The organism is Pseudomonas anguilliseptica, from assembly GCF_021375795.1.
GTDB classification, from domain to species: Bacteria; Pseudomonadota; Gammaproteobacteria; order Pseudomonadales; family Pseudomonadaceae; genus Aquipseudomonas; species Aquipseudomonas anguilliseptica_A.
Genome location: NZ_JAEIOI010000003.1, coordinates 504,327 through 559,187, shown reverse-complemented (window position 1 = coordinate 559,187; position 54,861 = coordinate 504,327). Strand labels below are relative to the sequence as shown.

Annotated in this window: 55 protein-coding genes and 1 tRNA gene (2 of these 56 running past the window's edge); 32 read left to right on the top strand and 24 right to left on the bottom strand. The window is 61.9% G+C overall.

The annotated features are described in order from the left end of the window. Together IOD17_RS14150 and arsS are read right to left on the bottom strand one after the other, a co-directional pair. Positions 1-1,065 carry the 5' portion of a sodium:solute symporter gene (locus IOD17_RS14150; RefSeq protein WP_233685703.1) on the bottom strand. The gene continues 327 nt to the left of window position 1, outside the view, so 1,065 of the gene's 1,392 nt are visible here — the first part of the coding sequence; it begins with the start codon at positions 1,063-1,065; its stop codon lies off the left edge, out of view. A gap of 10 nt (positions 1,066-1,075) precedes the next feature. Continuing rightward, entirely contained in the window at positions 1,076-2,035 is a 960-nt protein-coding gene (gene arsS / locus IOD17_RS14145; RefSeq protein ID WP_233685805.1) for an arsenosugar biosynthesis radical SAM (seleno)protein ArsS, read from the bottom strand. A gap of 202 nt (positions 2,036-2,237) precedes the next feature. On the opposite strand from arsS, the gene IOD17_RS14140 reads away from it, so the two are divergent. After that, positions 2,238-2,672, top strand: a complete 435-nt coding sequence (locus tag IOD17_RS14140) for a BLUF domain-containing protein (protein WP_233685702.1) — start codon at positions 2,238-2,240, stop codon at positions 2,670-2,672. Positions 2,673-2,756: 84 nt separating this feature from the next. Beyond that, complete coding sequence (locus tag IOD17_RS14135) at positions 2,757-5,648, top strand: EAL domain-containing protein (RefSeq protein WP_233685701.1); 2,892 nt, start codon at positions 2,757-2,759, stop codon at positions 5,646-5,648. A 37-nt stretch (positions 5,649-5,685) separates the two neighbouring features. Here IOD17_RS14135 and IOD17_RS14130 read toward each other — a convergent pair whose 3' ends face one another. From IOD17_RS14130 to IOD17_RS14120, 3 genes are all read right to left on the bottom strand, one after another. Then, positions 5,686-6,123 (bottom strand): hypothetical protein, encoded by a 438-nt coding sequence (locus tag IOD17_RS14130; protein WP_233685700.1) that lies wholly within the window; start codon positions 6,121-6,123, stop codon positions 5,686-5,688. Positions 6,124-6,388: 265 nt separating this feature from the next. Continuing rightward, positions 6,389-6,763 carry a hypothetical protein gene (locus IOD17_RS14125; protein WP_233685699.1) on the bottom strand — a complete coding sequence of 125 codons (375 nt, stop codon included), beginning with the start codon at positions 6,761-6,763 and terminating at the stop codon, positions 6,389-6,391. Between the two features lie 94 nt (positions 6,764-6,857). Further along, the gene (locus IOD17_RS14120; protein ID WP_233685698.1) at positions 6,858-7,571 is read right to left on the bottom strand and encodes a class I SAM-dependent methyltransferase; all 714 of its coding nucleotides are present in this window, start codon (positions 7,569-7,571) and stop codon (positions 6,858-6,860) included. Between the two features lie 100 nt (positions 7,572-7,671). Between IOD17_RS14120 and IOD17_RS14115 the strand changes: the two genes are divergently transcribed. After that, positions 7,672-8,556 carry a LysR family transcriptional regulator gene (locus IOD17_RS14115; protein ID WP_233685697.1) on the top strand — a complete coding sequence of 295 codons (885 nt, stop codon included), beginning with the start codon at positions 7,672-7,674 and terminating at the stop codon, positions 8,554-8,556. A gap of 15 nt (positions 8,557-8,571) precedes the next feature. Here the strand turns inward: IOD17_RS14115 and IOD17_RS14110 are convergent, their stop codons facing one another. The 3 genes from IOD17_RS14110 to gabD all read right to left on the bottom strand — a co-directional run bounded on the left by IOD17_RS14110 (position 8,572) and on the right by gabD (position 12,934). Further along, entirely contained in the window at positions 8,572-9,783 is a 1,212-nt protein-coding gene (locus IOD17_RS14110) for an HDOD domain-containing protein (RefSeq protein WP_233685696.1), read from the bottom strand. Positions 9,784-10,036: 253 nt separating this feature from the next. After that, the gene (gabT, locus tag IOD17_RS14105) at positions 10,037-11,317 is read right to left on the bottom strand and encodes a 4-aminobutyrate--2-oxoglutarate transaminase (RefSeq protein ID WP_160086448.1); all 1,281 of its coding nucleotides are present in this window, start codon (positions 11,315-11,317) and stop codon (positions 10,037-10,039) included. Positions 11,318-11,485: 168 nt separating this feature from the next. Next, positions 11,486-12,934, bottom strand: a complete 1,449-nt coding sequence (gabD, locus tag IOD17_RS14100) for an NADP-dependent succinate-semialdehyde dehydrogenase (RefSeq protein WP_233685695.1) — start codon at positions 12,932-12,934, stop codon at positions 11,486-11,488. Between the two features lie 337 nt (positions 12,935-13,271). On the opposite strand from gabD, the gene IOD17_RS14095 reads away from it, so the two are divergent. After that, positions 13,272-13,348 (top strand) — tRNA-Arg (locus tag IOD17_RS14095). 279 nt (positions 13,349-13,627) lie between these two features. Next, positions 13,628-15,646 carry an RNA-binding domain-containing protein gene (locus IOD17_RS14090; protein WP_233685694.1) on the top strand — a complete coding sequence of 673 codons (2,019 nt, stop codon included), beginning with the start codon at positions 13,628-13,630 and terminating at the stop codon, positions 15,644-15,646. A gap of 78 nt (positions 15,647-15,724) precedes the next feature. Here IOD17_RS14090 and norR read toward each other — a convergent pair whose 3' ends face one another. After that, the gene (gene norR, locus IOD17_RS14085; protein ID WP_233685693.1) at positions 15,725-17,338 is read right to left on the bottom strand and encodes a nitric oxide reductase transcriptional regulator NorR; all 1,614 of its coding nucleotides are present in this window, start codon (positions 17,336-17,338) and stop codon (positions 15,725-15,727) included. 176 nt (positions 17,339-17,514) lie between these two features. Between norR and hmpA the strand changes: the two genes are divergently transcribed. The 3 genes from hmpA to IOD17_RS14070 are packed head-to-tail and all read left to right on the top strand — an operon-like array spanning position 17,515 to position 20,157. After that, positions 17,515-18,696 (top strand): NO-inducible flavohemoprotein, encoded by a 1,182-nt coding sequence (gene hmpA / locus IOD17_RS14080; RefSeq protein WP_233685692.1) that lies wholly within the window; start codon positions 17,515-17,517, stop codon positions 18,694-18,696. 29 nt (positions 18,697-18,725) lie between these two features. After that, positions 18,726-18,980, top strand: coding sequence for a transmembrane sensor/regulator PpyR (locus IOD17_RS14075; protein WP_233685691.1), 255 nt, complete (start codon positions 18,726-18,728; stop codon positions 18,978-18,980). Beyond that, positions 18,967-20,157, top strand: a complete 1,191-nt coding sequence (locus tag IOD17_RS14070) for an NnrS family protein (protein ID WP_233685690.1) — start codon at positions 18,967-18,969, stop codon at positions 20,155-20,157. Before IOD17_RS14075 ends, IOD17_RS14070 begins: the two co-directional genes overlap by 14 nt. A 6-nt stretch (positions 20,158-20,163) precedes the next feature. Here the strand turns inward: IOD17_RS14070 and IOD17_RS14065 are convergent, their stop codons facing one another. After that, complete coding sequence (locus IOD17_RS14065) at positions 20,164-21,387, bottom strand: CaiB/BaiF CoA transferase family protein (protein ID WP_233685689.1); 1,224 nt, start codon at positions 21,385-21,387, stop codon at positions 20,164-20,166. A gap of 133 nt (positions 21,388-21,520) precedes the next feature. After that, the gene (locus IOD17_RS14060) at positions 21,521-22,699 is read right to left on the bottom strand and encodes an acyl-CoA dehydrogenase (protein WP_233685688.1); all 1,179 of its coding nucleotides are present in this window, start codon (positions 22,697-22,699) and stop codon (positions 21,521-21,523) included. Between the two features lie 183 nt (positions 22,700-22,882). Between IOD17_RS14060 and IOD17_RS14055 the strand changes: the two genes are divergently transcribed. The 9 genes from IOD17_RS14055 to IOD17_RS14015 all read left to right on the top strand — a co-directional run bounded on the left by IOD17_RS14055 (position 22,883) and on the right by IOD17_RS14015 (position 31,136). Then, positions 22,883-23,791, top strand: a complete 909-nt coding sequence (locus IOD17_RS14055; RefSeq protein ID WP_233685687.1) for a LysR family transcriptional regulator — start codon at positions 22,883-22,885, stop codon at positions 23,789-23,791. Between the two features lie 556 nt (positions 23,792-24,347). Beyond that, positions 24,348-25,469 (top strand): Re/Si-specific NAD(P)(+) transhydrogenase subunit alpha, encoded by a 1,122-nt coding sequence (locus tag IOD17_RS14050; protein WP_233685686.1) that lies wholly within the window; start codon positions 24,348-24,350, stop codon positions 25,467-25,469. A gap of 14 nt (positions 25,470-25,483) precedes the next feature. Further along, entirely contained in the window at positions 25,484-25,801 is a 318-nt protein-coding gene (locus tag IOD17_RS14045) for an NAD(P) transhydrogenase subunit alpha (protein ID WP_233685685.1), read from the top strand. Then, positions 25,798-27,234, top strand: coding sequence for an NAD(P)(+) transhydrogenase (Re/Si-specific) subunit beta (locus IOD17_RS14040; protein WP_233685684.1), 1,437 nt, complete (start codon positions 25,798-25,800; stop codon positions 27,232-27,234). The genes IOD17_RS14045 and IOD17_RS14040 overlap by 4 nt, the downstream gene beginning before the upstream one ends. A gap of 449 nt (positions 27,235-27,683) precedes the next feature. Continuing rightward, entirely contained in the window at positions 27,684-27,899 is a 216-nt protein-coding gene (locus tag IOD17_RS14035; RefSeq protein WP_233685683.1) for a DUF1127 domain-containing protein, read from the top strand. 266 nt (positions 27,900-28,165) lie between these two features. Next, the gene (locus tag IOD17_RS14030; RefSeq protein ID WP_233685682.1) at positions 28,166-28,372 is read left to right on the top strand and encodes a DUF1127 domain-containing protein; all 207 of its coding nucleotides are present in this window, start codon (positions 28,166-28,168) and stop codon (positions 28,370-28,372) included. 77 nt (positions 28,373-28,449) lie between these two features. Continuing rightward, positions 28,450-28,767 (top strand): DUF2388 domain-containing protein, encoded by a 318-nt coding sequence (locus IOD17_RS14025; protein WP_233685681.1) that lies wholly within the window; start codon positions 28,450-28,452, stop codon positions 28,765-28,767. 99 nt (positions 28,768-28,866) lie between these two features. Beyond that, on the top strand, positions 28,867-29,187 hold the full coding sequence (locus tag IOD17_RS14020; protein ID WP_233685680.1) for a DUF2388 domain-containing protein: 321 nt from the start codon (positions 28,867-28,869) through the stop codon (positions 29,185-29,187). A gap of 23 nt (positions 29,188-29,210) precedes the next feature. After that, positions 29,211-31,136 carry a DUF4105 domain-containing protein gene (locus tag IOD17_RS14015; RefSeq protein ID WP_233685679.1) on the top strand — a complete coding sequence of 642 codons (1,926 nt, stop codon included), beginning with the start codon at positions 29,211-29,213 and terminating at the stop codon, positions 31,134-31,136. Positions 31,137-31,180: 44 nt separating this feature from the next. Here IOD17_RS14015 and IOD17_RS14010 read toward each other — a convergent pair whose 3' ends face one another. After that, positions 31,181-31,585: a GFA family protein gene (locus IOD17_RS14010; protein WP_233685678.1), complete on the bottom strand. Its 405-nt coding sequence runs from the start codon at positions 31,583-31,585 to the stop codon at positions 31,181-31,183. An 88-nt stretch (positions 31,586-31,673) separates the two neighbouring features. On the opposite strand from IOD17_RS14010, the gene IOD17_RS14005 reads away from it, so the two are divergent. The 3 genes from IOD17_RS14005 to IOD17_RS13995 all read left to right on the top strand — a co-directional run bounded on the left by IOD17_RS14005 (position 31,674) and on the right by IOD17_RS13995 (position 34,603). Further along, a complete protein-coding gene (locus IOD17_RS14005; protein ID WP_233685677.1) occupies positions 31,674-32,603 on the top strand; it encodes an AEC family transporter in 930 nt (309 codons plus the stop codon). A 93-nt stretch (positions 32,604-32,696) separates the two neighbouring features. Beyond that, the gene (locus IOD17_RS14000) at positions 32,697-33,755 is read left to right on the top strand and encodes a PA0069 family radical SAM protein (protein ID WP_233685676.1); all 1,059 of its coding nucleotides are present in this window, start codon (positions 32,697-32,699) and stop codon (positions 33,753-33,755) included. A 119-nt stretch (positions 33,756-33,874) separates the two neighbouring features. Further along, positions 33,875-34,603, top strand: a complete 729-nt coding sequence (locus tag IOD17_RS13995) for a carbonic anhydrase (RefSeq protein ID WP_233685675.1) — start codon at positions 33,875-33,877, stop codon at positions 34,601-34,603. A 29-nt stretch (positions 34,604-34,632) separates the two neighbouring features. Here IOD17_RS13995 and IOD17_RS13990 read toward each other — a convergent pair whose 3' ends face one another. Further along, positions 34,633-35,289 carry a hypothetical protein gene (locus IOD17_RS13990; protein ID WP_233685674.1) on the bottom strand — a complete coding sequence of 219 codons (657 nt, stop codon included), beginning with the start codon at positions 35,287-35,289 and terminating at the stop codon, positions 34,633-34,635. 362 nt (positions 35,290-35,651) lie between these two features. Between IOD17_RS13990 and coxB the strand changes: the two genes are divergently transcribed. The 4 genes from coxB to IOD17_RS13970 are packed head-to-tail and all read left to right on the top strand — an operon-like array spanning position 35,652 to position 39,872. Continuing rightward, on the top strand, positions 35,652-36,776 hold the full coding sequence (gene coxB, locus IOD17_RS13985; protein WP_233685673.1) for a cytochrome c oxidase subunit II: 1,125 nt from the start codon (positions 35,652-35,654) through the stop codon (positions 36,774-36,776). Positions 36,777-36,780: 4 nt separating this feature from the next. Continuing rightward, on the top strand, positions 36,781-38,385 hold the full coding sequence (gene ctaD / locus IOD17_RS13980; protein ID WP_233685672.1) for a cytochrome c oxidase subunit I: 1,605 nt from the start codon (positions 36,781-36,783) through the stop codon (positions 38,383-38,385). An 11-nt stretch (positions 38,386-38,396) separates the two neighbouring features. Then, positions 38,397-38,963, top strand: a complete 567-nt coding sequence (locus IOD17_RS13975; protein WP_233685671.1) for a cytochrome c oxidase assembly protein — start codon at positions 38,397-38,399, stop codon at positions 38,961-38,963. Positions 38,964-38,975: 12 nt separating this feature from the next. Continuing rightward, complete coding sequence (locus IOD17_RS13970) at positions 38,976-39,872, top strand: cytochrome c oxidase subunit 3 (protein ID WP_233685670.1); 897 nt, start codon at positions 38,976-38,978, stop codon at positions 39,870-39,872. 5 nt (positions 39,873-39,877) lie between these two features. Here the strand turns inward: IOD17_RS13970 and IOD17_RS13965 are convergent, their stop codons facing one another. Continuing rightward, positions 39,878-40,081, bottom strand: coding sequence for a twin transmembrane helix small protein (locus tag IOD17_RS13965; protein ID WP_233685669.1), 204 nt, complete (start codon positions 40,079-40,081; stop codon positions 39,878-39,880). Between the two features lie 88 nt (positions 40,082-40,169). Here IOD17_RS13965 and IOD17_RS13960 point away from each other — a divergent pair, with 88 nt between their 5' ends. Genes IOD17_RS13960 through IOD17_RS13940 form a run of 5 tightly spaced genes read left to right on the top strand, consistent with a single transcriptional unit; the run spans position 40,170 to position 44,093 of the window. Further along, entirely contained in the window at positions 40,170-40,901 is a 732-nt protein-coding gene (locus tag IOD17_RS13960) for an SURF1 family protein (protein WP_233685668.1), read from the top strand. Next, entirely contained in the window at positions 40,876-41,460 is a 585-nt protein-coding gene (locus IOD17_RS13955; protein WP_233685667.1) for a hypothetical protein, read from the top strand. Before IOD17_RS13960 ends, IOD17_RS13955 begins: the two co-directional genes overlap by 26 nt. A gap of 24 nt (positions 41,461-41,484) precedes the next feature. After that, a complete protein-coding gene (locus IOD17_RS13950) occupies positions 41,485-42,525 on the top strand; it encodes a COX15/CtaA family protein (RefSeq protein WP_233685666.1) in 1,041 nt (346 codons plus the stop codon). 24 nt (positions 42,526-42,549) lie between these two features. After that, complete coding sequence (cyoE, locus tag IOD17_RS13945) at positions 42,550-43,449, top strand: heme o synthase (protein ID WP_233685665.1); 900 nt, start codon at positions 42,550-42,552, stop codon at positions 43,447-43,449. Positions 43,450-43,460: 11 nt separating this feature from the next. Then, a complete protein-coding gene (locus tag IOD17_RS13940) occupies positions 43,461-44,093 on the top strand; it encodes an SCO family protein (RefSeq protein WP_233685664.1) in 633 nt (210 codons plus the stop codon). Between the two features lie 4 nt (positions 44,094-44,097). Here the strand turns inward: IOD17_RS13940 and IOD17_RS13935 are convergent, their stop codons facing one another. Beyond that, positions 44,098-44,523, bottom strand: coding sequence for a VOC family protein (locus tag IOD17_RS13935; RefSeq protein WP_233685663.1), 426 nt, complete (start codon positions 44,521-44,523; stop codon positions 44,098-44,100). A 110-nt stretch (positions 44,524-44,633) separates the two neighbouring features. Here IOD17_RS13935 and IOD17_RS13930 point away from each other — a divergent pair, with 110 nt between their 5' ends. After that, a complete protein-coding gene (locus IOD17_RS13930; protein WP_233685662.1) occupies positions 44,634-45,503 on the top strand; it encodes a LysR substrate-binding domain-containing protein in 870 nt (289 codons plus the stop codon). A 56-nt stretch (positions 45,504-45,559) separates the two neighbouring features. On the opposite strand, the gene IOD17_RS13925 is transcribed toward IOD17_RS13930, so the two are convergent. The 7 genes from IOD17_RS13925 to IOD17_RS13895 all read right to left on the bottom strand — a co-directional run bounded on the left by IOD17_RS13925 (position 45,560) and on the right by IOD17_RS13895 (position 51,261). After that, on the bottom strand, positions 45,560-46,330 hold the full coding sequence (locus IOD17_RS13925) for a MetQ/NlpA family ABC transporter substrate-binding protein (protein WP_233685661.1): 771 nt from the start codon (positions 46,328-46,330) through the stop codon (positions 45,560-45,562). Positions 46,331-46,379: 49 nt separating this feature from the next. After that, a complete protein-coding gene (locus tag IOD17_RS13920; protein ID WP_090254404.1) occupies positions 46,380-47,057 on the bottom strand; it encodes a methionine ABC transporter permease in 678 nt (225 codons plus the stop codon). Beyond that, positions 47,057-48,064: a methionine ABC transporter ATP-binding protein gene (locus tag IOD17_RS13915; RefSeq protein WP_233685660.1), complete on the bottom strand. Its 1,008-nt coding sequence runs from the start codon at positions 48,062-48,064 to the stop codon at positions 47,057-47,059. Before IOD17_RS13915 ends, IOD17_RS13920 begins: the two co-directional genes overlap by 1 nt. A gap of 201 nt (positions 48,065-48,265) precedes the next feature. Further along, positions 48,266-49,123: a PA5502 family lipoprotein gene (locus IOD17_RS13910; protein WP_233685659.1), complete on the bottom strand. Its 858-nt coding sequence runs from the start codon at positions 49,121-49,123 to the stop codon at positions 48,266-48,268. 68 nt (positions 49,124-49,191) lie between these two features. After that, on the bottom strand, positions 49,192-49,980 hold the full coding sequence (znuB, locus tag IOD17_RS13905; protein WP_233685658.1) for a zinc ABC transporter permease subunit ZnuB: 789 nt from the start codon (positions 49,978-49,980) through the stop codon (positions 49,192-49,194). Continuing rightward, positions 49,973-50,779: a zinc ABC transporter ATP-binding protein ZnuC gene (gene znuC / locus IOD17_RS13900; RefSeq protein ID WP_233685657.1), complete on the bottom strand. Its 807-nt coding sequence runs from the start codon at positions 50,777-50,779 to the stop codon at positions 49,973-49,975. The genes znuB and znuC overlap by 8 nt, the downstream gene beginning before the upstream one ends. Continuing rightward, a complete protein-coding gene (locus IOD17_RS13895) occupies positions 50,776-51,261 on the bottom strand; it encodes a Fur family transcriptional regulator (protein WP_233685656.1) in 486 nt (161 codons plus the stop codon). Before IOD17_RS13895 ends, znuC begins: the two co-directional genes overlap by 4 nt. A 66-nt stretch (positions 51,262-51,327) precedes the next feature. On the opposite strand from IOD17_RS13895, the gene znuA reads away from it, so the two are divergent. Then, entirely contained in the window at positions 51,328-52,314 is a 987-nt protein-coding gene (znuA, locus tag IOD17_RS13890; protein WP_233685655.1) for a zinc ABC transporter substrate-binding protein ZnuA, read from the top strand. Between the two features lie 13 nt (positions 52,315-52,327). Here the strand turns inward: znuA and IOD17_RS13885 are convergent, their stop codons facing one another. Both IOD17_RS13885 and IOD17_RS13880 read right to left on the bottom strand, forming a co-directional pair. Beyond that, on the bottom strand, positions 52,328-53,278 hold the full coding sequence (locus tag IOD17_RS13885; RefSeq protein ID WP_233685654.1) for a homoserine kinase: 951 nt from the start codon (positions 53,276-53,278) through the stop codon (positions 52,328-52,330). 14 nt (positions 53,279-53,292) lie between these two features. Further along, complete coding sequence (locus tag IOD17_RS13880) at positions 53,293-53,577, bottom strand: DUF2782 domain-containing protein (protein WP_233685653.1); 285 nt, start codon at positions 53,575-53,577, stop codon at positions 53,293-53,295. Positions 53,578-53,651: 74 nt separating this feature from the next. Here IOD17_RS13880 and polA point away from each other — a divergent pair, with 74 nt between their 5' ends. Next, on the top strand, positions 53,652-54,861 hold the beginning of the coding sequence (polA, locus tag IOD17_RS13875) for a DNA polymerase I (protein WP_233685652.1). It continues 1,637 nt past the right edge of the window; the window shows 1,210 of its 2,847 coding nt (coding positions 1-1,210); the start codon lies at positions 53,652-53,654; its stop codon lies beyond the right edge, outside the window.

The following is a 54,861-nucleotide window of genomic DNA, read 5'->3' as shown; positions in this document are numbered from 1 at the left end:
CAGCACCATCACCGCCATGCCGACGCCAATGGCTTTCTGCCCGAGGTCGCGGCCAGCCAGTTTCGGCAGCTCGCGCCCGGCCAGTTTGGCCAGGCTGGAAAAGGTCGAATCCAGGGTCGAGCCGGCAGCGGAAACCATCACCACGGTCATCACCAGCAGCGCGCCGATGCCCAGGCTCTTGGCCAGGGCGGCCGGCACATTGTCCGAGGCGGCAACGCCCACCAGCTGCGCATGCACGCCGATCAGGCTAAAGGCGAGGATGGCGATAAAGCCGAGCACCCCGGCAATCACGAAGGAGCGGCGCATGGCCTTTTCTTCGCTGATAAAGCCTCGATCGGTCAGCACCGGGTCATGGAAGCCATAGCTGAAGGCCTGCAGGCCGGCGACCAGCAGCAGGTCGACGCCGGCATTCAGCGCCCAGTGGCTGGTGCTGGCCAACTCAGTCGGCGAATGCTGTGGCAGCACCAGACCCAGCACCCAGACCAGGGCAATCACGAAGATCGCCGCTTGCGCCGCATCGGTGATGATCGAGCTGCGCAAGCCGCCACGCAGGCTGTAGGCCAGGGTCACGGCGGTAAACAGCAAGGCCGAGGCAATAAACTCGATGCTGCCGGAGTCGCCGTAATAACCGCCGACCACGGCGGTGTTGCTCCACACCTCGTTGAACAGGCGAATCAGAATCGCCGCCGAGAACGCCAGCGCCGCGCCTCGGCCGTAGTGGCTGCTGAGAAAGCTCACCAGGCCGGTCGCGGCAAAGCGCCGACGCAGGCGGTAGATGACAAAGCCGGTAAGCGGAATCGACAGCCAGTACATGGCATAGGCCAGGCCGCCGACCAGGCCGTAAGTCGCCCCCAGATTGGCGGCGTTGGTCACCGATTTGGCGAAGATCCAGCTGATAAAGATGCTTGAGGTGATCAACCACGGGCTGGCGCTGCGGCCCTGGTTGTCCTCGCCATTGAAGAAACCGCCAAGGGTTACAGCGCGTGGCGACAAGGCCAGCATCAGCGCGCCGTAGACCACGAGAAAACCCCAGAAGAACAAGCCGGTCAGACTGGTGGGTTGCATGGATTGATCCTTAGGAGGTTAAAGAGCCGCCGCAGCTGGAACCCTGGCCAGCGGTGCAGGCGTAGCAATGATCGCGGGTCACGATGGAGTTGCCGGCCAGCGTTGCACCGAGCAGGTCGCGCAGGTGCGGACGGTCACGGCCGATCAGCTCAGGCAGCGGCAGATCGAGCATCTGGTTGAAATCGCAGTCGTACAGGTAGCCCTGCCAGTCGACGCTGACCAGGCTGCGGCACATCAAGGCTTCGAGGTTTTCCGGGCGGTAGCTGTCGCGCAGCAGCTGCATATAGCCGTTGAACTGGCCTTTGCTGACCAGGGTGCTGCCAAAGCGCGCAATCGGCTGGTTGGTGATGCACAGCAGGTGGTTGAAGACGATGCCGAAGTCCTCGACCAGGTGGCGTTTGTAATCGGCCTCCAGCGCCGCTTGCGGTGGCGGCAGGCTCGGGCCTTGCGGGTTGTACACCAGGTTGAGAATCAGACCGCTGCCCGGCTGGCCGTAGCCAAGGGCGTTGAGTTGTTGCAGGCCCTTGATGCTGGCGTCGAACACACCATCGCCGCGCTGCTTGTCGACGTTGTCGCGGGAGTAACAAGGCAGGGATGCACTGATTTCCACACCCTGGTCGGCGAGAAACTGCGCCAGGTCCTCATAGCCGGGTTCGCTCAAGATGGTCAGGTTGCAGCGGTCGATCACCCGCAGGCCTTCACGCCGGGCGTGGCTGACGATTTCGCGAAAACGCGGGTGCATTTCCGGCGCGCCGCCGGTGAGGTCGAGTGTGTGGACGGGGTGGGCATCAATCACCTGATGCAGCAGGGCCAGGCTTTCATCGGTCATGGCCTCGGTGCGGGTCGGCCCGGCATTCACATGGCAATGCAGGCAGCGCTGGTTGCAGCGGTAGGTCAGGTTGATCTGCAGCGCTTCCAGCTGGCCCCGGCGGATGGCCGGAAACGCCAGTTGGTCGAGCAGGGGCAGCATGGCGTGCACAGTGAACTCCTTATGCGGGCGCGTCTGGGGCGCGGCGTGCTGAGGTGCGTCAGCCCCGGTGTAGCCACTATAGAGAGTGGTCAGCGGTTTTTGTTACGCAAGCGGGTGGAAGAATCTGCTGCAATTAGTTATACAAATCTTATACAGATAATGCAGAATCGACCAATTACTAATCCGATCACAGGAGCTGACCATGCTTGTGCGCCTTACCTATGCCAGCCGTGCCAGCCACAGCGTGTCTGCCGAGCTGATCCGCGAGATTCTCGACAGCTCGCAGCGCAACAACCCCGCCAAGGGCCTCACCGGCATCCTCTGCTGCAATGCGGATATTTTTTTGCAGGCGCTGGAGGGGCCGCGTGCCGAGGTGAATGCCTTGTACAACCGCCTGGCGGATGACAGCCGGCACAAGGATCTGACCATTCTTGACTACGCCGAGATCAGCATGCGTCGCTACAGCAACTGGAGCATGGGCTGGGCCGGGGCCAAACAAGCCAATCGCGAGTTGTTCCTGAAATATTCGGCCAGCGACCGTTTTGATCCATTCAGCATGAGCGCCGAGCAGATTACCGGTCTGCTGCTGGAGCTGAGTGAGACCGTCAGCGCAATCAAATCGCCAGTTCTCAGCTAGAATTCCCGAGCGTCAACTCGCCAGGCCGGCGAGCTGTGTTCACCCTGAGCCTTGGCGCACCTCGCAGTTTATTGAGGCGCCAGGATGCTTCGTCGGTTCAACCTTCCCTTCTTGCTCGTGCTGCTCAGCCTGGTGCTGGGCAGCGGCGTTGTGCATGCGGCGCTGCCGATGATGACGCTGCAGGCCGAACAGCTGGTTCAGCCGGTCGACGTGCCGGCCAGCCTGGTACTGGAAGACCCCAGCGGCAACCTGACGGCCGGCGAAGTACAGCAGCTGATCGAGCAGCAGGGCCAACTGGTGCGTGGGGTGCCGCGCATAGGCTATTCGGCCAGTGCCTGGTGGGTGGCCTTCCGCCTCGATGCGCCGGTAGCCGAACGCCTGGATCTGATTATCGACCGGCCTTTTCTCGACGACATCGAGGTCTGGCTGTATGACCGGGAAAACCTCATCGCGCCCTTCTACAGCGGCGATCACCGACCCTTCCTGCAACGCGGCGAACCGACGCCGCATTTCATGCTCAGCCTGCCGCGCCTGGGTCAGGGCCCGCACACGTTATTACTGCGGGTGCAGAGTGGCTCGGCGATCAGCGTGCCGATGCAGCTGGTGGGCGCCGAGCAGAGCCCGCTGCTACTGGCCGAACACTGGATGCGCAGCGGCCTGCTGTTGGGTGCGTTGCTCAGCCTGACGCTGTTCTTCCTGGTCAAATTCAGCACCCTGCGTGAGTCGCAGCTGGTGTGGTTCTGCCTGACCGTAGCCAGCGTGGCGCTGTACAACGCCAGCCTGCACGGCATCACCAGCCTGCTGGGCCTGCAGTGGAACTGGCTGTCGGCCCAACTGGCCAACCTGGCCAACCCCGGCATGCTGATCTTCAGCAGCCTGTTTCTGGCCAGCGCCCTGAAGCTTGAGCTGGGCCGCGTGCGTCACCTGCGCAATGCATTGTTTGCCGCCACCTTGCTGGTGTGCGGCTGGACCATCGTCAGCTACGGCCACTACCGCTCCTACCAGACGCTGAACGTGCTGATCCTGCTCACCGGAGCGTTCCAGCTGTTGCTGCTGATCCTCGGCGTGCGCCAGCGCCGGCCGTATGCCATCGGTTACCTGCTGTGCTGGAGCTCGGCGCTGCTGCTGATGCTGCTGGTGCCGCTGGGGCGTAGCGGGGTGATTCCACTGCCGCCGGGCTTCAATTACATGCACGCCTACCTGCCGGTGCTGAGCATGCTGCTGTTTGGCGGCATCCTCGACAAACAGCTGGAGCAGATCCGCCGTGCCCTGCTGCAGAGCAAGGCCCAGGCGCTGGGTAATCTGGAGCAGTACCAGGCGCTGTTCAGCAGCAGCGGTGAGGGGATTTTCCGCTGCACCCGCAGCGGCACGCTGATCGAAGCCAACCCGAGCTTTGCCGCCCTGCTCGGCCTCGGCCAGGCCGCTCCGGCGTTGTCCATGCAGCAGTTGCTCGGGGCCGAGCAATGGGCGGCGCAGGTGGCGCAACTGCACAACGAACAACCGGCGATCAGCCAGGAATGCCAGATGCAGGGCCTCGACGGGCAGAGCCACTGGGTATACCTGTCACTGCACCTGCGTCCGACCCAGGACTGCATCGAAGGCATTGTGGTCGACCTCAGCGAGCGCCGTGCCCTGGAAGAACGCCTGCAATACCTGGCCGCGCATGACTCGCTGACCGGTCTGCTCAATCGCCGCGAGCTGGAGCGCCTGCTGCGTGAAAGCCTCAAGGGCGAAGGTACACGGCGTTTCAGTCACTTGCTGAGCCTGGACCTGGATCAGTTCAAGCAGGTCAACGACCTCTGCGGTCACTCGGCGGGCGACCAGCTGCTGCGTCAGCTGTCCAGCCACCTGCGTCACCACCTGCCCCGGCATGCCGAGCTGGCACGTATCGGTGGTGATGAATTTGCAGTGCTGCTGCGTGAGATCAACACCGACGTGGCGATGGAGCACGCGGAAACCCTGCGCCATTGCGTCGAGCAATTCGTCTTCAGCTGGCAGGGTCGACCGTTTCGTGTGCAGGTCAGTATCGGCCTGCTGGAACTCGGCAGCGGCGTCAGCGACTGGGAAACCGCGCTGAACTGGGCCGACAGCGCCAGTCAGCTGGCCAAGCACCTGGGGCGCAACCGCGTGCAGCAGTTCAATCCGGACGACGGTGTGCTGCTGGAGCATCAGCGTCAGCTGCAATGGATCACCCGCCTGCGCGAGGCCATCGACCTTGGTCATTTCGAGCTGTTCTATCAGCCGGTCATGGCCTTGCAGGGTAACGATGATGGCCTGCGTTATGAGGTGTTGCTGCGTTACCACGACCCGCACAGTGGCGAGTGGATCAGCCCCGGGCAGTTCCTCGGGGCGGCGGAGCGCTATGGTTTTCTCGGCGCCATCGACCGCTGGGTGGTGATGCGCCTGCTGCAATGGCTGGCGGACAACCCACGGCATGTGCAGCAACTGGCTCAGGTCAACTTCAACCTCACCGCCAGTTCGCTGCTCAATGCGCATTTCCATGAAATGCTCCACGGCGAACTGCTGCGGCACAACCTGCCAGCGCACAAGCTGTGCATCGAAGTGACCGAGATGGTCGCACTGGGCGAGCTGGGCGTGTCTGCGCAGTGGATCAAGCAGTTGCGCAGCCTGGGCCTGAAAGTGGCGCTAGATGACTTCGGCAGCGGCTTTGCCTCCTACGCCTACCTGCGCCATCTGCCGCTGGATATCGTCAAGATCGACGGCAGTTTTATTCGCGGTATCGAGAGTGACCCGATCAACCAGGCCATGGTCGGCTCGATGCAGCAGATCGCCAGCCAGCTGGGCCTGAGCACCGTGGCCGAGTTTGTCGAAAGCCCGCAGACGCTTGAGTGCGTACGCAAGCTGGGCCTCGACTATGCCCAGGGCTACTGCATCGGCCATCCACAACCGCTGACCCAGCTCAGCGACAGCGCTCAGGGCGACGTGCAGATGCAGTTGGTGCTCGAGCGTCGCTGACAGCATTCACCTTGCAGCGATGCCGGCCACACCAATGCTACTGGCGAGCAGGTTGCTGACCGTCGCACCTGAAAATGATCATCTCCGAGCGCGTGCAGCTGGTGCCCACGGCGGTGCTTACGGCATCGAGCATCGGTACCGCGCGGACAATGGTGTATTGGCCTGCACCACAAATCCCGGCAACGGTTTGCAGGGCGTCGCTTCTGGCGGAGCCACTCAGGGCGCCGGCGTTGCAATAGGAGACATGGCCTGTGGGTTTGGCCGTTTTACCCGCCTGGCTAAAGTATTCCGGCAACTCGGATGGCGTCAGCATCGTGGCAATAGCGCCGTCTGCGGTCATCCCCGCCTGTTCAGCCGGTGTGTACAGGTGGACATTCTGGCTGCTGGCGCAGCCGGCAAGGGCGAAGGTTGCCAGTGCAACAGCAAGGCTTTGTCGTGTCATGTTTCTGTCCTGTTCATTGATGGCTGGAGCCATGCTGGAAAGTGGCTTTCAAGTGAGCCGCGCGGGATTACCTGCACGGATAAACCGTCTTCCTGTTGCTGAGTTGGATTGCGCATTGCTGCCGTTGTTGAGTAGCTGCTGTGGTATCGGCCCACCAAGGGCCTTAAGCGGTTTACCGGCGCTGGATGAACTGACGCGCTGCTGGTCCCGTATGTCTTCCAGCGCTGCAGTCAGGCCAGGCACCGGCAAGCGTGATCGCGCCATTCCCGGCCATGCCTGACCGGGAAGTCCTGTGCACTCAGCAGCGGCCGGCCGCCTGCAGCAAGGCATTGCAAGAGCTGCCGGAACTGTTGCCGCGTTGCCCGCTAGCGGCTGGCGTACCGGCCATGGCCGTGCAGATAGCGTCTGAGTGCGGCGTCATGCCAAAGCTCATGGCCTTCTGGAAGCCGGTGGCCGAGTACATGTAGCAGCGGTAGGTGCCGCCGTCTCGGGTGTTGACGTTGTAGTTGATGCGTCCGCCGGTTTCCTCGGTGCGCTCGGTGATGCTGAATTGCCCGACGGGGTGGCCGATGGCCTGGGAGGTGCGTTGTTCCAGACCACTCTGGTTGATGGTGGCGGCGCAGCCGGATAGCAGCAGTGCAGCAGTCAGGGCGGTGATTGAGCGAAGGTACATGGCAAGCTCCAGTTTTTTATGGGTGCAACAGAGGGACGGACCAGCAGGTCCGGGCGGTGAAAGTCGTCAGTTAGGGCGAGCTAGGCGGCGTTGATCAGGCCGCTAACGGTGGGGCATCGGGCTTGCGCGCCACGATAAACACCCGCCAGTCTTTGCGCTTGCTGCCATGGCGCTCGACGGCCAGGATTTGCAGGCCTTGCGCGGTCATGGCCGCCTGCAACTGGTGGGCGTCAAAACACAGCACCGGCGGCGCTTTGCCGATGGCGCGCAGCAGCGGCAGGGCCAGCTTGGGGATCAGCGGATTCATCTCATTCAGGCAGGGTGTTTTCGAGATCAGCAAGCCGCCTGGCTTCAAGGCACTGATGGCTGCACTCAGCGTCTGTGGCAGGTCTGTCACCAGGTGCAGCAGGTTGAACGCCAGCACGGCATCGTAGGTGCCCTGCTCGGCCACGGGGGCTTCGGCGTCGGCCAGCTGGAATTCCAGCTGAGCTATGGGCTGGCGGGCGAGCTTCTCGCCGGCGATGGCAATCATCTGTTCGGCGACATCGGTGGCTACCAGCCGCCGCGTGGCAGGCGCCAGACGCAGGGCGGTAGTGCCCGTGCCACAGCCGATTTCCAGCACCTCATGCTCGGTAGACAGCAAGGCTTGCACGCGCTGCAGCGTCCGCTCGTAACCGGCCAGATCGGCAATCGGATCCTTGGCGTATTGACCGGCAATACGGTTCCAGAAGCGCGCCTTGTCGGCGATGGCTGCCGGTGTTGCAGTGTCAGCGCGGTGGTTGCTGGCAGCGGTGATCGGTGAGTGCATGGGGCGCGTCCTGTGCATGGAGGTAAGGCGAAAGCCAACACAGTGCGGATGCTATCCTTGCGCATCATCACGGGGTATTGCGATAAATTGCAGACAACATATGCATTTACGTATGGATAAGGTCGACTGGAACCAGTTGCGCGCCTTTCTCGAGACGGCAGAAACCGGCTCGCTGTCAGCGGCCGCGCGTAAGCTCGGGCAGTCGCAACCCACCCTCAGTCGTCAGGTCGCCGCCCTGGAGTTGGCGCTGGGCGTGACGCTGTTTGAGCGGGTTGGCAAAACCATGGCGCTGACCAGCACCGGGCAGGAGCTGTTGGGCCATGCTCGGGTGATGGGCGCGGCGGCGCATGAACTGGGCCTGGCCGCGACCGGGCGCTCGGAAGCGGTGACGGGGGTGGTGTCGGTGGCCACCAGCGATGCCGTGGCGGCGTACCTGATGCCGAAGATCCTTCTGCAGATCCGCCAGGCGGCCCCCGGTATTCAGGTCGAGGTGGTGGCTTCGGACGGTGTCAGCGACTTGCTGCGCCGCGAGGCCGACATCGCCATCCGCCATTTGCGCCCCGAGCAACCGGAGCTGATCGGCCGTTTGGTGCGGCACAGCTCCGCCTGCTTCTACGCGTCCGCAAGCTGGGTGCGCGAGCATGGCCTGCCGCGTACCGCAGAAGAGGCGGTAAAACACGATTTTATCGGCCTCGATCGCGCCGGTCATTACCTGCAGCACATGCGTTCCAAAGGCCTGCAGCTGAGCAGCGAGAACTTTCGCAGCTATGCCGACAACTCCGTGACCTACTGGGAAATGGTCCGCCAGGGCCTGGGCATTGGCGCCATCATGGAAGAAATCGCGCGGGAAACCCCAGGCATGGTGCGCGTGCTGGAGGACGTTGAGCCCTTTCAACTGCCGATCTGGCTGGTCACCCACCGCGAGCTACGCACGGCTCGGCGCATTCGTATCGTCTTTGATCTGCTGGCCGAGATCCTGGCCTGAGCCGGGCGGCAGGTGTCAGGCAGCTGCGGCCAGCGGGATGCGCTCCAGCAGGTTGAGGTCCAGGCGCAGCATGCGCACACAGCGCTCATCACGCAGCTCTTTCGGCGACTGGTTACTGCGCAGGCGCAGGATCATGCACACCAGATTGAGCACCAGTGCTTCGCGGCTAAACACGCCGCTGCCCAGGTTGTAGAACGCCGCGATCAGCTCGCGCAGGCCAAATGGCAGGCGCCAGCGAATGCGCAGTGCCGAACCAAAGCTGGCGGCGCGTTGCTGGAAACTCTGCTGAATATCCTCGTCGCGCAGGGTGCCGCCAGCGTCCTGCCAATCCTGCAGGCTGCGCAGCAAGGCCAGTTCACCAATGTTGTGCAGCAGGCCGGCGGTGAAGCACAGCTCAGCGTCCAGTTGCAGCTCACTGGCCAGCCAGTGCGCCAGCTCGGCGCTGCGCTGGGCGTTGTCCCAGGCACTGCTGGCCAGCTCGGCCAGGCGTGGGTCGCTAAGTCGTGCATTGCGCTGCACGGCCATGCCCAATACCAGATTGAGCGTGCGCGCCAGGCCCAGGCGCGGCAGGGCCTGGTTGAGCGTCTGGCAGGGCATGCCCTGGTGCTGTGCGGCGCTGTTGGCTGCAGCAATCAGGCGGGCGGTAATCTGTGGGTCACGGGCAAATACGTCTTCCAGCTCGCGCAGGTCGGTGTCGTCACCGTTCAGGCACTGGCTGACGGAATCCCTGACTGACTCCAGCAGCGGTGCGCCCTGACCCTCTTCGCGCACGGCATTGAGGTAATCATCCAGGCTGTTGACCAGTAGCGGTGTACTGGCTTCCGGGGTCGAATTCGACGGATTGCCGAGGATGCCGAGCAGACGCTGACGCAGCTGTTCGGCATTGAAGGGTTTGGCCAGGTAGGCGGTGGGTGCCAGCGGCCGCGCGGCGCGCACGCTGTTGGCGTCCAGGCGACCGCTGATCAGGATAAACGGCAGGGCCGGCGTACGCGGGTGGCGGCGCAGCTGACGCAGCAGTTCCAGGCCATCAATGCCGGGCAGGTCGCCATCGGCGATCACCAGGCTAGGCAGGCGGCGTTTGCACTTGGCCAATGCGGCTTCGCCATCGGTAACCTGCAGGATGCGCGCATCCGGCCGCACATCGCGTACCAGTTGCACGAGCAGGTCAGCAGTCCAGGGTTCTGCTTCGGCGATCAGAATCTCCGGAGCCTTGGCCGGGACAGTCATGGAAACCTCAGGAAAAAACGTAGTAGCAAAATAATGGCGTCATCGTGATGACGGCGCGCAGTCTACCCAGCAACCCGTGAATAACCAGCGCAGCCCGACGAACTGTTGAGCATTTCGTCAGGTTTTGCATCATAGCTGAATGTGCCGTGCTAGAGCGGCTTGTTTGTCCTACAAAGGGCCTTTGCAAGGGGTTTTGGCAAGATAGCGTGCAATAAAAAACCCGCCGAAGCGGGTTTTTTATTGCAGCGGTCTATCAGGCCAGTTCGTCGAAGCATTCGGCGACGATGGCGAGGCCTTTTTCCAGTTGCGCGTCAGGGATGGTGACGGGCATCAGGAAGCGGATCACGTTGTAGTAGGTGCCGCACGACAGCAGGATCAGGCCTTTCTCGCGGGCGCGGGCGACGATCTTGCCGACCAGGGCAGCTGCCGGCGTGCGCTTCTCGTCGGTCTCGAACAGTTCGATGGCAATCATCGAGCCCAGGCCGCGTACGTCGCCAATCACCTTGTGCTTGGCCTGGATCGCGCGCAGACCAGCCTTGACCTTCTCGCCCAGGGCTTGCGAGCGCTCCAGCAGTTTCTCTTCGTCGAATACCTTGAGTACGGCCAGGGCTGCCGCGCAGGCAATCGGGCTACCGGCATAGGTGCCGCCCAGGCCGCCAGGGGCGATCACGTCCATGATTTCGGCTTTGCCGCACACGCCGGAGATCGGGAAGCCGCCGCCAACGGATTTGGCGAAAGTGGTCAGGTCCGGCACCACGCCCAGTTGCTCGGTGGCGAAGAAGGTGCCGGTACGGCCTGCGCCGGTTTGCACTTCGTCAGCGATCAGCAGGATGCCGTGCTCGTCGCACAGGGCACGCAGGCGCTGCATAAAGGCCGGGGAGTTAGTGTAGAAACCGCCTTCACCCTGCACCGGCTCGATGATGATCGCGGCGATGTCCTGCGGCTGCGCATCGTTCTTGAAAATGCGCTCGATGCTGGCGATGGACTCGTCCTCGCTCACGCCATGCAGTTCGCACGGCGACTGGGCGCGGTACACGCCGGCCGGCATCAGGCCCATGCCGGCGGAGTACGGTACAACCTTGCCGGTCAGGCTCAGGGTCATCATGGTGCGGCCGTGATAGGCCCCGGTGAAGGCGATCACGCCGGCACGGCCAGTGGCGGCGCGGGCAATCTTCACGGCGTTTTCGACGGCTTCGGAGCCGGAGGTAACCAGCAGGGTCTTCTTGGCAAAGTTGCCCGGTACGCGCTTGGCGATTTCTTCGCACAGCTCGACGTAGGGCTCATAGGCCAGCACCTGGAAGCAGGTGTGCGACAGCTTGGTCAGCTGCTCTTGCACCGCCGCAACCACTTTCGGGTGCAGGTGGCCGGTGTTCAGCACGGCGATGCCGCCGGCGAAGTCGATGTACTCGCGGCCTTCGACGTCCCACACGCTGGCGTTTTCCGCGCGCTCGGCAAAAATCGGGTGGATCTGGCCCACGCCGCGCGGAACGGCAGCGGTGCGGCGTTGCATCAGGGATTCGTTGGTCTTGCTCATGATGTCCTCATTCGCCGGTCAATCTCGGCGTGGTTCAAGGATGTGTCACCGGTGCGACTTGGCAGTATTCGATGATCGACTGCCGCAGTACGCCCGGGCACAGCTATGTCCATATAAACGCAGAAGGCGCAGCGCTCTCGTGCGCCTCTGCGGGGTTACTTCGCCGGGTTAGATGCCCAGGCAGAGGTATTTGATTTCCAGGTAATCCTCAATGCCGTACTTCGAGCCTTCACGGCCGAGGCCCGAGGCTTTCACGCCGCCGAACGGCGCGACTTCATTGGAGATCAACCCGGTGTTGACGCCGACCATACCGTATTCCAGGGCTTCCGCCACACGGAACACGCGACCCAGGTCACGGGCATAGAAATACGAGGCCAGGCCGAACTCGGTGTCGTTGGACATGGCGATCACTTCGGCCTCGTCCTTGAAGCGGAACAGCGGCGCCAGCGGGCCGAAAGTTTCTTCCTTGGCCACCGCGGCGGTTTTCGGTACGTCGACCAGAATGGTCGGCTCGAAGAAGCTGCCACCCAGGGCGTGCGGCTTGCCGCCGGCGAGCAGGCGCGCGCCTTTGCTCACGGCGTCCTCGATGTGTTCCTGAACCTTGGCCATGGCCTTTTCGTCGATCAGCGGACCAGTGGTGGTGCCTTCATCCAGGCCATTACCGATCTGCAGTTTGGCCACGGCGGCGGCCAGCTTCTCGGCGAAGGCGTCGTATACGCCGTCCTGAATGTACAGGCGGTTGGCGCACACGCAGGTCTGGCCGTTGTTGCGGTATTTGGAGATCAGCGCGCCTTCGACGGCCTTATCCAGGTCGGCATCGTCGAACACGATAAACGGCGCGTTGCCACCCAGTTCCAGCGAGACTTTCTTGATGTCCTTGGCGCACTCGGCCATCAGCTGGCGACCAATTTCGGTCGAGCCGGTGAAGCTCAGCTTGCGCACGATCGGGTTACTGGTCAGCTCGCCGCCGACTTCGCCGGCACTGCCGGTGACCACGCTCAATACGCCTTTCGGGATGCCGGCGCGGTGCGCCAGTTCAACCAGGGCCAGGGCGGAGAACGGCGTCTGCGAAGCCGGCTTGATCACCATGGTGCAACCGGCGGCCAGGGCTGGGCCGGCTTTACGGGTGATCATCGCCGCCGGGAAGTTCCACGGGGTAATGGCGGCAGTGACGCCGATTGGCTGTTTAATGACGATCAGGCGCTTGTCCGGCTGGTGCCCTGGGATCACATCGCCATACACGCGCTTGGCTTCTTCGGCGAACCACTCGATAAAGGACGCTGCATAGGCGATCTCGCCCTTGGCTTCGGCCAGCGGCTTGCCCTGTTCCAGGGTCATCAGGCGGCCGAGGTCGTCCTGGTTCTCCATCAACAGCTCGAACCAGCGGCGCAGCTTGCCCGCACGCTCCTTGGCAGTCAGCGCGCGCCAGGCCGGCAAGGCACGGTCGGCAGCTTCGATGGCACGACGGGTCTCCGCAGCGCCCATCTTCGGCACGCTACCAATGATCTCGCCGGTGGCCGGGTTGTTGACCTTGATGGTCTGGCCGTTGTCGGCGTCCAGCCAGGTACCGTCGATATAAGCCTGCTGACGGAACAGCTGGGTGTCTTTCAGTTGCATGGCAGTCTCCTAAATTCCGACACCCTGGCATCGGTACGTGTCATCGAATGCACCGCACGGCGGCACACCTGGGCTTTATCCGTTGGCTCAGGCTGCAAATCAGCGGTGGAAGTACGAGCCGCATAGGATTTTCAGCAAGAGCGTTTGAAATCTCAAACGAATCCTAGGGTCAAGAGGGGTAAAGGGCAAGAGCCTGTTCGAAAAAATTAACGCAATAATGCGTTTATTCAAGGCTTTTATAGGCATAGACAGCTGCAGGGATGATTGCGTGCAGAATCGCGAACAAGGCAGCGGCATGGACGCCCGCCAGCGACATGCGTATGATTGCGCCCGCGCTGCACCAGTAGCTCAGCTGGATAGAGTACTGCCCTCCGAAGGCAGGGGTCGTGGGTTCGAATCCCGCCTGGTGCGCCACATACTGGTTTCCATATGCACTGGAAACACCCTGAAAGCCCGCCTAGTGCGGGCTTTCTTGTTTTGTCTGTCTACTTCTATTCAAGTATGCCCGTTTGTATGCCAACGGAACTTTGAAAAAGTGTGGCGCCTCTCGAGATAAAGCATCAACGCCAATCTTTCGTCTCGATGAAAATTACAGCTGAGGCTGCAGGGGCAACCTGCGCGAAATACATTCGGCCAGGTTGAAGAGTTTATGCTCTGTTAGCCGCAGTCCTTTTAAGCAGGAATACTTCAGCAATGATCGACCTCCACTCCCCCTCCGACCTTGAACTCTTGCGTGAATCCATCGATCTCGAATGCAAGCTCGCGGCGGGGCGTGACGGTCAGGGTGCATTGCCGGAGGATTTCTGGCTGACCTATAGCGCTTTTGCCAATACCCAGGGCGGCGTGGTGTTACTCGGGGTGCGGGAGAAGAAAGGTCAGTTCCAGGTAGAAGGCATCGTCAACCCAGCCAAAGTGCGAAAGGAGCTGTTCGACAATCTCAATAACCGCAAGCAGGTTAGTGCCAACCTGCTGAGCGATGGCAACGTGCGCGAGGTCGAACTGGGCGGCCGCACTCTGCTGTTGGTGGATGTGCCTCGCGCCAATCGTAAACAGCGCCCGGTGTATCTGACGACCAATCCCTTCGGCCATACCTATCGCCGACTGAATGACGGTGACCGCCATGTATCCGATGAAGATGTAAAGCGGATGCTTGCCGAACAGGTGGAAGACAGTCGTGATGACCGTATTCTCAAGGGTTACCATCTTGACGACCTGTGTGGCGAGACCCTGCGTGCCTACCGTCAGGTATTTGCCAACCGTGATCCTGTGCATCCGTGGAACACGCTGGAGGATCAGGAGTTCTTGCGTCAGATTGGCGGCTGGCGTCGTGATCGTGAGAACGATACTGCAGGCCTTACTCTGGCGGGGTTGCTGATGTTCGGTTGGATGAGCACTATCCAGGAGGCGTTGCCCAACTACATGCTCGACTATCAGGAGCGACCGGAAGCACGTACCGAATTGCGTTGGGTGGATCGCGTCACCTTGGACGGCAAATGGTCGGGCAATCTGTTCGACTTCTACCGCAAGGTCTACCTCAAGCTCACGGCTGATCTGAAGGTGCCATTCAAGCTTGAGAAAGGCGAGCGTCAGGACGAGACGCCGGTACATGTAGCACTGCGCGAGGCGCTGGCCAATGTGCTGGTGCATGCGGACTATTCTGATCGCGCCTCGGTGCTGGTTGTCAAACGTCCGGACATGTTCGGGTTTCGTAATCCAGGGTTAATGCGCGTGCCACCTGAGGTGGCTATTCGCGGTGGTGAGCATGACTGCCGCAATCGCACACTGCACAAGATGTTCCGCTTCGTTGGTGTGGGTGAGCAGGCAGGTTCGGGGATTCCGAAAATTTATGCGGGCTGGAAAGACCGGCACTGGCGCACTCCTGCACTGTTCGAGCGTGCTGAGCCTTACAACCAGACATTGCTCGAGCTGCGTATGGTCGATCTGTTGCCGGCAGAAGTGCTCGCCGCTCTTCGATTGCAGTTCGGTATGGCCTTCGATCAGCTGTCCCACGATGAGCGTCTGACACTGGCAGCCGCTGCTTCCGAGCGGACCGTCAGCCATGCACGAATAATGGAAATGACAGGCATACAGTCGCTTGAGGCGTCCCGATTGCTGCAAGGGTTGGTGCGAACGGGGTTTCTGGAAAGCCACAATCCCGGTCGTGGTGCCGTTTATTGTTTGCCTGGTGCAGGTTTACCAACGCCGGAAGATGTGTTTGGCGGTGGCTCCGAATATCTGTCGGAGAGCTCCGAATATTTGACCGACAGCTCCGGACATTTGCTAGTTAGCTCCGGACATTTGGCCGGAAGCTCCGGACATTTGCTGGTCAGCTCCGGACATTTGCCAGAGAGCGGTGACAAAAGCTGTCAGCGCGATAGCCAGGGCCGCAGGCTTACAGAAAAATTGGATGCGCCTCTGATCGATGATCTTGCGCTGTTGAATGAGGACTTTCGTAGAGCCCTTGTCGAGAGTGCCTTGTTGGCTCGGGCTTATCGCAAGCTGGATGCCGATGAAATGCAGCGCGCGATCGTTGATGTCTGTCATGGTCATTACATAACTGGAACCTGTCTGGCCGAGTTGTTGAGCCGCAATGCTGACTCCCTGCGCAAACAGCACTTAAAGCAGTTGGTTCAAACCGGCCGTTTGCAACTGGCCTTCCCCACAACGCCCACGCATCAGATGCAGGCCTACAGAACAACGGAAAGTGAATAAGTCAGCAGTAAGCGATTTCTAGTTTTTGCTGTCGCACTCAATGCTCTTTCTGCACTGGCTGTAAGGGCTGGGAGTTGATCAAGTCGCCGTTGTATCGCGAGCACCATGGTCAGAGCCAAGACTTATTAACTCGGACGGTTTTTCCAAACCCAAGCGCTTGGCCAGGCGGATCAGGTTGGCGCGGTCGATGCCCAGCTCGCGGGCGGCGGCGGCCCATTTGTGTTGGTGGCGGTCGAGTGTCTGGCTGATCAGCTGTTTCTGGTAGGCGTCGACGGCTTCGCGCAGGGGCAGGGTGTTGGCCTGTATGACCGGGTTGCTTGTCGCAGGCTGCGGCTCGGCGGCTTGCTGCTGCGGGAGGTCGAAGTGGGGGCTGTCGATGCTGAGGATGCGCGGGCGTTCGCTGCAACTGGCCAGTGCCTTGAGTGCAGCGCGACCGATCAGGTGTTCGAGTTCACGCACATTACCCGGCCAGTTGTACGCCAGCAGGCTGGCCTGGGCGTCGCTGGTCAGGCGCAGGCTGCGCAGCCCCAGGCGTGCGCGGTTTTCTTCGAGAAAGTAGCCGGCCAGCAGCAATATATCGCGGCCGCGCTCGCGCAGGGCCGGGACTTTCAGGGGATAAACGCTAAGGCGATGGTAGAGGTCGGCGCGAAAGCGTCCAGCGCGCACTTCCTCAGCCAGGTCGCGGTTGCTGGCGGCCAGCACGCGCACGTTGACCCGCTGTTCCTGATCGGCGCCCACCCGTTGCAGCTGGCCGCTTTGCAGCACGCGCAGCAGCTTGGCTTGCGCGGGCAGCGGTAGTTCGCCGATTTCATCGAGAAACAGGCTGCCGCCGTCGGCCAGTTCGAACTTGCCACGGCGCTCGTTGTGCGCGCCAGTAAAGGCCCCGCGTACATGGCCGAACAATTCGCTTTCCACCAGGCTGTCGGGCAGTGCTGCGCAGTTGAGGCTGATCAGTGGTTTGGCCGCGCGTGGCGAGGCGGCGTGCAGGGCTTCGGCGACCAGCTCCTTGCCAACCCCGGTTTCACCGCTGATCAGCACGCTCAGCTCGCTGTTGCCGACCAGCGCAATCTCAGCTGCCAGGCGCTTGTGCACGGCGCTCTGGCCGATCAGTTCACGCGGGCGTTGCTGGCCGGCGGCCTGTTTGTAAGCCTCGGCCAACTGGTGCTGATCTTCGGCGTGTTGCAACAGCGCATTGATCCGTTCATTGGCCATCACGGTGGCGGCGGCCAGGCTGGCAAAGGCGTGCAGGTTGTCCAGATCAACCCGGCCGAAGCTCGCTGGATCAAGCGAGTCGAGGGTCAGCAGACCCCAAGGCTGGTCCTGCACATACAGCGGGCAGCCGAGGCAGTCATGCACGGGCAGGTGGCCGCGATGGCCGTCGACCAGGCCGTCATAGGGGTCGGGCATGTCGCAATCGGTGGCAAAGCGGATCGGCCCACGTTGCGCCAATAACGCCCGCAGGCGCGGCTGTTCGTCGAGCTTGAAGCGCCGGCCGAGGGTGTCGGCGCTCAGCCCTTCGACGGCCAGCGGAATCAGCACGTCGCCGTCGAGTTTAAGCAGCGCCACGGCGTCGCACGGCAGCAGCTGCCGCAGTGCCTGCAGCAGGCGGCGATAGCGTTCGGCCTCCGGCAGTTCGCGGGACAGGTCGGCGACCAGGGGGATCAGCGCGGTAAGCAGCGGGTTTGCAGTCATAAGGACACGTTAGCTGTCATTAAGACTCGAAATTCTTGCTGTCATAAAGACACAAGAATTAATAAGTCTTTGATTTATATAAATAAAATAATTGGCATGTTTCCTGTAGTAGTCAGGGTGATATGAACCAGACCGCTGCGCAAGTACAGCGTGTCGCCCCGACGAGGAAGCCTTGCATGTTGACCCCCGCCCAAACCGCTCTGATCAAAGCCACCGTGCCGCTGCTGGAAAGCGGCGGCGAGGCCCTGACCCGACACTTCTACCAGATGATGCTCAGCGAGTACCCCGAGGTGCGCGCGCTGTTCAACCAGGCGCACCAGGCCAGTGGTGGCCAGCAACGTGCGCTGGCCAATGCGGTGCTGATGTATGCCCGGCATATCGACCGGCTTGAGGCGTTGGGGCCTCTAGTAGGACAGATCGTCAATAAGCATGTGTCGCTGCAGATCTTGCCCGAGCATTACCCGATTGTTGGCAGCTGCCTGCTACGAGCGATTCGTGAAGTGCTGGGTGAGGAGATCGCCACCGATGCGGTGATCGAGGCCTGGGCGGTGGCCTACGGGCAGTTGGCGGACATCCTTATTGGTGCCGAAGAGGCGGCCTACAGCGCCAACGCCAATGCCGAGGGTGGCTGGCGCGGGGCGCGCAGTTTCCGTTTGAGCCGCAAGGTGCAGGAGAGCGAAGAAATCGTTTCGCTGTACCTGGCCCCAGCCGATGGCGGTGCGCTGGCCGCCTTCCAGCCTGGCCAATATATCGGCATGCGCCTGCTGCTGGACGGTGGCGAGCAGCGCCGCAACTACTCGCTGTCGGCCCTGGGCAATGGCCGCGAGTACCGCATCAGCGTCAAGCGTGAGGTGGGCGGCAAGGTGTCCAATTACCTGCATGACCGGTTGCAGGTTGGCGATAGCCTGGAGCTGTTCGCTCCGGCCGGGGATTTTGTCCTGCGTGACTCAAACAAGCCGTTGGTGCTGATCAGCGCGGGCGTTGGCATCACCCCGGCCCTGAGCATGCTTGAAGCCGCGCGGGACAGTGGCCGCGAGATCCACTTTATCCACTGCGCGCGGCATGCCGGGGTGCATGCCTTCCGCGACTGGGTTGAGGCGCAGCGCAGCGAGCGTCCGCAACTGCGCCATTACGTGTGCTACAGCGAACCGCGTGCGGGCGATGAGGCGGATGGCGAGGGCTTTCTCAGCCTGGAGCAGCTTGATCAATGGTTGCCCGAGCAGCGTGATCTGGATGCCTACTTCCTGGGCCCCAAGCCGTTTATGGCGCAGGTCAAACGGCATCTGCACAGCCTCGGTGTACCGGCGGCGCAGAGTCATTACGAGTTCTTCGGTCCGGCCAGCGCGCTGGATAGCTAAACAGGGGCTTAGCAGCCTGGGAGGTGATTATGTTGGCGTATCTGTCCTGCCCCTTGCGGGCGCTGCAACTGGCCAATCGCATGTTGCTGGTTGGCGTGCTGCTGTTGCTCGGCGGTCTGCTTGGGGCTTACGGCCTGGAGGCGCAGTTAAGCATGGGCAGTCTGGTGATGGCGCATTCGTTGACCATCATCGGCCCCGGTCTGCTCAAGCTTGGTTATGTGCTGCGCCTGGCCGCGCAGCAGCATCTGCGTAAACAACAGGAGCCTTGCTGTGTTACTGCGTGATAGGCAGCGTGAGTTGAGCATTGCGCCGCTGTGGCGGCTGGGGTTTCGTCCGTTTTTTCTCGGCGGCGCGTTGTTTGCCGTGTTGGCGATTGGCCTGTGGGCGGCGGTGCTGTTGGGTTATCTGCCTGGTTGGCAGCCTGTGGGCGGCAGCCTGGCCTGGCACCGACATGAGCTGCCGTTCGGTTTTGCCGGGGCGATCATTGCCGGCTTTCTGCTGACCGCCGTGCAGAACTGGACGGGCCGGCCGGGGCTGAGTGGTTGGCCGCTGGCGGGGTTGTTCGCGCTCTGGCTGCTGGCGCGGCTGGCCTGGCTGGTTGGGGTGCCATTGCCTGTGCTGCTGGCCTTGCAACTGCCGTTGTTGCCGCTGCTGGCACTGGTGCTTGGGCGACAGTTGTGGGTCGTGCGGCAATGGCGTAATTACCCGTTGGTGGTTGTGGTGCTGCTGATGGCGGCCTGTGAGTGGTTGCTGCTGTATGGCCTGTGGCGTGGCGATGATGAATTACAGCGGCGCGGCGCATTGGCCGGTTTGTGGCTGATCGCGGCGCTGGTGAGCATTATCGGCGGGCGGGTGATTCCGTTTTTTACTCAACGCGGTCTCAACCAGATTGCGCCTGCTACCCCAAGACCCCGGCTGGATGTGCTGGTGCTCGTGCTGTCTCTGAGCCTGGCGCTGCTGTTTGCCAGTGGCCTGGCCTTGCAGCCATCGATATGGATGTTGCCGCTGTTGCTGGCCCTGGCTGCGCTGCACGGTTTGCGTCTGTGGCACTGGTACAACGTCGGGATCTGGCGTGTGCCGCTGCTCTGGTCATTGCATCTGGCCTACGCCTGGCTGCCGCTGGCGCTGCTGACTCTGGCGGCCTGGCATGCAGGCTGGCTGAGCAACGCCAGCCTGGCCTACCACGCGCTGGCGCTGGGTACGGTCGGCGGGGCGATTCTGGCGATGCTCGCGCGGGTCAGCCTGGGCCATACCGGGCGGCCATTGCAGCCACCTGCGGTGATGGGCTGGGCGTTTGCCTGCCTGCAACTGGCCGTTGTGGCGCGGGTGCTGCTGGTGCCGTTTGCCCCGGCCAGCGGGCTGGGTTTGTCCAGCCTGTTGTGGATCGCGGCCTTTGCCCTGTTCGTGCGCCACTACGCGGTGATGTTCTGCACAGCGCGGGTGGATGGGCAGCCGGGTTAGCGCGTTCTACAGCACCCCCGCTTCACGCAGCGCCGCGATCTGCTCGGCGTTTAGCCCCAGGTGGCGGGCGAGTGCCTGTTCGGTGTGTTCGCCGAGCAGCGGCGGTGCGTTGCGGTATTGCACCGGGGTTTCCGACAGGCGCAGCGGGCTGGCCACCTGCGGGGTGGTGCTGCCCAAGCTGTTGGGCAGGTCGATACGCAGGCCGCGTGCCTGTACTTGCGGGTCGGCAAATACCTGGGCGAGGTCGTTGATCGGCCCGCAGGGTACGCCGGCGGCTTCCAGCAGCGTCACCCATTCGGCGGTGGTTTTGAACACCGTGGCCTGACGCAGCAGCGGAATCAGCTCGGCGCGGTGGGCGACGCGCGCCTTGTTCGAAGAAAAACGCGGGTCATCGGCCAAAGCCGTAAGGCCGGCAACCTCGCAAAGCTTGCGGAATTGTCCGTCGTTACCCACGGCGATAATGAAGTTGCCATCGGCCGAGGGGAAATCCTGGTAGGGCACGATATTCGGGTGAGCGTTGCCCAGGCGTTTCGGTGAGACACCGGTGTTCAGATAATTCATCGCCTGGTTGGCCAGGCAGGCCACCTGCACGTCGAGCAGCGCCACATCGATATGTTGGCCGATGCCGGACTGTTCGCGCTGGTTGAGTGCCGCCAACACGCCGACCGTGGCGTACAGGCCGGTGAGAATATCGGTGAGGGCGACGCCGACCTTTATGGGGCCGGCACCCTCCTCGCCGTCGGGCTTACCGGTCAGACTCATCAGCCCGCCGAGGCCCTGGATCATAAAGTCATAACCTGCTCGCTTGGCGTAGGGCCCGTTTTGCCCGAAGCCAGTGATCGAGCAGTAGATCAGGCGCGGGTTGAGCGCCTTGAGGGATGCGTAATCGAGGCCATACGCCGCCAGGCCGCCGACCTTGAAGTTCTCCAGCAGCACGTCGCAGTTCTGCACCAGCTCACGCACCAGACGCTGGCCTTCGGGCTGGGTGAAATCCAGGGTCACCGATTGTTTGTTGCGGTTGGCGCTCTGGAAATAGGCTGCCTCGCGCGAGTCGTTGCCCTCGGCATCCTTCACGTAGGGCGGGCCCCAGTGACGGGTATCGTCGCCTGTGCCGGGACGCTCGACCTTGATCACCTCGGCACCCAGGTCCCCGAGAATCTGCCCGGCCCAGGGCCCTGCCAGTACGCGGGACAGATCGAGAACGCGGATATGCGATAGGGCGCCGGACATAAGAACCTCACGAACAAGTTCCCTCTCCCGCTTGCGGGAGAGGGTTAGGGAGAGAGAGCAGAATCGCTGCCAACCGCTGCCCTCTCCCCCCATCAATAGCGAGGGGAGAAAAGCGTGCGGCGCAGAGCAGGCCTTAGAAGAACGCCTGCAAGCCGGTCTGCGCGCGACCCAGGATCAGCGCGTGGACGTCGTGGGTGCCTTCATAGGTGTTGACCACTTCCAGGTTGACCAGGTGGCGGGCCACGCCGTACTCGTCACTGATGCCGTTGCCGCCGAGCATGTCGCGGGCCATACGGGCGATGTCCAGGGCCTTGCCGCAGCTGTTGCGCTTCATCATCGAGGTTATTTCCACCGCAGCGGTGCCTTCGTCCTTCATCCGGCCGAGGCGCAGGCAGCCTTGCAGGGCCATGGTGATCTCGGTCTGCATGTCGGCGAGTTTCTTCTGGATCAGCTGGGTTTGCGCCAGCGGGCGGCCGAACTGTTTGCGGTCGAGGGTGTACTGACGCGCGGTGTGCCAGCAGAACTCGGCCGCACCCAAGGCGCCCCAGCTGATGCCATAGCGGGCGGAGTTGAGGCAGGTGAACGGGCCTTTCAGGCCGCGCACGTCAGGGAAGGCGTTTTCTTCAGGGCAGAACACGTTGTCCATGACGATTTCGCCGGTGATCGAGGCGCGCAGGCCGACCTTGCCGTGAATCGCCGGGGTGCTCAGGCCCTGCCAGCCTTTTTCCAGGACAAAGCCGCGAATCTCGCCGGCATCATCCTTGGCCCAGACCACAAACACGTCAGCGATTGGCGAGTTGGTGATCCACATCTTCGCGCCAGTCAGGCGGTAGCCGCCGTCGACCTTTTTCGCGCGGGTGATCATCGAGCCTGGGTCGGAGCCGTGATCCGGCTCGGTGAGGCCAAAGCAGCCGATATATTCGCCGCTGGCCAGCTTGGGCAGGTATTTCTGTTTGGTCGCTTCGTTGCCGAATTCATAGATCGGCACCATCACCAGGGAGGACTGCACGCTCATCATCGAGCGGTAGCCGGAGTCGATGCGCTCGACTTCGCGGGCAATCAGGCCGTAGCACACGTAGTTCAGGCCACTGCCGCCGTATTCGGCGGGGATGGTGGCGCCGAGCAGGCCGGTGTCGCCCATCTCGCGGAAGATTTTCGGGTCGGTCTGCTCATGGCGGAAGGCTTCCATTACGCGCGGGGCCAGCTTGTCGGCGGCGAACTGCTGAGCGCTGTCACGCACCATGCGTTCTTCTTCGGTCAGTTGCTGGTCGAGCAGCAGCGGGTCGATCCAGTTAAAGCTTGCCTTGGCCATGCGGGAAACCTCGAATCAGGACAGTAAAGGTGCGGGGATAAACACCCGCGAAGCGTGAGATTGATCCTAGGCGGCTTGTGGCAGGCAGGCAAACGAGTAATGTGCACGCAATTGTGCGTATTGCTCACTTCGAGATAGGCTTATTCGGCATTTTTTACCGAATAAAGTGAGAGTGACGCACAAATGCGCCGCAAGATCCCCAGCACCGCCGCCCTTATCGCGTTCGAGTCCGCCGCTCGGCACCAGAGTTTTACCAAGGCGGCGCAGGAACTGAGCCTGACCCAGGGCGCGGTGTGCCGGCAGATTGCCGCGCTGGAGGCCTTCCTTAATATCGAGCTGTTCCGCCGTTCGCGGCGTGGTGTGCTGCTCACCGAAGCCGGACAATCCTACGCGCGGCGAGTGGCCGGCCAGCTTGATGCGGTGGAGCGCGACACCCTGGCAGTGATGGGCCAGCAAGGCGCGATGAGTATCGAACTGGCGGTGGTGCCGACCTTCGGCACCCAGTGGCTGCTGCCTAGGTTGAAGGACTTTCAGCGTTTGCATCCCGAGATCACGGTCAACCTGACCAACCGCACCCGGCCCTTTCTGTTCGCCGACACCGAGTTCGATGCGGCGGTGTACTTCGGCGATGGCGACTGGTCCGGGACCCAGGCCCACCTGCTGATGGGCGAGAACCCGATGCCAGTGTGCAGCCCGGCGCTGCTTGCCGGGCAGGCGCAATTGAGCGCGGAGCAGATCGCCAGCCTGCCGCTGTTGCAGCAGACCACGCGGCCTTACGCCTGGCGTCAGTGGTTCAACGCCCAAGGCCTGAACACCACGCGGGATATGGCCGGGCCGCGTTATGAGCTGTTTTCCATGCTGGCCCAGGCAGCCATGCATGAGATGGGCGTGGCGCTGATTCCGCCGTTTCTGATCCGCCGTGAGCTGGACGAGGGGCGGCTGGTGATTGCCGCGCCGCTGAGCCTGTCGAGCGACAAGGCGTATTACCTGATTATCCCTGAACGCAAGCTGGAATCGGCAGCGCTGTTGCTGCTGCGCGACTGGCTGGTGCGCGAGGCACACGCCTATGCCCTGGCCCATGGCCTGAAATAGACAACGGCCTGTCAGGTTGTTGACGAAAAAGGCCGTCAACCCTTCGGCGGCAAACCGTCGGAAATTGCTTTACCTCACCATACAGGCCGCCTAGAGTGCGCGCCAGATCAATGTTGACCCCGTAGTCAGCTATCTCAGTGGCTACACTTGTGCACTCCACGGCGCGCCCAAAGTGTTGCATTTTTTGCACACAAAAACGTCTGTAGCCCTCTGAAACAGTGGCTCTACCGATTTATCGGGAGCATCGCCGTTGATCTGATGGCGCTGTATTTGCGCCAAGAATGTATTAACCCCACTTTGTATCGGCCGATTGGCTATAAGCCTTGCTCCACAAGGCTTTGCGGGTTTTTGTCGGTCGGAAGGTCATGCAGTGACTTGTAGTTATCGCAAGGTTTTACTTCATAACGCCTTGAAGGCTATGCCCTTCGCCTGCAAAATGCCGCGCCCCGCTTGTGTCTGTGTTGTCTGCAGGTTGGGATTGTGCTGATCCTCCCCATTGCCCGCGTGCCACCCGCAGTGCGCCGGTTCACTAAAAAGATCACGCAGGAGAATTGAAGTGCACATCGGTGTTCCTCTCGAAACCCATGCTGGTGAGACGCGCGTTGCCGCAACTCCCGAAACCATCAAGAAGCTGATCGGCCAGGGCCATCAGGTGACTGTACAGACCGGTGCTGGCGTGAGCGCGAGCATTCCGGACAGCGCCTATGAAGCTGTCGGTGCCACCATTGGCAACGATTCAGCAGCCTTCGGTGCCGATCTGGTGCTGAAAGTGGTCGCCCCGACCGATGCCGAACTGGCTCACATGAAAGCCGGTGCCGTGCTGGTTGGCATGCTCAACCCGTTCAGCAACGAGACCATCGCGCGCATCAACGCCCGTGGCGTTACGGCCTTTGCTCTGGAAGCTGCACCGCGTACTTCCCGCGCGCAGAGCCTGGACGTGCTGAGTTCGCAAGCCAACATCGCCGGCTATAAAGCTGTGCTGCTGGCCGCGCACCACTATCCGCGCTTTATGCCGATGCTGATGACTGCTGCCGGTACCGTGAAGGCCGCGCGCATCCTGATTCTCGGCGCCGGTGTCGCTGGCCTGCAGGCCATCGCCACGGCCAAGCGTCTGGGTGCGGTGATCGAGGCTTCGGACGTGCGTCCGGCCGTGAAGGAGCAGATCGAGTCGCTCGGCGCCAAGTTCGTCGACGTGCCGTTCGAGACCGATGAAGAGCGTGAGTGCGCCCAGGGCGTGGGTGGTTATGCCCGTCCGATGCCAGCTTCGTGGATGGAGCGTCAGGCCAAGGCAGTGCATGAACGCGCCAAGCAGGCTGACATCGTCATCACCACCGCACTGATTCCGGGCCGCAAGGCGCCGACTCTGCTGCATGAGGCGACCGTCGCCGAAATGAAACCGGGCTCGGTGATCATCGACCTGGCCGCGGCGCAAGGCGGCAACTGCCCGCTGACTGAAGCCGAGCAGGTAGTGGTCAAGCATGGCGTGACCATCGTCGGCCACAGCAACCTGGCGGCCATGGTGCCGGCAGATGCTTCGGCACTGTACGCACGCAACTTGCTGGACTTCCTCAAGCTGGTCATCGACGGCGAAGGTAAGTTCCACCTCAACCTTGAAGACGACATCGTCGCCGCGTGCCTGATGTGCCGCGATGGCAACGTCGTGCGCACTAACGGCTAAGGGGAGCACCGCTCATGGATATGATTTCCGACGGCATCTACAACCTGATCATCTTCGCGCTGGCCATCTACGTGGGCTACCACGTGGTATGGAACGTGACCCCGGCTCTGCACACCCCGCTGATGGCCGTGACCAACGCGATTTCCGCGATCGTCATCGTCGGCGCCATGCTGGCTGCCGCCCTGACCGTGACCCCGCTGGGCAAGGCCATGGGCACCTTGGCCGTGGCACTGGCTGCGGTCAACGTGTTCGGTGGTTTCCTGGTAACCCGGCGCATGCTGGAAATGTTCAAGAAGAAAGCGCCTAAGGCGCAGGTGGAGAAGCACCGATGAGCATGAATCTGATCACTGTTCTCTACCTCGTCGCCTCGATCTGCTTTATCCAGGCGCTCAAGGGCTTGTCGCACCCGACTACGTCGCGTCGCGGCAACCTGTTCGGCATGATCGGTATGGGCATTGCGGTGCTCACCACCGTCGGCCTGATCTACAAGCTGGGCGCTGAACTCGCGACCCAGGGCATCGGTTACGTGATCGTCGGCCTGCTGGTCGGTGGCACCGCCGGCTCGATCATGGCCAAGCGCGTTGAAATGACCAAGATGCCGGAACTGGTCGCCTTCATGCACAGCATGATCGGTCTGGCCGCCGTGTTCATTGCCATTGCTGCTGTGGTTGAGCCGCAATCGCTGGGCATCGTGGCTGCACTGGGCGACGCCATTCCGGTGGCCAACCGTGTTGAGCTGTTCCTCGGTTCGGCTATCGGCGCAATCACCTTCTCTGGTTCGGTCATCGCTTTCGGCAAGCTGTCGGGCAAGTACAAGTTCCGCCTGTTCCAAGGCGCGCCTGTACAGTTCAAGGGTCAGCACATGCTGAACCTGGTATTTGGTCTGGCCATCATCGGCCTGGGCATCTACTACAGCATCACTGGCGACGTGCGTGCCTTCGCAGCGCTGACCGTGCTGGCGTTCATCATCGGCGTGCTGATCATCATCCCGATTGGTGGTGCCGACATGCCGGTGGTGGTGTCGATGCTCAACAGCTACTCGGGCTGGGCGGCGGCCGGTATCGGCTTCTCGCTGAACAACTCGATGCTGATCATCGCCGGTTCGCTGGTGGGTTCTTCGGGCGCGATCCTCTCGTACATCATGTGCAAGGCGATGAACCGTTCGTTCTTCAACGTGATCCTCGGTGGTTTCGGTGGCGCGGCTGAAGAAGCCGGCCCTGCGGGTGCCAAGGAAGCTCGCCCGGTGAAATCCGGTTCGAGCGACGACGCGGCCTTCCTGCTGACCAACGCCGACACCGTGATCATCGTTCCGGGCTACGGCCTGGCGGTAGCCCGTGCCCAGCACGCACTGATGGAGCTGGCCGAGAAGCTGACCCATCGCGGCGTGACCGTGAAGTACGCGATCCACCCGGTTGCCGGTCGTATGCCTGGCCACATGAACGTTCTGCTGGCCGAGGCCGAAGTGCCTTACGAGCAGGTGTTCGAGATGGAAGACATCAACTCCGAGTTCGGCCAGGCCGACGTGGTGCTGGTGCTGGGCGCGAACGACGTGGTCAACCCGGCCGCGAAGAACGATCCGAAGTCGCCGATCGCCGGCATGCCGATCCTCGAGGCTTACAAAGCCAAGACCGTGATCGTCAACAAGCGCTCGATGGCCAGCGGTTACGCCGGCCTGGATAACGAACTGTTCTACCTGGACAAGACCATGATGGTCTTCGGCGACGCCAAGAAAGTCATCGAAGACATGGTCAAAGCAGTCGACTAACCCTCGCTGCTGCGCTGTCGAAAAGCCCGGCCTTGTGCCGGGCTTTTTTGTGCCTGTGGTACTTCCGCAGGGTTGTTGTGTCGATGCTGATGTTGGGTCGGTCTGGTGACCATACACTTTCTGTCTAGGTGATCAGAAAATCCGGTTTTTCGAGCAAAAATCTGAAAAACAGGTCAACTGTAATAGAAGTGCAATTTGCAACTGTACCTATATAAATTCACTGCGCTGAAAGATTTAAGCAGTGCTTTAAACTGCAATATTAACTTAAGCAGGCTAAAGCACTTATGGGCAGTACAGTTGAGTGAAAAACAAACAAGACAGTTACAAAGCAAACTATCTATTTGCACTGCAATTTCGTCCAGCTGTGGCTACTGCGCAGTGGGGGTAACGGCAATAATTTATCCATCGCAACACACCACTGACCCGCCACAAGCGGAAGGATGATCACCATGGAACGTACCCTCAGTTCCGACCTGTTTTTCGACCACAGCCAAGCCACCGGCTCCAGCGCTCTGCCGCTGCGTATCTTCACCACCGTTCTGCAATGGCAGCGCCGCATTATCAGCCGCCGCCAGCTGGCTCGCCTTGACGCCCGCCTGCTCGCCGATGCCGGCATCAGCGAAGCCCAGCGTCATGCCGAACTGAGCAAGCCCTTCTGGCGTTAACGCCACCAGGCACCGACTTCTGCTCCTCCCTTAATGGGATTTTTGAAAGCTCCAGCGCCCTGCGTGTTGGGGCTTTCTTTTTATCTACCGGTGTTTAATTCCGGCAACAGGCCGCGGCCTGTAACAGTCTGTCGAGCTTGAAGCCAGTACAGTTTGGTCAGAGCCTGAACTGCACCATAACAATGCCGCGACGCTGTCTCTGCCTGCTTTATCTGGCGACGCGCACCATAGGCTGCCCTCTCTCGTCTCTGACAAGGAAATGTGCCATGGAACGTACGCTTAAACGCCCACCGTCTTCGACCGTGCAGGTGACTCGCCCATTCTGGTTGCGCGCCTATGCTGCGCTGTGCAGCTGGCAGCGTAACCAGCGCACGCGCAAGCAACTGGCCTGCCTGGACAGTCGCCAGCTGGCCGATGCCGGGATCAGCGAAGCCCAGCGGCAGAACGAGTTGGCCAAACCCTTCTGGCGTTAAGTGCAGGCAACCAACTGGCCAGGCTGGGGTCTACACTCAACCCAGCCTGTCTGTTGGGATTTTCCAGGAGGTTGTACATGAACATGATCCGCACACTCAGCCTGGCCACGCTACTGGCGGTGGCCGGTAGCGCCAGCGCCACCAGCTTTGTGGTCACCACCGACGCTGTTGTCGGCTCGCTCGGTGCCACTTCGGAAGCCTCGTCGAGAGTGTCCTCGTCGTTCAGCGATGACAAAGTGGTATTGGCCGCCCGTGATGACGCCGCCGCTTTTGTGGCCAGCCAGGGCAGCATCCGTGGCGTGCAGCTCGAAGCTGCGTTGCAGCATATGCGTCAGCAGGCCCCAGGGTTGCCGGGCGATGACATGCAACTGGCGAGCGCCATACTCAGCCTGTGACCGATGCGGTGTGTGCCTGAACGGCGGCATGGAACTGCGCGTTAGAATGCCCGTCCAAGGCAACCCGTCATGGGTTGATGGCTGATTCTGGAGATTCCTATGCATCCTGTCTTGCTCAGTGCCGTAGCCGCCGTTGCCCTGCTCAGTGCGACGGCCCAGGCACAAACCCTGGTTGCGACCAGCAATATCATCGTGCGTGCGTTGGATCGCACCCTCGATTTCACCTCGGATACCACCACGTCCATCCGCGATATGAAAGTGGTGCGTGCTGCCCGCGATGACGCTGCCAGCTTTGTCGCCAGCGCTGGCAAGATCCGTGGTGCGCAGCTGGAAGCCGCTATCAGCACCCTCCGCAGTCAAGTGCCTGAGGCGCAAGGTGCTTCCGACCTGGTATTGGCTGAAGCCATTCTCGCCCTGTGAGTCGGCCACGGGCCTGGCTGCTGATGCTGGCGTTACTGGCCAGCAGCTGTAGCCAGGCAGAACTGCGTCTGCAGTTGCACGACGAAGGGCTCAGCCCTGGCGAGCAACAGGCCAGTCAGCAGCTGCTGCAGGACGCGCTACAGGCCTTGCCACCGCAGTTCAGGCAACAGCTTGATCGGCGCGTCAGCGTGCGCTGGGGCGAGCTGCCTGCGCAGGTCTATGGCCGCGCTGGACGTTTTAGCGGGATCGAGTTGAATGCCGCGTTGCTGCCAGCCTTGAGCGATGGCAGCAGCGCCACGCAACAGACTTCACGCCCGCACGGCAGTGTACGTCGCGAACTGCTGGCCACCGTGCTGCACGAACTCACTCACCTGTATGACCGTGCCCAGCTCTGGCCGCAGGCCGAGCGGCAGCTGCAACGCCAGTGCCGCCAACGTGAGCAGAGCCTGGGTGCCGTTGGCCTGCCCGATCACTGTCGTGGGCAGACGGCGCGGCGCTTTACCCTGAGTGATGACCCGCAACTGCTCGATCTGGCCGGCTGGCCGCAGCAGGTTGGCCGGCGTGGCGCGCGCGAGCCGGACAATCATCAGGTGGCGCGCAGTCCGGACAGCTACGAGCTGAGTAATCCGCGCGAGTTTCTCGCGGTGAATATGGAGTACTTCCTTCTCGACCCCAGCTACGCCTGTCGACGGCCGTTGTTGGCGCGTTATCTGAGTGCGCATTTCGCCTGGTCGCCCAGCAATCAGGAGCCTTGTGCAGAGGGGCTGGCCTACCTGAATGCCGGGCGCGATTTTGCCCGCCAGCCACTGGGCCGCATCGATCCGCAGCGGGTCTATCAGGTGGATTACCTGCTGGCCGAGGCCAACAACGAGCTGGCCAGCCGCTGGGGCCATAGCATGCTGCGGCTGGTGATCTGTGCGCCTGGACGGCCACTGGGGCCTGATTGCCGGCTGGATCTGCAAGAGCACCTGGTGCTCTCTTACCGGGCTTTTGTTGGCGACGTGCAGCTGTCCAGCTGGGATGGCCTGACCGGGGTGTATCCGTCGCGATTGTTCGTGCTGCCGCTGGAACAGGTGATCGAGGAGTACACCAAGGTCGAGCTGCGCAGCCTGGCGTCGGTGCCGCTCAGGCTGGAGCGCGCGCAGCTGGAACAACTGGTGACCCGTGCGGCTGAGCAGCACTGGAGCTATGACGGCGATTACTGGTTCCTCTCCAACAACTGCGCGGTGGAAACCCTCAAATTGTTGCGCAGCGGCAGCCAGCACCCGCGCTTGCAGGCCCTCGACAGCATCATGCCCAACGGCCTGCTCGATACCCTGGTGGCCCGTGGTCTGGCCGACCGCAGCGTACTGGCGGATGACGCCGAAGCGTTGCGCCTGGGCTATCGCTTCGACTCGTTCCGTGAGCGTTACCAGGCCATGTTTAGCGTGCTGCAGGCGCAGCTGCCGATTGAACAGACGCAAGTCGAGGACTGGCTGGGCGTATCGGCGGAGCAGCGTCAGCCCTGGTTTGCTCGCGCCGATCTGCGCACCAGTGCGGCTCTGCTGCTGCTCGAGCAGGCGGCACTGCGTCGGCAACTGCTATTGGCCCAGGATGAGCTAAAGCGCCGCTACCTGACGGGGCGTGAGGGCGTTGATCCGACGGTAAATAAGGCTGGCGGCGCGTTGCAGCAGATCCTTGCCAACAGCGGCTTTCTCAGCCGCCCGGCGGAATTGCTGGAAGGCGGCTACGGCTTGCCCCAGCGTGCCGAATGGCAGCGTCTGGAGCGCGAAAGCCAGGCGCGGCAGCAGCAACTGCGCCAGCTCAGTGACGACCTCGATCAAGAAGTACGTCGCCTGCTGGAGCCGCCGCGTCTGGCCGAATTGCAGGCCATTGAAGCCAACCTGACGCAACTCGGCGAACACCTGCGCGCGCTGCATAAGGCGGGTGGCGGTTTAATGTTGCCGTAGCCTGGATTGCATTCGGGCTAACCAGAGCATGGAGCCTGCACTTTCTACGGGATATGTTCCTGCTGTTCTTGCGGCAAATGTTCGTCCAGGTGCAGCCAGGGCAGGCGACTCTGCACCCAGATATGTCGATCCGCCGGGGCCAATTCGGGCTGGTCGAGGGTGGCGATGGTGATATCCAGGCTGTGCGGGCTGAGGCGGGTGAACAGCGTCAGCTGCGCCCCGCAGGTTGGGCAGAAGCTGCGTGTGCACGTGGCTGACGAGGCATATTCGCGTGGTGTGCCGGCCAGCCAGCGAAAGCTCGCCAGCGGTACGGTGATCCAGGTGGTGACGATGCCACCGCTGCTGCGCCGACAAGTCGAGCAATGGCAGTGGGCGATGTCCTGCAACGGTGCGGTGAATTCATAGCGCAAGCCTCCGCACAGGCAGCCGCCTTGATGGTTTTCGCTCATTAGCTTTTCTCGACGAGATGGTCAGGTAAAACAGCCTAATACCAGTATCGAACTTGCGTCACCCTACGCGGCTGACCAAGATGGGCGCTTGCTGTTATTAGGGGTTGTCGTGATCGAACTGCTGCTGGCCTTGTGGCCATTGTTTGCCCTGATCGTTGCGGGCTATTACCTGCGCCGCTGGGCGTTCCCCAATGAAGCGTTCTGGCCAGGGGCCGAGCGGCTTAATTATTTTGTGCTGTTCCCGGCGCTGCTGTTCAGCAGCCTGGCGAATGCGCCGCTGGATAACCCGGCGTTGCCGCGCCTGGGGCTGGCCGTGCTGCTGGCGCTGGGCATTGCCTGGCTGGCGCTGTTGCTGGTGCGCCGGGTGCGCGGTTGGCCAGCGGGGCGTTTTGGTGCCTTCAGCCAGGGCATTCTGCGCTTCAACACTTACCTCGGGCTGGCGGCGGTGGGCAGCCTGTTCGGCCAGGAAGGCCTGACCCTGGCGGCCATCATGCTCGCCCTGATGGTGCCGACGGTGAATGTGCTGTCCGTCTGGTCGCTGACCGCCGAGCGTGGCGTCAGCGCGCGCAGCCTGTTGCTGCCGATCCTGAAGAATCCATTGATCCTTGCCTGCCTGGGCGGCGCGCTGGTCAACCTCAGTGGCCTTGGTCTGCCGGGCGGCAGTGACCGTTTGCTCAGCCTGCTAGCCGCCGCCAGCCTGCCGTTGGGTCTGCTCTGTGTTGGGGCCGCGCTGAAACCTGAGCAGTTGGGCGGCGAGATTCCGGCTCTGGGGTGGAACAGCCTGCTGCGTCTGTTGGGCATGCCGATGCTGGCTTGGGCTGTGGCCTATGGTCTGCACCTGCCGGCGATGGAGAGCACTGTGTTGGTGCTGTTCTTTGCCCTGCCAACTGCGCCGACGGCCTATGTATTGACCCGCCAGCTGGGCGGCGATAGCCAGTTGATGGCCGGTATCATTACCCTGCAAACCCTGCTGGCGGCGGCCAGTTTGCCGCTGTTGCTACTGTTGGTGGCGGGTTGATTCCTCTCCCTGGTTAAGCCTGGGCGGACGGTCGGCGCTTGGTGATGCACACAAATTACTGTATTTATATACAGTAATTTGTGGAGTAAGCTCATGTCCATTTCTCTGCCACCGCGCGGTCGCGGTACCGCCAGTAATCCGCATAACCGCTTTGCGCCACAGCGCATTATCGCCACTGACGATGGCTGGTTGCAGGAGGTGCCGCCCAGCCGGGCGACCGAGGTGCGTTGCGAAACCGCGAAAAGCATCATCACCCGCAATCAGTCGCCCGACCTGCCCTTCGACCGTTCGCTCAATCCCTACCGCGGCTGTGAACATGGCTGCATTTATTGCTACGCCAGGCCCAGCCACGCTTACTGGGACTTGTCGCCAGGGCTGGACTTCGAAACCAAGTTGATCGCCAAGACCAACGCTGTGGCCTTGCTTGAACAGCAGTTGAGCAAGCCCGGTTATGTGTGTGCGCCGATCAATTTGGGTTCCAACACCGACCCTTATCAACCGATTGAGCGCCAGCATCTGTTGACGCGCAACAGCCTCAAGGTGCTGCTCGACTACCGTCATCCGGTCACTATCGTCACCAAGGGTTCGCTGATCCTGCGTGACCTCGACTTGCTCGCCGAGCTGGCGCAGCAGCGTCTGGTGGCGGTCATGATCAGCCTGACCACCCTGGACGACGAGCTCAAACGCATCATGGAACCGCGCGCCGCTGCGCCGGCGGCACGTCTGCGGGCGATCCGCGTGCTGCGTGATAACCGCATTCCGGTCGGCGTGCTGTGCTCGCCGATGATCCCGATGATCAATGACATGGAGCTGGAGCATCTGTTGGCCGCAGCCAAGGAGGCCGGCGCGCAGAGCGCCAGCTACATGCTGCTACGCCTGCCGCGCGAAGTGGCGCCACTGTTCGAGGAGTGGTTGCAGGCGCACTACCCGCAGCGCGCCGAGCATGTGCTCAGCCTGATCCGCCAGAGCCGTGGTGGCGCATTGTATGACAGCCGCTTCGGTGAGCGCTTTCGCGGTGAGGGTGCCTTTGCCGAGTTGCTGGCGCAACGCTTCGCCCTGGCCAGTAAGCGCCTGGGCCTGCATCGGCGCGAGGGCTTTAACCTCGACTGCTCACGGTTCTGCCCGCCGGGTGGCCAGCTGGCACTGCTCTGAACAATCGGCAAAGTGTGGTGGTTGCTGCCCGTGTCAGTGGCGGTAACATTTACCATGTGACTCGCCAGCGGGCTTGGCTGTCGCTTTAGCAGATTTTTTCAGGTCCAGAGGTCGCAAACATGCCATACAAGCATCAGTTGATCCCGTTGCAGGGGCGCACCGGCAGTGAGAGTGCTGAAGAAGCACTGCAGAGCATCGTCGACGGTTTCAAACGTTTTCGCAGTGAGGTGTTTCCGCAACAGGAAGAGCTGTTCAAGAAGCTCGCCACTGCACAGAACCCGCGCGCGATGTTTATCACCTGCGCCGACTCGCGGGTGGTGCCGGAGCTGATTACCCAGAGCTCGCCAGGCGACCTGTTCGTCAACCGTAACGTCGGCAACGTGGTGCCGGCCTACGGACAGATGATGGGAGGTGTGTCCACCGCCATCGAGTACGCGGTGCTGGCGCTGGGCGTGCAACACATCATCGTCTGTGGCCACTCTGACTGCGGTGCGATGAAGGCCGTGCTGGCCCCTGAGACCCTGGAGAGCATGCCGACGGTGAAGGCCTGGCTGCGTCACAGCGAAGTGGCGCTCAAGGTGGTCGAGGCAAACTGCGGTTGTGAAGGTCATGACAGGCTGGGCATTCTCACTGAGGAGAACGTAGTGGCCCAGCTCAATCATCTGTGTACTCACCCGTCGGTGGCGGCACGCGTGGCCAGCGGCCAGCTGTTTATCCACGGTTGGGTGTATGACATCGAAACCAGCGAGATCAAGGCTTACGACGCGGAGAAGGGCGAGTTCCGCCTGATCGGTGAGGGCCCTCTGCCGATGGCCACTCCTCGCGCGCGCTATCTGCCGAGCAGCTAGTCAGCAACCGCGCGAGGGGTTAAGGCGTGCTAACCCACCGCGCGGGTTTCACCCAGTTGCAGCTCAACCCCGAGCTGTCGCGACAGGCATGGCCAGCGTTGCCAGGCCGCCTCGGTCTGCGGGCTGTGCAGGCGCTCGCGATAGGCCTGCACCGAGTCCTGGGCAAAGCTGGCATCGTCGAGCATGCCATCAACGGCGTGATGCACTGCTTCATCCAGCTGATTGGCAAAGGGCTCTCCGATCAACTGGTGGGCGATCAGGTTGGCCACAGTGGTATCCAGTGGAATCAGTGGCGCGCCCAGATGGGTGATGTAGCGGTCATTCATCTCTTCAACCAGGCGGTGAGCCAGGTAAGCCTCATCCAGCAATCCTTCCAACCCTTCATGCCCGGCCATCAGTGCCGGCGGCTGCAGAAAGAACTGCTCGGCCACCTTGAGTACCGGCTTGATTTGCGCCTCGATCCCGGCTTCGCGGGCCACCTGCTGGGCTGCCTGCAGCAGCTCCGGCACCTGTTCGATATAAGCGCTGACAAAGCGCAGCAGCACGCCGTCAGTGTCACTGTTGGGCAGGCGAATGGACGGGTGTAACTGATCCAGATGGTTGCGCATCTGTTCGGCCAACTGACCTGTGCTGGCTTCGTGTTGTTGCGCGCGCTGGATCAGTTGCTGCAATGCGGCGATGTTCATGACGGCTCCTGAATTAAGGACATGGGCGAGAACCTTAGCTGGCTCAGCGCATCTGCTAAGACCCGATTGTCATAATTATTAAACAGTTATACGAGTCGGCTATATAAGCCATCGCAGATTTCCGTCGATCCCACGGCTGCCGCGGCTTTCAGCATGGGCTTTGTGGCCTTCACCTCATTTCGGCTTTCGCGTTGCCAGGTGCAAGTCCGTGTCTATACTCGAATTCGAAAGGCAGTACCTGATAACTCCGAATCAGCTGCGGCACGGACAGTTTTCACAAGCATTTTCACCGTGAAGATGTGTGATGGCTTAGCCACTGACCGATTCGGCGGGATAACAAGAACAATTAAGGGGAACCCGCAATGATGCGACATCCACGAGTCTGGATGGGCCTCCTGTTGTGGTTGGTATTCAGCTCGGCGCACGCCAGCTGGGGCGTCAATATGACGCCAGGTGCCACCGAGGTCAGCCGCTCCGTATTTGACTTGCACATGACCATCTTCTGGATCTGCGTCGTGATTGGCGTGCTCGTCTTCGGCGCGATGTTCTGGTCGATGCTCGTCCACCGCCGCTCGACAGGCCAAGAGCCGGCACACTTCCACGAGAGCACCACGGTCGAGATTCTCTGGACCGTCGTTCCATTGATCATCCTGGTGCTGATGGCCATACCGGCCACCAAGACTCTGATCGAAATCTACGACTCCAGCGAGTCGGAGCTGGATATTCAGGTCACCGGCTACCAGTGGAAGTGGCACTACAAATACCTGGGTGAAGACGTCGAGTTCTTCAGCAACCTGGCGACCCCCAAAGATCAGATCAATAACAAGGCCAGCAAAGGTGAGCACTACCTGCTGGAGGTCGACGAACCATTGGTGGTGCCAGTCGGTACCAAGGTGCGCTTTCTGATCACTGCCGCCGATGTCATCCACTCCTGGTGGGTGCCGGCACTGGCGGTGAAGAAGGATGCCATCCCCGGTTTCGTCAACGAATCCTGGACGCGCATTGACGAGCCCGGCATCTACCGTGGTCAGTGCACCGAACTGTGCGGCAAGGATCACGGCTTTATGCCCGTGGTGGTCGAAGCCAAATCAAAAGAGGACTACGCCGCCTGGCTGGCTGAGCGCAAGCAGAGGGCTGCCGCCGAGAAGGAGCTGACCAGTAAGGAATGGACGCTGGAAGAGCTGATAGCCCGTGGCGAGAAGTCCTACCAGACCAACTGCGCATCCTGTCACCAGCCCACTGGCGAAGGCCTGCCGCCGATGTTCCCGGCGCTCAAGGGCTCGGCAATTGCCACCGGACCTGCGGCCGGCCATATCGGCATCGTGGTCAACGGCAAGCCGGGCACCTCAATGGCGGCCTTCGGCAAGCAACTCTCGGAAGTCGACATCGCCGCGATCATTACCTACGAGCGCAATGCCTGGGGCAATGCGGTAGGCGACATGGTTACGCCGAAAGACATCCTCGCGTTCAAACAGGCTCAGGAGTAAGGACATGAGTGCAGTGATCGATCCGGGCCACGCTGGCCACGGTCATGCCGGACATGACCATCACCACGGCCCGGCCAAAGGCCTGATGCGCTGGGTGTTGACCACCAACCACAAAGACATCGGCACCATGTATCTGTGGTTCAGCTTCGCCATGTTCCTGCTGGGCGGCAGCATGGCCATGGTGATTCGTGCCGAGCTGTTCCAGCCGGGCCTGCAGATCGTGCAGCCGGAGTTCTTCAACCAGATGACCACCATGCACGGCCTGATCATGGTCTTCGGCGCGGTGATGCCAGCCTTCGTCGGCCTGGCCAACTGGATGATTCCGCTGATGATCGGCGCGCCGGACATGGCCCTGCCGCGGATGAACAACTTCAGCTTCTGGTTGCTTCCTGCGGCCTTTGGCATGTTGGTCAGTACGCTGTTTATGGAGGGCGGCGGGCCGAACTTCGGCTGGACCTTCTATGCGCCGCTGTCGACCACCTACGCACCGGAGTCGGTGACCTTCTTTATCTTCGCCGTGCACCTGATGGGTATCAGCTCGATCATGGGGGCGATCAACGTGGTCGCCACCATCCTCAACCTGCGGGCTCCCGGCATGACCCTGATGAAGATGCCGCTGTTCGTCTGGACCTGGCTGATCACCGCTTTCCTGCTGATCGCGGTAATGCCGGTTCTGGCCGGTTGCGTGACCATGATGCTGATGGACATCCACTTCGGTACCAGCTTCTTCAGTGCAGCCGGTGGCGGTGACCCGGTGCTGTTCCAGCATGTGTTCTGGTTCTTCGGTCACCCCGAGGTGTACATCATGATTCTGCCGGCCTTCGGCGCTGTCAGCTCAATCATACCGGCCTTCGCCCGCAAACCGCTGTTCGGCTACACCTCAATGGTCTATGCGACTGCGAGCATCGCGTTCCTGTCGTTTATCGTCTGGGCGCACCACATGTTCACCGTAGGCATTCCGCTGACCGGCGAGCTGTTCTTTATGTATGCCACCATGCTGATCGCCGTGCCCACTGGAGTGAAAGTGTTCAACTGGGCCAGCACCATGTGGCGCGGCTCGATGACCTTCGAAACGCCCATGCTGTTTTCGGTGGCCTTCGTCATCTTGTTCACCATCGGCGGTTTCTCCGGGTTGATGTTGGCCATCGCCCCGGCGGACTTCCAGTACCACGACACCTACTTCGTGGTGGCGCATTTCCACTATGTGCTGGTGCCCGGCGCGATCTTCGGCATCTTCGCCTCGGCTTACTACTGGCTGCCGAAGTGGACCGGGCACATGTACGACGAAACCCTCGGCAAGCTGCATTTCTGGATGAGTTTCGTCGGCATGAACCTGGCGTTCTTCCCGATGCACTTTGTCGGCCTGGCCGGCATGCCGCGGCGTATCCCGGACTACAACATGATGTTCGCCAACTTCAACATGGTGTCGAGCATCGGCGCCTTCATGTTCGGCGCAACCCAGTTGCTGTTCCTGTTTATCGTGATCAAGTGCATTCGTGGCGGTAAACCGGCACCGGCAAAACCCTGGGATGGGGCCGAAGGGCTGGAGTGGTCGGTGCCGTCCCCCGCGCCTTACCACACCTTTAGTACACCGCCGGACGTGAAATAAGGAGCGCGGCCATGAGCGAAGCCCTGTCGACCCGCCGTCTGGTTATCCGCCTGTGTCTGGTGGTGGTGGCCATGTTCGGCTTCGGCTTCGCCCTGGTGCCGATCTATGACGTGATGTGCCAGGCCTTCGGCATCAATGGCAAAACCGCCGGTGCCTATCAGGCTGGCAGCCAGACGGTGGATGAAAATCGTCAGGTGCGGGTGCAGTTTCTCGCCACCAATGCTGCCGAGATGGTCTGGGAGTTCGGCCCTCAGGCGGATGAAGTGGTGGTGCATCCGGGCGACAGCACGCAAATGCTGTTTATTGCTCACAACCCCACTGACAAGCCGATGACTGCCCAGGCGATTCCCAGCGTGGCACCGTCCAAGGCCGCGGCTTACTTCCACAAGACCGAATGCTTTTGCTTTACCCAGCAGGTTCTGCAACCCGGCGAGCGCATCGAGATGCCGGTGCAATTTATCGTCGATCGAGACTTACCGGCAGATGTTCGCCACCTGACCCTGGCCTACACCTTGTTTGACGTTACCGCGCGCATCCCGCCGGTGGCACAGGCGACCCTTACCCGGGCGGCTCCATAAGGAGAACAATAAATGTCGAGTCATGAAAGCCACGAAAACTATTACGTCCCGGCCCAGAGCAAATGGCCGATCATCGCCACGTTGGGCATGCTGTTTTCGGTGTACGGCGTGGGCACCTGGTTCAATGATCTGAAGGCGGACCGCGCCGATTCCAATGGCCCGCTGATCTTCTTTATCGGCGGTCTTTTTCTCGCCTACATGCTGTTCGGCTGGTTCGGCAACGTGATCAAGGAAAGTCGCGGTGGCCTCTACAGCCCGCAGATGGATCGCTCGTTTCGCTGGGGCATGAGCTGGTTCATCTTCTCCGAGGTGATGTTCTTTGCGGCGTTCTTTGGTGTGCTGTTCTACGTGCGCACCTGGGCCGGGCCCTGGCTCGGTGGCGAGGGCGACAAGGGTATCGCCAACATGCTTTGGCCGGGTTTCGAGTACAGCTGGCCGATGCTCAACACCCCTGATCCAAAACTCTATCCTGCGCCCAGTGGGGTGATTGGTGCCTGGGGGCTGCCGCTGATCAATACCATTTTGCTGGTGACCTCCAGCTTCACCCTGACGTTTGCCCACCATGCGCTGCGCAAGAATCACCGTAAACCGCTGACTCTTTGGCTGGCGCTGACCGTGCTTCTTGGCATCGCCTTTCTGGTGCTGCAGGTCGAGGAATATATCCATGCCTACACCGAACTGGGTTTGACCCTCGGCTCAGGTATCTACGGCGCCACCTTCTTTATGCTCACCGGCTTTCACGGTGCCCACGTGACTTTGGGTGCGCTGATGCTGAGCATCATGCTGATTCGGGTGATCCGTGGCCATTTCAGCCCCGAGCAGCATTTCGGTTTCGAAGCGGCGGCCTGGTACTGGCACTTTGTCGATGTGGTGTGGATTGGCCTGTTTGTCTTCGTTTACGTGCTGTGAGGTGTTTACCAGGTGACGTGGGAAACCAGCTGGCCGCTGTAGAAGCCCCAGGTCACCAGCGCAATGGTCAGGGCCGTCAGCGTGACGCGCAGGGTCAGGGCGTTGACCACCCGTGAGGTGCGGCCTTCATCCTTGACCAGAAAGAACAGGCCACTGAACAGGCTGACCAGAGTCGCCAGCAATAACAGGATGATCGCGGCTTTGAGCATGCGTGACTCCCAAGCGGAACTTCGGGGGAAGGGAAATGCGCTTCAGCTGCAGTATAGCTAGCTTATTCAGGGCTCTAGGGAGGCTGCTATGAGCGCCTTCCGTCCTGGCTGGCTGCCCAGCGTACTGGTGCTGCTGCTGTTTCCTTGTCTGATCGCCCTGGGTTTCTGGCAGCTGGCTCGGGCCGAAGAAAAGCGTGAGCTGCTGGCCGCACATCAAGCCCAACAGTTGGCTGCACCGATCAGCATTGATGAGCTGGAGCGGTATCCCGATCCGGCTTACCAACGTGTGCAGTTGCAGGGCTATTTTGATGCACGGCATACCCTGCTGCTGGACAACCGCACCCGCGATGGCAAGGTCGGGGTGGAAGTGCTGCAACCCTTCTACGATCAGGCCAGCGGCCTTTGGCTGCTGCTCAACCGCGGCTGGCTGCCCTGGCCGGATCGGCGTATTACCCCAACCTTCGCCACTCCAGATACGCCGTTGATCCTGCAGGCCACGGTGTATGTGCCGCCAGGGGAGGCCTTCCAGCTACAGAACGCGGCACCAGCCAGTGGCTGGCCGCGTGTGGTCAGCGAGGTCAAGCCCGAAGCCCTGTGGCAGCAATTGGGGCGTGGCGGGCTGAGTTATGAAGTACGTCTGCTACCTGGCCCGGCGTCATTCCAGGACGACTGGCCAGTGGTGGCCATGAGCCCGGACAAACACCTGGGCTATGCCGTGCAATGGTTCGCCCTGGCGGCGGCGTTGCTCGGCCTGTTTATCTATCTCGGTCTATCTAATGCGCGGGAGACTCGCCATGAACCCAGCCATCGCCCTGCCTGAAGTGTCACCCAGCCAGCGTCGCCGCGGGCGGCTGCAACTGATCCTGATCCTGGCCGTGGTGATCGGTCCGATGCTGCTGGCCAGTGCCATGTACCAGTGGCGTTTCTGGGTGCCGGAAACCCGCAGCTACCACGGCGAACTGATTGGCACCGGGCAGACCCGCGCCGACCTCGGTGTGAGCGGTGCCGATGAGCAGCGCTGGCAACTGCTAGTCACTGTTCCGGAGGCCTGTGATAGCGCCTGCAAAGAATTGGTGTTTCTCGCCCGTCAGGTGCATATCGGCCTCAACCGCGATGTCGGTCGCGCCGCGCACGGTCTGGCGACTGCTCAGCCACTGAGCGCTGACTACGACGCCCAGCTGCACCGTGAATACCCGCAACTGGCGCGCTATCAGCTGCAGTTGGATGCCTATGGCAAGACCGCCGGCAAGGCCGAAGGCGCGCAGCTGTGGATCGTCGATCCGCACGGCAATCTGGTGTTGCGTTATGACGCCACCAGTAAGGGCAAGGCGATTCTCAATGACCTGCGGCACCTGCTGAAAATCTCGCAAATTGGTTAATGCTGCCTCGGCTAAGGATTGATGATGAGCAAGCCCGGTTACCGTTTTGCCCTGTTCGCCACGCTGCTGGCGGTCGTGGTGGTGCTGCTCGGTGCCTATACCCGGTTGACCCACGCGGGCCTCGGTTGCCCGGACTGGCCTGGTTGCTACGGTTTTATTGGTGTACCGATGAGCGAGCACAAGCAAACCCTGGCCGAAGCGCGTTTTCCCGAAGCACCAGTGGAAGTGGCCAAGGGCTGGTACGAGATGATTCACCGCTATTTCGCCGGCAGCCTTGGCCTGGTGATTCTCGGTTTGGCTGTGCAGGCGTTGCGTCGACGCAACGAGTCGGCTCAGCCCCTGAAACTGCCCCTGTTGTTACTCGGTATGGTGATCCTGCAGGCGGCTTTCGGCATGTGGACGGTCACCCTCAAGCTCTGGCCGCAGGTGGTGACGGCCCATCTGCTGGGTGGCTTTGCCACCCTCAGCCTGCTGTTTCTTTTAACCTTGCGCCTATCCGGCAAAATGGCCGTTTTGGCCAATCTTCCGGCACGGCTGCGTAGCCTGGCTGCGCTCGGCCTGCTGTTGGTGATCGGACAGATCGCTCTCGGTGGTTGGGTTAGCAGCAACTACGCGGCAGTTGCCTGTGTTGACCTGCCCACCTGCCACGGCGAATGGTGGCCGGCGATGGACTTCGCCAATGGCTTTCACCTGACCCAACATATCGGCCCCAACTACCTCGGCGGCCAACTCGACAGCGATGCGCGCACCGCCATCCATATGACTCACCGTATCGGTGCGCTGCTGGTGACCCTGGTGCTGCTGCTCCTGGCCTGGCAACTGCAACGCAATGGTCTGGCGCGCCTGGCCGGTTTGCTGGTGCTGGCCCTGGCGGTGCAAATCAGTCTGGGTATCAGCAACGTGGTGTTTCATCTGCCGTTGCTGGTGGCTGTGGCGCATAACCTCGGCGGCGCGGCCCTGCTGCTGACCCTGGTAGTGATCAATTACCGACTGCGCAGCCCTGCATGGCTGACATCCCCCGCAACAGACGCGCCCGCCGGCTTCGCCGCGTTGCCCGGCAAATAACCAGAACAATCGAGGAGAGACCTTATGGCTACTCTAGTGCGCGAACAGCAAGCCCACGCCAGTTGGCGCGATTATCTGGAACTGACCAAGCCGCGGGTGGTGGTGCTGATGCTGATCACCTCCCTGGTCGGCATGTTTCTCGCCACCCGTGCGGGTGTGGCCTGGGAAGTGCTGATCTTCGGCAACCTGGGTATCGGCCTGTGCGCCGGTGCGGCGGCGGCGGTCAACCATGTGGTGGATCGACGTATCGACTCGATCATGGCGCGTACCCACAAACGGCCGGTGACGGCTGGACGGTTGTCGCCGGCGGCGGCGCTGGGCTTTGCTCTGTTGCTGGCGGTGGCCGGCATGGCCTTGCTGCTGACCTTTACCAACGAGCTGGCCGCCTGGCTGACCCTGGCCTCCTTGCTCGGCTACGCAGTGCTTTACACCGGCTTTCTCAAACGCGCCACGCCACAGAATATCGTCATCGGTGGCTTGGCCGGCGCAGCACCACCGCTGCTCGGTTGGGTTGCAGTCACCGGGCATATCAGCGCCGAACCGCTGCTGCTGGTGCTGATCATCTTCGCCTGGACGCCGCCGCATTTCTGGGCCCTGGCCATCCACCGCAAGGAGGAATACGCCAAGGCCGATATCCCCATGCTGCCGGTGACCCATGGCGAGCACTACACCAAGGTGCATATCCTGCTCTACACCCTGGTGATGTTTGCCGTGACCCTGCTGCCTTATGCCATCCATATGAGCGGGCTGCTCTACCTCGCCTGCGCCGTGGTTCTCGGAGGGCGTTTTCTGTACTGGGCGGTGGTGTTGTACCGTGACAGCAAACCGCATGCGGCGATCAGCACCTTCAAGTACAGCATCTGGTATCTTTTCGCGCTGTTTATCGCCCTGCTGGTCGACCACTATCTGCTGTTAAACCTGTAATCGTTGGTGCCATGACCCGAACCCAGATCACCGTTTTTGTTCTCGTTGCCATCGTTGCCCTGGTACTGGGCCTGACCGTCAACAAGGTGCTGACCAGCAAGGGCCAGGGTGACCCCACCGTGCTGCTCGATGCCGGCATCGTCCTGCTGCCACAGAGCCGCAACTTGCCGGAGCTGAGCCTGACCAATCAGGACGGACAGACCGTGGCGGTGGATCAGCTCAAGGATCAGTGGAGTCTGCTGTTCTTCGGCTATACCTTCTGCCCGGATATCTGCCCGGCCACCCTCGCCCAACTGCGCCAGCTGCAAGGCCAGCTGCCGCCGGAAACCCTGGCCAAACTGCGCATCGTGCTGGTTACGGTGGATCCGCACCGCGATACGCCAGAACAGTTGAAGAAGTACCTGGATTACTTCGATGCGGGCTTTATCGGCCTGACCGGGGAAGAGGCAACCATTCAGAAATTGGCCAATGGCGTCAGCATTCCGTTTATCCCGGCCGATACCAGCAAGGAAAACTACACCGTCGACCACAGCGGTAACCTGGTGCTGATCGGCCCTGACGGCAAGCAGCGCGGTTTTATCCGTGCGCCGATCAACAACACCAAGCTGGCCGCGCAGTTGCCCGGCCTGCTTGAGCGCTCCTAAGCAGCTATTTGGCAAATAGCTGGCTGATGTCCTTGAACGCCTTGAACTCCAGGGCGTTGCCGCAAGGGTCGAGCAGGAACAATGTGGCCTGCTCGCCAACCTGGCCGGCGAAGCGCACATAGGGCTCGATCACAAACTGCGTGCCCTTGGCCTGTAGCCGCGCCGCCAGTACCTGCCAATCCTCCCAGCCCAGCACCACACCGAAATGCGGTACCGGCACGTCGTGGCCGTCCACCGGGTTGCTGTGTGCGGCTTCCTGGTAGGCCATCTTCGGCGTCTGGTGGATCACCAACTGGTGGCCGAAGAAGTCGAAATCCACCCAGTGGTCGCTGCTGCGGCCCTCGGCACAGCCGAACACCTCGCCGTAGAAATGCCGTGCGGCTGCCAGATCGTAAACGGGAATTGCCAGGTGGAAGGGTGCGAGCGCCATGGGCTAGGTCCTTGAGGTTACGGTCATGAGATTCTCAGCAGCAGCGATACTGATGAAAAGCGAATATCCTTGCTCGTAAGCACCAATAAAATTGATCAATCGAGACGTCGATGCTGCGTGAATTGAAAACCTTTGTGGCGGTGGCGCGGCATGGCACCTTCGCAGCGGCCGGCCAGCAGGTGGGCCTGACCCAGTCGGCGGTCAGCGCGCAGATGCGCGTGCTGGAGCAGGGTCTGGGCGTCCGGCTGTTCGAGCGTAGCGGGCGTGCGGCGGTGCTCAATGCGGCCGGTCGGCATGCCTTACCGCTGGCGGAACAGATGCTTGGGTTGTATGCGCAGATGGCCCTGCCGACCAGCGCGGCCGAGTGGCAGGGCGAGCTCAAGGTCGGGGCGATTGCCACGCTACAGACCGGCTTGCTGCCCGAAGCCTTGCCGCGATTTCGTGCAGCCGCGCCACGGGTCGAGCTGAAGCTGGTGCCGGGGGTGTCGCTGAACCTGCTCAGTCAGATCGACGCCGGCGAGTTGGACCTGGCGCTGCTGATCAAGCCACCGTTCGATCTGCCCAAGGAGCTGCTGCAGATCAGCCTGGCGCATGAGCCCTTTGTGTTGATCACCCCGCGCAGCGTGACGGCGGATGACCCGTTGCAGATCCTCGCCGAGCAGCCTTTCGTGCGTTACGACCGGCGCTCGTTCGGCGGTCGGCGGGTCAACCAGTTCCTCCGCGAGCAGCGCCTGACGGTGCAGGAAGCGCTAGAGCTGGATGAGCTGGAGGCCATCGTGCGCATGGTCGAGTGCGGGCTTGGCGTGTCGCTGATTCCGCGAGCAGGCCTGTGGCTGCAGCGGCCGACGCAGTTACGGGTGATCGAACTGGGCGAGCTGACTTTCCACCGCGAACTGGTCGCCGTGCTGCGCCGCGCTCAGCGTCAGCCGGCTCTGGACTGCCTGCTGGAGTGCCTGCGCGAAGCTGCCGCCCGGCCCTAAAACGACAAACCCCGCACGGGGCGGGGTTTGGTAGATGATGTAGCTAACGCGGCGTCTTAGAACGCTGGAACCACAGCGCCCTGATACTTCTCAGCGATAAAGGCTTTCACTTCGGCGCTGTTCAGTGCCTTGGCCAGCTTCTGCAGGGCGGCGTTGTCCTTGTTGTCGGCACGCGCCACCAGGATGTTGACGTACGGCGAGTCACTGCCTTCGATGGCCAGAGCATCCTTGGTTGGGTTGAGCTTGGCTTCCAGGGCGTAGTTGGTGTTGATCAGCGCCAGGTTGACCTGAGTCAGCACGCGCGGCAGGGTGGCCGCTTCCAGTTCACGCACCTTGATGGCTTTCGGGTTCTCGACGATGTCTTTCGGCGTGGCGAGGATGCCCGCTTCCGGCTTCAGGGTAATCACCCCGGCCTTTTGCAGCAGCAGCAGAGCACGGCCGCCGTTGGTGGCGTCGTTCGGGATCACCACGTTGGCACCTTGCGGCAGCTCATTCAGGGTTTTGTGTTTGCTGGAGTAGGCGCCGAAGGGCTCGACGTGCACACCGGCGACGCTGACCAGCTCGGTGCCACGGCTCTTGTTGAACTCGTCGAGGTACGGCTGGTGCTGGAAGAAGTTGGCGTCCAGACGCTTCTCGGCCACCTGCACGTTCGGCTGCACGTAGTCGGTGAATACTTTGATGTTCAGTTCAACGCCTTCCTTGGCCAGTGCCGGCTTAACGAACTCGAGAATTTCTGCGTGCGGTACGGCAGTGGCGGCGACGCTCAGGCTTTCGGCCTGAGCGGAGAATGCGGCCAGGGCAGCGACTGCGGCGATCAGTTTTTTCATGACTAACTCCTTGTGGGATCGGGGTTGGCGACGGGTAGTCGCCGGCTGTTTATTTGCGGGAAAAATGCACCACCAGCTTGTCGCCGACGGTTTGTAGAATCTGTACCAGCACCAGCAGCAGGATCACCGTCACCGCCATCACGTCCGGCTGATAGCGCTGATAGCCATAACGCACGGCGAGGTCGCCGAGGCCGCCGCCGCCGATCAGGCCGCTCATGGCGGTATAGGACACCAGGGTAATCGCGGTCACGGTGATCGCCGCGATGATGCCGGGCAGCGCCTCGGGGAGCAGGGCGTTGACCACGATCTGCCGGGTGGTGGCGCCCATGGCCTGGGTCGCTTCGATGATGCCGCGGTCGACTTCACGCAGCGCGGTTTCCACCAGGCGCGCGAAGAATGGCGTGGCCCCGACTACCAGCGGCGGGATGGCGCCGGCGACGCCCAGCGAGGTGCCGGTGACAATCACCGTGAAGGGGATCATCACGATCAGCAGGATCACGAACGGCACCGAGCGCAGAATGTTCACCAGCAGCGACAGGAAGCCGTAGAAAGCCTTCTGTTCGAACATCTGCCGGGGACTGGTGAGAAACAGCAGCACGCCCAGCGGCAGGCCGAGCAGCACGGTAAACAGCATGGAGCCGCCGAGCATGCTCAGGGTGTCCAGGCTGGCGTAGCCGATTTCCGCCCAATCAACGTTGGGGAGTAGACGAGTCAGCAGGGCTTCCATTAGCGCAGCACCTCCAGATGCACGTCGGCGGCTTTGAAGCGCACCAGCGCGGCGTCCAGATCGCCGCCAGTCAGGGCCAGGGTCAGCTGGCCGTAGGGGGTGTCCTTGATGCGGTCGATACGCCCGGCGAGGATGCTGTAATCCACCCCGGTCTCACGTGCCACGGTGCCCAGCAGCGGCGCGTAGGTGGCTTCGCCCTGGAAAGTCAGGCGCAGAATGCGACCCTGCACATGGGCGAAATCATCGCGTTGTTCGTGCTCGTCGACCTGCTCGGCTTCCTGCACAAAGCGCTTGGTGGTGGCGTGTTGCGGGTGCAGAAACACCTCGGCCACCGGGCCGGATTCGACGATTACGCCGGCATCCATGACGGCCACGCGGTCACATACGCGGCGGATCACGTCCATCTCGTGGGTGATCAGTACGATGGTCAGGTTCAGCTCGCGGTTGATCTCGGCCAGCAGTTGCAACACCGAGGCGGTGGTCTGCGGGTCGAGGGCGCTGGTGGCCTCGTCGCAGAGCAGAATCTTCGGTTCGGTGGCCAGGGCGCGGGCGATGCCGACGCGCTGTTTCTGTCCGCCGGAGAGCTGCGCCGGGTACTTGTTGGCGTGGTCCTGCAGGCCGACCCTGGCCAGCAACTCGGCAACTCGGGCATTGATCGCGCTACGCGGCAGCTCACCGGCCAGCTTCAGTGGCAGGGCGACGTTGTCGGCGACGGTCTTGGATGACAGCAGGTTGAAGTGCTGGAAGATCATCCCGACCTGCTGGCGGAAGCGCCGCAGGCCTGTGGCGTCGAGCGCCGTGACGTCTGCGCCGTCGATCTCGATACGCCCACCGGAAGGCTCTTCCAGGCGATTGATCAGACGCAGCAGGGTGCTTTTACCGGCACCGGAATGACCGATGATGCCAAACACTTCGCCGCGGGCAATGTGCAGGTCGGTCGGCTGCAGGGCGGGGATATTCTGGCCACTGACGCGGTACGCCTTGTGGACCTGATGGAAGTTGATCACGCGTTAAACCTTTTGGGTTTCAAAGTTGCCGGGTAGGCAGAAACGGCCGGCTAGTCTACCCGCCACTGTTTAGGCCGCAAAAATCTTTGTAGGCCTATGGTTATAGCTAAATTGCATTAAATGCCAAACTGCTCTGGGCAGTGTAGTCAGCGCCAATGCAAACGACCGGGCAAGCCCGGTCGTTACGCAACTCAAGTGTCATCAGCGCTTGGGCGTGAGCACCAACTGCGGCACCTGAGCGGGCTTGATCACCTGGCTTATGCGCGGGCTGAAACTCGGGTCCAGGCGTTTGATCCGTGCATTGAGCAGGGAGGCGACCCAGGGGAAATCCTTGGCCTCGCGCACTTCGATGCGCACAGCACAGCGGAAGGTCACGATATCTGCTGCGACACCGTCAAGCAGGCTGCGCAGGCGTTCGTTGTCCTGGTTGTCGAGCATCGGCATGCCGATCACGCTGCTAGCGGCGGCCGGGTCGATCATGCGCGCCTGCGGTTTGGCTGGCACGGGAGCCGGCGTTTCCACGGCGGGAGTGTTGGGCAGTTGAGTGGCCTGGATGGCAGCGGCCTGACGCTCCGCCGCCAGACGCAGTTGCCGAGCTTGCTCCAGGCGGGCGGCTTCGGCCTGTGCAGCCGCTTGTTCGGCGGCACGGCGCTGCTGTGCGGCGGCGGCCAGTTCAGCTTCACGGGCCTGAGCGATGGCGCCATCCAGGCCGGTGGTCAGTGCCGGTGCCTGCGGCATCAGGCTGCGGGCACGGCTCAGGGCCTTGGTGGCGTTATCCAGATCACCGCTTTGCAGGGCTTTCTGGCCCTGTTGCAGATGCGCTTCGGCGAGTTGGCGCTGGTATTGCTCCAGGCGGGTGTCGCCGGCAGCGCGTTGCTGCAGGTTGCCGAGCTGGCTTTCGGCGTTGCTCAGGTCACCACTGGCCAGGCTCTGATCGAGCTGGCGGAAGGCGCTGACCAGATCATCCACTGGCAGGTTGGCCGGTTGCGGCGCGCTCTGGCAGCCGGCCAGCAGCAGAACCAGACTGAGGGCAAATCCACGGAAAACGAACGATTTCATGACTGCGCGTCTCGAATTGTGCAAAAAACGCGCAAGTTTACACTGTGCCCGGAGGCATCACCAATCTTTCAGGCGGTGCGCCGTGGCAGGGTAAAGCTCAGCAGAAACAACGCGGCAGCGCTGACTACGATGGACGGCCCGGCCGGCGTGTCCTGAAACCATGAGAGGCTGAGCCCGCCGCACACCGCGACGATGCCCAGCAGGCTGGCGCCGAAGGCCATTTGCTCGGGTGTGCGCGCATGGCGCTGGGCGGCAGCGGCGGGAATGATCAGCAGGGAGGTGATCAGCAGCACGCCGACAATCTTCATCGCCACAGCGATCACCACGGCGATCAGCAGCATCAGACTCAGGCGAATCGCCGCCACGGGCAGACCTTCGACCTTGGCCAGTTCTTCGTGCACGGTAATCGCCAGCAACGGCCGCCATAGCAGGGCCAGCAGCATCAGCACCAGGGCGCTGCCGCCGATGATCCAGGCCAGATCGGTTGGGCCGACGGCCAGCAAATCGCCGAACAAATAGCCCATCAGGTCGATGCGCACATCCTGCATAAAGCTCAGCACCACCAGACCCAGCGACAGGGTGCTGTGGGCGAGGATGCCGAGCAGGGTGTCGGAGGCCAGCGGCTGGCGGCTTTGCAGGGTCACCAGCAGCACCGCGAGGAGTACGCAGCCCACGGTGACTGCCAGGGTTGGGCTGACATCCAGCATCAGGCCGAGGGCGACGCCGAGCAGCGCGGCATGTGACAAGGTATCGCCGAAATAGGCCATGCGCCGCCACACCACAAAGGAACCCAGCGGTCCGGCGACCAACGCCAGGGCGAGGCCGGCGAGCAGGGCGTTGAGCAGAAAATCAGCCATGCGTGCAGCCATCTCCGTGAATATGCGGTTTTACCGGGCCTTTGATGCTCAGGCCCGCAGGCGTTTCAGTGACCACCGCGCCGTGCAGGTCGTGTTCATGATCATGGTGGTGGGTGTAGACGGCCAGGCTCTTGGCGTCCTCGCCGAACAGCTCGACAAAGGCCGGATCGAAGCTGACCTGCTCCGGATGGCCGGAACAGCAGACGTGACGGTTGAGGCAGACCACCTGATCAGTGGTGCTCATCACCAGGTGCAGGTCGTGGGAGACCATCAGTACGCCGCAGCCGTGGCGGTCGCGTAGCTGGGTGATCAGGCGGTACAACTCGGCCTGGCCGGCCACGTCGACGCCCTGCACCGGTTCATCCAGCACCAGCAGTTCAGGCTTGCGCAGCAGGGCGCGGGCTAGCAGCACGCGCTGCAACTCGCCGCCAGAGATGCTTTGCAGCGGGCTATCGATGACCTGTTCCGCGCCCACTTCGGCCAGTGCAGCCTGCACATCCGCGCGGCTGACGCCCGGCACCAGGCGCAGAAAGCGCAGCACCGAGAGTGGCAGGGTGGCATCCACATGCAGCTTCTGCGGCATATAGCCGACCCGCAGTTTGGGCTTGCGCCAGACGCTGCCGCTGTCGGGTTTAAGCAGGCCGAGTACGGCGCGCACCAGCGTGGTTTTACCGGCGCCGTTGGGGCCGATCAGGGTGACGATTTCGCCCGGCTTTACGCTGAGCTGCACATCTTGCAGCACATTCTGCCCGGCGAAGGTCACACCCACCCCGGCGAGACTGATCAGGGCATCGCTCATGCGGGCTCCTGGCAGCCTGCGCACAGGCCGACCACTTCTACTGTCTGGCTTTCCACGGCAAAGCCGACACCGGCCGCGCTGCTGATAATGGCGTCGCTGATCGTCGCCTGCTCCAGCTCAATGGCCGCATTGCAGCTTCGGCAGATCAGGAACTGGCCCTGGTGGGCGTGTTCCGGGTGGCTGCAGCCGACAAAGGCGTTGAGCGAGGCGATACGGTGCACCAGGCCGTTTTCCAGGAGGAAATCCAGGGCACGATACACCGTGGGTGGCGCAGCGCGGCGGCCGTCTTCGTCACTCAGTACGCCGAGAATGTCATAAGCCCCCAGCGGCTTGTGGCTGGCCCAGACCAGTTCCAGCACGCGTTTGCGCAGGGCGGTCAGGCGCAAACCTTGGCGCGCGCAGATGGCTTCGGCCTCGGCCAGGGCATGGCTGACGCAGTGGGAATGGTCGTGGGGGCGCGAGGCCAGCGGAGCTTGAGTCATGGGCAACGACGAATAAGGTGAGAGACGTTATTATATTACTCGTTCCTTCCCGTTTGAGTGCTCCCCGTGTTGCGTCTTTTTCCGGCTGTGTGCCTGCTATTGATCACTTTTTCCCTGAGTTTTGCGGCTCACGCTGATGTGCGCGTGCTGACCAGCATCAAGCCGCTGCAGCTGATTGCCGCTGCCGTGCAGGACGGCGTCGGCCAGCCCGATGTATTGCTGCCGCCGGGCGCATCGCCGCACCACTACGCGCTGCGTCCCTCCGATGTGCGCCGCGTGCGTGATGCTGACCTGCTGTATTGGATCGGCGCGGATCTGGAAAGCTTTCTGCCGCGCGTGCTGGCCGGCCGCGAGAAACCGAGTGTGGCGGTGCAGGATGTTCCGGGTATGTCTTTGCGTCATTTTGGCGAGAGTGAAGCGCCACACACCGAGCATCAGGATGATCACGCCGATCACGCCGATCACGCCGATCACGCCGATCACGCCGATCACGCGCATGCCGCAGATCAGCATGACCACGCCCACCGCCCCGGCAGCCTGGATGCGCACCTCTGGTTGCTGCCGGCCAATGCCCGGGTAATTGCCGGCAAAATCGCCACCGACCTGGCACACGCCGACCCGGCCAATGCCGCGCGTTATCAGGCCAATGCCAAAGCATTCGGCGAGCGTCTGGATGCGCTGGATCAGCGCCTGAAAAGTCGCCTGAACGGCCTGGCAGGCAAGCCCTACTTCGTTTTCCACGAAGCCTACGACTACTTCGAAGCCGCCTATGGCCTCAAGCATGCCGGCGTGTTCAGCGTACTGGGTGAAGTTCAGCCAGGCGCCCAGCATGTGGCCGCCATGCGCGAGCGCCTGCAACAAGCCGGGCCGAGTTGTGTGTTCAGTGAGCCGCCATTCCGCCCACGTCTGGCGCAAACCCTGACCGCCGGCCTGCCGGTCACTCTGGCCGAGTTGGACGCCATGGGCGGTACCTTGCCGGTGGATGCAAAGGGTTACGAAGCTCTGTTGGAGAATATGGCGGGCGAATTGGCCGGGTGTCTCGAGGCGCTGTAATCAGCTCCCGTATCTAGAAGGCGAACGGCAGCGCCAACTCTACCTGCTGGCGCTGGGCCAGGCGGCGCTGGAATTCTGCCGGGTCGTGAATCAGCACTTCCTGGCCGGCGAAGGATTCGGCGGCGATCAGGCGCGACAGCCAGAAGCGTACGCAAGCAATACGCAGCATGGCCGGCCACAGTTCGGCTTCTGCCGCAGTAAATGCCCGTAAACCGGCGTAGGCACCAAGCAGCGCCTGCGCGCGCTTGCTGTCCAGGCTGCCGTCATCCCGTGAGCACCAGTCGTTCAGGGCAATCGCCAAGTCATAGAGCATCGGCCCCGAACAGGCGTTGTAGAAGTCGATCACCCCGGCCAAGTGGTTACCGTCGAACAGCACGTTGTCGCGGAACAGATCGGCATGCAGATTGGCCTGTGGCAAGGCGAGGATGCGCGGCTTGAGCGTGTGGATCTCCGCCAGTGCATCGCGCAGCAGTGGCAAGTGTTCATCAGGCAACTTCAGGGCCAGGCTTGGCCCTTCGGCGAGCATCCAGTCCAGGCCCCGATCACTCTTGCGCGGCAGCGGCTGATTGCGCGTGGCCAGGTGAATGCGCGCCAGCAGCGCGCCGACTTCCTGACAGTGATGCGCATTGGCTTCATGCACATGCTTGCCGGCCAGGCGCGGCTGCAACAATGCCGGCTTTTCCGCCAGGCTGCGCAGCGCTTCGCCGCTGGCGGTGCGCAGGGCATAAGGCACCGGCAGGCCAGCGTCATGCAGCACGTCGAGCAGTTCGATAAAGAAGGGTAAATCGGCGCTTGGGCCACGCTCGATCAGGGTCAGAACGAATTCGCCCTGTTCCAGGCTGACGAAGAAATTACTGTTCTCGCTGCCCGCAGCAATGCCCTGGAAGTCGCGCAAGCGACCCAGGCCATAGGGAGCGAGAAACACCTCGAGCTCATGGCGCTCAAGCGGGGTGAATACCGACATAGGTTAGAAACGCCTTACCACTTAAAGATTTCCCACTGCGGGATCAGCATGTCCGGCTGATCGGAGCGGATAAAGTTGCCTTCGCTACCATCGGCACGTACCAGGAAGTAGGGCTTACCCTTTTTCGGGGTGATCTTGATCGCATAGAGGAAGCCATTCTGCCGATACTCGGTGATGGTGCGGTCGCCGTCCTGGCGGATGGTGACATCCGGGTCGGCCGAAACCGGATCTTCAGCGTGGGCGACCAGGGTGGTAAATGCCAGCAGGCTGGCGAGCAACAGGCGATTGAGTGCGCGCATGATAACCTTGTCCCTTTGATTCCAATGGTGCGGCCATTCTACCGCCGCCCCCGCCGAAAAGGTTGATCCTGCTCATGAGCCAAGCCCCTCTCGTTCTGGTTGACGGTTCGTCTTACCTTTACCGTGCCTTCCACGCCCTGCCGCCGCTGACCACCTCCAAGGGCTTGCCCACCGGTGCGGTGAAGGGCGTGCTGAACATGCTCAAGAGCCTGCGCAAGCAGTACCCGAAAAGCCCGTTTGCCGTGGTGTTCGACGCCAAGGGCGGTACCTTCCGCGATGAAATGTTCGCCGAGTACAAGGCCAATCGCCCGTCCATGCCCGATGAGTTGCGCGTTCAGGTCGAGCCGCTACACGCCAGCGTCAGGGCCATGGGCTACCCGCTGCTGTGCGTCGAGGGCGTCGAGGCCGATGATGTGATCGGCACCCTGGCCCGCCAATGCGCCGCCGAGGGGCGCGATGTGGTGATTTCCACCGGCGACAAGGACATGGCCCAGTTGGTTTGCCCGCACGTTACGCTGGTCAACACCATGACCGGTAGCGTTTACGACATCGATGGCGTGAAAGCGAAATTCGGTGTCGGTCCTGAGCTGATCATCGACTACCTGGCGCTGATGGGTGACAAGGTCGACAACATTCCCGGCGTGCCGGGCGTGGGTGAGAAGACCGCGCTGGGCCTGCTGGTCGGCGTCGGCGGCGGCCTCGATGTGCTCTACGCCAACCTCGATAAAGTCCCGGAACTGCCGATTCGTGGCGCCAAGACCCTGCCGGCCAAACTCGCCGAGCACAAGGACATGGCTTACCTGTCCTACGCCCTGGCGACCATCAAACTGGATGTGCCGCTGAATATCGCCATCGACTCGCTGCACCCGGGCGAGATGGATGTGCCGGCCCTGATGGAGCTGTACGCCGAGCTGGAATTCAAGACCTGGCGCGATGAGTTGCTGCGCAGCAACCCGGCGCCTGCGGTCAAAGTTGCGGCCGCAGCGCCTGCCGATGATCTGTTTGCCCTGGCCCCCAGCGCCAGTGCGGCACCTGTCGTGGCACCAGCCGCTGACGCGACGGCAATCGAAGCGCCCGCTGCCGAGCTGCCCGCACCGGCCGCCTTGGGCGATTACGTGTGCATTCTGGAGCAAGCGCAGTTCGAGCAATGGCTGGAGAAGCTGCGCAACGCCGAGCTGATTGCCTTCGACACCGAGACCACGGGTCTGGATGCGCAACAGGCGCAGTTGGTTGGCCTGTCGTTTGCGGTCAAGGCCGGAGAAGCGGCCTATATCCCGGTGGCTC

What these genes read in the sequence shown, in the direction of transcription:
- IOD17_RS14015 (WP_233685679.1), top strand. Translation starts at nt 29,211, where the DNA reads ATGCTGGCGTTACTGGCCAGCAGCTGTAGCCAGGCAGAACTGCGTCTG.
- IOD17_RS14000 (WP_233685676.1), top strand. Translation starts at nt 32,697, where the DNA reads ATGTCCATTTCTCTGCCACCGCGCGGTCGCGGTACCGCCAGTAATCCG.
- ctaD (WP_233685672.1), top strand. Translation starts at nt 36,781, where the DNA reads ATGAGTGCAGTGATCGATCCGGGCCACGCTGGCCACGGTCATGCCGGA.
- IOD17_RS14140 (WP_233685702.1), top strand. Translation starts at nt 2,238, where the DNA reads ATGCTTGTGCGCCTTACCTATGCCAGCCGTGCCAGCCACAGCGTGTCT.
- norR (WP_233685693.1), bottom strand. Translation starts at nt 17,338, where the DNA reads ATGACTGCAAACCCGCTGCTTACCGCGCTGATCCCCCTGGTCGCCGAC.
- IOD17_RS13885 (WP_233685654.1), bottom strand. Translation starts at nt 53,278, where the DNA reads ATGTCGGTATTCACCCCGCTTGAGCGCCATGAGCTCGAGGTGTTTCTC.
- IOD17_RS14115 (WP_233685697.1), top strand. Translation starts at nt 7,672, where the DNA reads ATGCATTTACGTATGGATAAGGTCGACTGGAACCAGTTGCGCGCCTTT.
- coxB (WP_233685673.1), top strand. Translation starts at nt 35,652, where the DNA reads ATGATGCGACATCCACGAGTCTGGATGGGCCTCCTGTTGTGGTTGGTA.
- IOD17_RS14110 (WP_233685696.1), bottom strand. Translation starts at nt 9,783, where the DNA reads ATGACTGTCCCGGCCAAGGCTCCGGAGATTCTGATCGCCGAAGCAGAA.
- IOD17_RS14120 (WP_233685698.1), bottom strand. Translation starts at nt 7,571, where the DNA reads ATGCACTCACCGATCACCGCTGCCAGCAACCACCGCGCTGACACTGCA.
- znuC (WP_233685657.1), bottom strand. Translation starts at nt 50,779, where the DNA reads ATGAGCGATGCCCTGATCAGTCTCGCCGGGGTGGGTGTGACCTTCGCC.
- hmpA (WP_233685692.1), top strand. Translation starts at nt 17,515, where the DNA reads ATGTTGACCCCCGCCCAAACCGCTCTGATCAAAGCCACCGTGCCGCTG.
- IOD17_RS14020 (WP_233685680.1), top strand. Translation starts at nt 28,867, where the DNA reads ATGCATCCTGTCTTGCTCAGTGCCGTAGCCGCCGTTGCCCTGCTCAGT.
- IOD17_RS13990 (WP_233685674.1), bottom strand. Translation starts at nt 35,289, where the DNA reads ATGAACATCGCCGCATTGCAGCAACTGATCCAGCGCGCGCAACAACAC.
- IOD17_RS14130 (WP_233685700.1), bottom strand. Translation starts at nt 6,123, where the DNA reads ATGGCTCCAGCCATCAATGAACAGGACAGAAACATGACACGACAAAGC.
- IOD17_RS13960 (WP_233685668.1), top strand. Translation starts at nt 40,170, where the DNA reads ATGAGCGCCTTCCGTCCTGGCTGGCTGCCCAGCGTACTGGTGCTGCTG.
- IOD17_RS13925 (WP_233685661.1), bottom strand. Translation starts at nt 46,330, where the DNA reads ATGAAAAAACTGATCGCCGCAGTCGCTGCCCTGGCCGCATTCTCCGCT.
- arsS (WP_233685805.1), bottom strand. Translation starts at nt 2,035, where the DNA reads ATGCTGCCCCTGCTCGACCAACTGGCGTTTCCGGCCATCCGCCGGGGC.
- IOD17_RS13895 (WP_233685656.1), bottom strand. Translation starts at nt 51,261, where the DNA reads ATGACTCAAGCTCCGCTGGCCTCGCGCCCCCACGACCATTCCCACTGC.
- IOD17_RS13950 (WP_233685666.1), top strand. Translation starts at nt 41,485, where the DNA reads ATGAGCAAGCCCGGTTACCGTTTTGCCCTGTTCGCCACGCTGCTGGCG.
- IOD17_RS13975 (WP_233685671.1), top strand. Translation starts at nt 38,397, where the DNA reads ATGAGCGAAGCCCTGTCGACCCGCCGTCTGGTTATCCGCCTGTGTCTG.
- znuB (WP_233685658.1), bottom strand. Translation starts at nt 49,980, where the DNA reads ATGGCTGATTTTCTGCTCAACGCCCTGCTCGCCGGCCTCGCCCTGGCG.
- IOD17_RS13920 (WP_090254404.1), bottom strand. Translation starts at nt 47,057, where the DNA reads ATGGAAGCCCTGCTGACTCGTCTACTCCCCAACGTTGATTGGGCGGAA.
- cyoE (WP_233685665.1), top strand. Translation starts at nt 42,550, where the DNA reads ATGGCTACTCTAGTGCGCGAACAGCAAGCCCACGCCAGTTGGCGCGAT.
- IOD17_RS14090 (WP_233685694.1), top strand. Translation starts at nt 13,628, where the DNA reads ATGATCGACCTCCACTCCCCCTCCGACCTTGAACTCTTGCGTGAATCC.
- IOD17_RS14030 (WP_233685682.1), top strand. Translation starts at nt 28,166, where the DNA reads ATGGAACGTACGCTTAAACGCCCACCGTCTTCGACCGTGCAGGTGACT.
- IOD17_RS14055 (WP_233685687.1), top strand. Translation starts at nt 22,883, where the DNA reads ATGCGCCGCAAGATCCCCAGCACCGCCGCCCTTATCGCGTTCGAGTCC.
- IOD17_RS14125 (WP_233685699.1), bottom strand. Translation starts at nt 6,763, where the DNA reads ATGTACCTTCGCTCAATCACCGCCCTGACTGCTGCACTGCTGCTATCC.
- IOD17_RS14135 (WP_233685701.1), top strand. Translation starts at nt 2,757, where the DNA reads ATGCTTCGTCGGTTCAACCTTCCCTTCTTGCTCGTGCTGCTCAGCCTG.
- IOD17_RS14025 (WP_233685681.1), top strand. Translation starts at nt 28,450, where the DNA reads ATGAACATGATCCGCACACTCAGCCTGGCCACGCTACTGGCGGTGGCC.
- IOD17_RS13910 (WP_233685659.1), bottom strand. Translation starts at nt 49,123, where the DNA reads ATGAAATCGTTCGTTTTCCGTGGATTTGCCCTCAGTCTGGTTCTGCTG.
- IOD17_RS13965 (WP_233685669.1), bottom strand. Translation starts at nt 40,081, where the DNA reads ATGCTCAAAGCCGCGATCATCCTGTTATTGCTGGCGACTCTGGTCAGC.
- IOD17_RS13970 (WP_233685670.1), top strand. Translation starts at nt 38,976, where the DNA reads ATGTCGAGTCATGAAAGCCACGAAAACTATTACGTCCCGGCCCAGAGC.
- IOD17_RS14075 (WP_233685691.1), top strand. Translation starts at nt 18,726, where the DNA reads ATGTTGGCGTATCTGTCCTGCCCCTTGCGGGCGCTGCAACTGGCCAAT.
- IOD17_RS14045 (WP_233685685.1), top strand. Translation starts at nt 25,484, where the DNA reads ATGGATATGATTTCCGACGGCATCTACAACCTGATCATCTTCGCGCTG.
- gabT (WP_160086448.1), bottom strand. Translation starts at nt 11,317, where the DNA reads ATGAGCAAGACCAACGAATCCCTGATGCAACGCCGCACCGCTGCCGTT.
- IOD17_RS14040 (WP_233685684.1), top strand. Translation starts at nt 25,798, where the DNA reads ATGAGCATGAATCTGATCACTGTTCTCTACCTCGTCGCCTCGATCTGC.
- gabD (WP_233685695.1), bottom strand. Translation starts at nt 12,934, where the DNA reads ATGCAACTGAAAGACACCCAGCTGTTCCGTCAGCAGGCTTATATCGAC.
- IOD17_RS14060 (WP_233685688.1), bottom strand. Translation starts at nt 22,699, where the DNA reads ATGGCCAAGGCAAGCTTTAACTGGATCGACCCGCTGCTGCTCGACCAG.
- IOD17_RS13880 (WP_233685653.1), bottom strand. Translation starts at nt 53,577, where the DNA reads ATGCGCGCACTCAATCGCCTGTTGCTCGCCAGCCTGCTGGCATTTACC.
- IOD17_RS13935 (WP_233685663.1), bottom strand. Translation starts at nt 44,523, where the DNA reads ATGGCGCTCGCACCCTTCCACCTGGCAATTCCCGTTTACGATCTGGCA.
- IOD17_RS13930 (WP_233685662.1), top strand. Translation starts at nt 44,634, where the DNA reads ATGCTGCGTGAATTGAAAACCTTTGTGGCGGTGGCGCGGCATGGCACC.
- IOD17_RS13940 (WP_233685664.1), top strand. Translation starts at nt 43,461, where the DNA reads ATGACCCGAACCCAGATCACCGTTTTTGTTCTCGTTGCCATCGTTGCC.
- IOD17_RS14010 (WP_233685678.1), bottom strand. Translation starts at nt 31,585, where the DNA reads ATGAGCGAAAACCATCAAGGCGGCTGCCTGTGCGGAGGCTTGCGCTAT.
- IOD17_RS13995 (WP_233685675.1), top strand. Translation starts at nt 33,875, where the DNA reads ATGCCATACAAGCATCAGTTGATCCCGTTGCAGGGGCGCACCGGCAGT.
- IOD17_RS14065 (WP_233685689.1), bottom strand. Translation starts at nt 21,387, where the DNA reads ATGTCCGGCGCCCTATCGCATATCCGCGTTCTCGATCTGTCCCGCGTA.
- IOD17_RS13955 (WP_233685667.1), top strand. Translation starts at nt 40,876, where the DNA reads ATGAACCCAGCCATCGCCCTGCCTGAAGTGTCACCCAGCCAGCGTCGC.
- IOD17_RS14035 (WP_233685683.1), top strand. Translation starts at nt 27,684, where the DNA reads ATGGAACGTACCCTCAGTTCCGACCTGTTTTTCGACCACAGCCAAGCC.